This window comes from Streptomyces sp. NPDC057694, from assembly GCF_042799415.1.
Lineage (GTDB): Bacteria > Actinomycetota > Actinomycetes > Streptomycetales > Streptomycetaceae > Streptomyces.
Genome location: NZ_JBHVIX010000005.1, coordinates 1 through 57,671, shown reverse-complemented (window position 1 = coordinate 57,671; position 57,671 = coordinate 1). Strand labels below are relative to the sequence as shown.

General features: G+C 71.0%; 43 protein-coding genes (1 of these 43 running past the window's edge). 24 read left to right on the top strand and 19 right to left on the bottom strand.

Annotated features, from left to right (window positions below; translation table 11 throughout):
• From ACFVDP_RS14665 to ACFVDP_RS14645, 5 genes are all read left to right on the top strand, one after another.
• A protein-coding gene (locus ACFVDP_RS14665; RefSeq protein ID WP_383488716.1) for an FdhF/YdeP family oxidoreductase crosses the window boundary here: on the top strand, positions 1–1,936 show its 3' portion. The gene continues 371 nt to the left of window position 1, outside the view; 1,936 of the gene's 2,307 nt are visible here — the last part of the coding sequence; its start codon lies beyond the left edge, outside the window; it ends in the stop codon at positions 1,934–1,936.
• Between the two features lie 117 nt (positions 1,937–2,053).
• Positions 2,054–3,307, top strand: a complete 1,254-nt coding sequence (locus ACFVDP_RS14660) for an ABC transporter substrate-binding protein (RefSeq protein ID WP_383488713.1) — start codon at positions 2,054–2,056, stop codon at positions 3,305–3,307.
• Between the two features lie 28 nt (positions 3,308–3,335).
• Positions 3,336–6,002, top strand: coding sequence for an ATP-binding cassette domain-containing protein (locus tag ACFVDP_RS14655; protein ID WP_383488710.1), 2,667 nt, complete (start codon positions 3,336–3,338; stop codon positions 6,000–6,002).
• Entirely contained in the window at positions 5,999–6,748 is a 750-nt protein-coding gene (locus ACFVDP_RS14650) for an ABC transporter ATP-binding protein (RefSeq protein WP_383488707.1), read from the top strand. Before ACFVDP_RS14655 ends, ACFVDP_RS14650 begins: the two co-directional genes overlap by 4 nt.
• A gap of 94 nt (positions 6,749–6,842) precedes the next feature.
• Positions 6,843–7,634: an aldo/keto reductase gene (locus ACFVDP_RS14645; protein WP_383489540.1), complete on the top strand. Its 792-nt coding sequence runs from the start codon at positions 6,843–6,845 to the stop codon at positions 7,632–7,634.
• Positions 7,635–7,730: 96 nt separating this feature from the next.
• On the opposite strand, the gene ACFVDP_RS14640 is transcribed toward ACFVDP_RS14645, so the two are convergent.
• From ACFVDP_RS14640 to ACFVDP_RS14630, 3 genes are all read right to left on the bottom strand, one after another.
• Positions 7,731–8,648, bottom strand: coding sequence for a class I SAM-dependent methyltransferase (locus tag ACFVDP_RS14640; protein WP_383488704.1), 918 nt, complete (start codon positions 8,646–8,648; stop codon positions 7,731–7,733).
• Positions 8,649–8,765: 117 nt separating this feature from the next.
• Positions 8,766–10,514, bottom strand: a complete 1,749-nt coding sequence (locus ACFVDP_RS14635) for a glycoside hydrolase family 6 protein (protein WP_383488701.1) — start codon at positions 10,512–10,514, stop codon at positions 8,766–8,768.
• Positions 10,515–10,594: 80 nt separating this feature from the next.
• On the bottom strand, positions 10,595–12,070 hold the full coding sequence (locus tag ACFVDP_RS14630; protein WP_383488699.1) for a cellulose binding domain-containing protein: 1,476 nt from the start codon (positions 12,068–12,070) through the stop codon (positions 10,595–10,597).
• Positions 12,071–12,326: 256 nt separating this feature from the next.
• Here ACFVDP_RS14630 and ACFVDP_RS14625 point away from each other — a divergent pair, with 256 nt between their 5' ends.
• The 4 genes from ACFVDP_RS14625 (at position 12,327) to ACFVDP_RS14610 (ending at position 19,887) form a co-directional block, all read left to right on the top strand.
• Positions 12,327–15,230: a glycoside hydrolase family 48 protein gene (locus ACFVDP_RS14625; protein ID WP_383488696.1), complete on the top strand. Its 2,904-nt coding sequence runs from the start codon at positions 12,327–12,329 to the stop codon at positions 15,228–15,230.
• Between the two features lie 109 nt (positions 15,231–15,339).
• Positions 15,340–17,991: a cellulose binding domain-containing protein gene (locus ACFVDP_RS14620; RefSeq protein WP_383488693.1), complete on the top strand. Its 2,652-nt coding sequence runs from the start codon at positions 15,340–15,342 to the stop codon at positions 17,989–17,991.
• Positions 17,992–18,052: 61 nt separating this feature from the next.
• Entirely contained in the window at positions 18,053–18,847 is a 795-nt protein-coding gene (locus tag ACFVDP_RS14615) for a hypothetical protein (RefSeq protein WP_383488690.1), read from the top strand.
• A gap of 863 nt (positions 18,848–19,710) precedes the next feature.
• Complete coding sequence (locus ACFVDP_RS14610) at positions 19,711–19,887, top strand: hypothetical protein (RefSeq protein WP_383488687.1); 177 nt, start codon at positions 19,711–19,713, stop codon at positions 19,885–19,887.
• A gap of 107 nt (positions 19,888–19,994) precedes the next feature.
• On the opposite strand, the gene ACFVDP_RS14605 is transcribed toward ACFVDP_RS14610, so the two are convergent.
• Both ACFVDP_RS14605 and ACFVDP_RS14600 read right to left on the bottom strand, forming a co-directional pair.
• Positions 19,995–21,860 (bottom strand): rhamnogalacturonan lyase, encoded by a 1,866-nt coding sequence (locus ACFVDP_RS14605; RefSeq protein ID WP_383488684.1) that lies wholly within the window; start codon positions 21,858–21,860, stop codon positions 19,995–19,997.
• A 90-nt stretch (positions 21,861–21,950) separates the two neighbouring features.
• On the bottom strand, positions 21,951–22,919 hold the full coding sequence (locus ACFVDP_RS14600; protein ID WP_383488681.1) for a helix-turn-helix transcriptional regulator: 969 nt from the start codon (positions 22,917–22,919) through the stop codon (positions 21,951–21,953).
• A gap of 104 nt (positions 22,920–23,023) precedes the next feature.
• On the opposite strand from ACFVDP_RS14600, the gene ACFVDP_RS14595 reads away from it, so the two are divergent.
• From ACFVDP_RS14595 to ACFVDP_RS14575, 5 genes are all read left to right on the top strand, one after another.
• Positions 23,024–23,521, top strand: coding sequence for a hypothetical protein (locus ACFVDP_RS14595; protein WP_383488678.1), 498 nt, complete (start codon positions 23,024–23,026; stop codon positions 23,519–23,521).
• Positions 23,518–24,084: a hypothetical protein gene (locus ACFVDP_RS14590; protein ID WP_383488675.1), complete on the top strand. Its 567-nt coding sequence runs from the start codon at positions 23,518–23,520 to the stop codon at positions 24,082–24,084. Before ACFVDP_RS14595 ends, ACFVDP_RS14590 begins: the two co-directional genes overlap by 4 nt.
• Before the next feature lie 84 nt (positions 24,085–24,168).
• Positions 24,169–25,152, top strand: coding sequence for an aldo/keto reductase (locus ACFVDP_RS14585; RefSeq protein WP_383488672.1), 984 nt, complete (start codon positions 24,169–24,171; stop codon positions 25,150–25,152).
• 119 nt (positions 25,153–25,271) lie between these two features.
• Positions 25,272–26,489 (top strand): serine hydrolase domain-containing protein, encoded by a 1,218-nt coding sequence (locus tag ACFVDP_RS14580; protein WP_383488668.1) that lies wholly within the window; start codon positions 25,272–25,274, stop codon positions 26,487–26,489.
• 55 nt (positions 26,490–26,544) lie between these two features.
• Positions 26,545–27,249, top strand: a complete 705-nt coding sequence (locus ACFVDP_RS14575; RefSeq protein WP_383488665.1) for a TetR/AcrR family transcriptional regulator — start codon at positions 26,545–26,547, stop codon at positions 27,247–27,249.
• Between the two features lie 31 nt (positions 27,250–27,280).
• Here the strand turns inward: ACFVDP_RS14575 and ACFVDP_RS14570 are convergent, their stop codons facing one another.
• A complete protein-coding gene (locus tag ACFVDP_RS14570) occupies positions 27,281–27,586 on the bottom strand; it encodes a 4a-hydroxytetrahydrobiopterin dehydratase (RefSeq protein WP_383488662.1) in 306 nt (101 codons plus the stop codon).
• A 38-nt stretch (positions 27,587–27,624) separates the two neighbouring features.
• Here ACFVDP_RS14570 and ACFVDP_RS14565 point away from each other — a divergent pair, with 38 nt between their 5' ends.
• Positions 27,625–28,476, top strand: a complete 852-nt coding sequence (locus ACFVDP_RS14565) for a helix-turn-helix domain-containing protein (RefSeq protein WP_383488659.1) — start codon at positions 27,625–27,627, stop codon at positions 28,474–28,476.
• Here ACFVDP_RS14565 and ACFVDP_RS14560 read toward each other — a convergent pair.
• Both ACFVDP_RS14560 and ACFVDP_RS14555 read right to left on the bottom strand, forming a co-directional pair.
• On the bottom strand, positions 28,469–29,293 hold the full coding sequence (locus ACFVDP_RS14560) for a phosphoenolpyruvate hydrolase family protein (RefSeq protein WP_383488656.1): 825 nt from the start codon (positions 29,291–29,293) through the stop codon (positions 28,469–28,471). The genes ACFVDP_RS14565 and ACFVDP_RS14560 overlap by 8 nt on opposite strands.
• Complete coding sequence (locus ACFVDP_RS14555; protein WP_383488654.1) at positions 29,290–30,507, bottom strand: Tm-1-like ATP-binding domain-containing protein; 1,218 nt, start codon at positions 30,505–30,507, stop codon at positions 29,290–29,292. Before ACFVDP_RS14555 ends, ACFVDP_RS14560 begins: the two co-directional genes overlap by 4 nt.
• 168 nt (positions 30,508–30,675) lie before the next feature.
• Between ACFVDP_RS14555 and ACFVDP_RS14550 the strand changes: the two genes are divergently transcribed.
• From ACFVDP_RS14550 to ACFVDP_RS14525, 6 genes are all read left to right on the top strand, one after another.
• On the top strand, positions 30,676–32,088 hold the full coding sequence (locus ACFVDP_RS14550; RefSeq protein WP_383488651.1) for a PLP-dependent aminotransferase family protein: 1,413 nt from the start codon (positions 30,676–30,678) through the stop codon (positions 32,086–32,088).
• A gap of 94 nt (positions 32,089–32,182) precedes the next feature.
• Positions 32,183–35,869: a nitrate reductase subunit alpha gene (locus ACFVDP_RS14545; RefSeq protein ID WP_383488648.1), complete on the top strand. Its 3,687-nt coding sequence runs from the start codon at positions 32,183–32,185 to the stop codon at positions 35,867–35,869.
• A 2-nt stretch (positions 35,870–35,871) separates the two neighbouring features.
• Positions 35,872–37,482 (top strand): nitrate reductase subunit beta, encoded by a 1,611-nt coding sequence (gene narH, locus ACFVDP_RS14540; RefSeq protein WP_383488645.1) that lies wholly within the window; start codon positions 35,872–35,874, stop codon positions 37,480–37,482.
• On the top strand, positions 37,482–38,072 hold the full coding sequence (narJ, locus tag ACFVDP_RS14535) for a nitrate reductase molybdenum cofactor assembly chaperone (RefSeq protein WP_383488642.1): 591 nt from the start codon (positions 37,482–37,484) through the stop codon (positions 38,070–38,072). Before narH ends, narJ begins: the two co-directional genes overlap by 1 nt.
• Positions 38,069–38,791 (top strand): respiratory nitrate reductase subunit gamma, encoded by a 723-nt coding sequence (gene narI / locus ACFVDP_RS14530; RefSeq protein ID WP_383488639.1) that lies wholly within the window; start codon positions 38,069–38,071, stop codon positions 38,789–38,791. Before narJ ends, narI begins: the two co-directional genes overlap by 4 nt.
• Positions 38,792–38,820: 29 nt before the next feature.
• Positions 38,821–39,681, top strand: a complete 861-nt coding sequence (locus ACFVDP_RS14525) for a helix-turn-helix domain-containing protein (protein ID WP_383488636.1) — start codon at positions 38,821–38,823, stop codon at positions 39,679–39,681.
• A 110-nt stretch (positions 39,682–39,791) separates the two neighbouring features.
• Here the strand turns inward: ACFVDP_RS14525 and dnaK are convergent, their stop codons facing one another.
• The 6 genes from dnaK to ACFVDP_RS14495 form a co-directional block, all read right to left on the bottom strand.
• Complete coding sequence (dnaK, locus tag ACFVDP_RS14520) at positions 39,792–41,669, bottom strand: molecular chaperone DnaK (protein WP_383488633.1); 1,878 nt, start codon at positions 41,667–41,669, stop codon at positions 39,792–39,794.
• Positions 41,670–41,759: 90 nt separating this feature from the next.
• Positions 41,760–42,941 carry a Gfo/Idh/MocA family protein gene (locus tag ACFVDP_RS14515; protein ID WP_383488630.1) on the bottom strand — a complete coding sequence of 394 codons (1,182 nt, stop codon included), beginning with the start codon at positions 42,939–42,941 and terminating at the stop codon, positions 41,760–41,762.
• A complete protein-coding gene (locus tag ACFVDP_RS14510; RefSeq protein WP_383488628.1) occupies positions 42,938–44,590 on the bottom strand; it encodes a hypothetical protein in 1,653 nt (550 codons plus the stop codon). Before ACFVDP_RS14510 ends, ACFVDP_RS14515 begins: the two co-directional genes overlap by 4 nt.
• Positions 44,591–44,643: 53 nt before the next feature.
• Complete coding sequence (locus ACFVDP_RS14505; protein WP_383488625.1) at positions 44,644–45,570, bottom strand: carbohydrate ABC transporter permease; 927 nt, start codon at positions 45,568–45,570, stop codon at positions 44,644–44,646.
• On the bottom strand, positions 45,567–46,535 hold the full coding sequence (locus ACFVDP_RS14500; RefSeq protein ID WP_383489537.1) for an ABC transporter permease: 969 nt from the start codon (positions 46,533–46,535) through the stop codon (positions 45,567–45,569). The genes ACFVDP_RS14505 and ACFVDP_RS14500 overlap by 4 nt, the downstream gene beginning before the upstream one ends.
• A gap of 273 nt (positions 46,536–46,808) precedes the next feature.
• Positions 46,809–47,234: an OsmC family protein gene (locus tag ACFVDP_RS14495; RefSeq protein WP_383488621.1), complete on the bottom strand. Its 426-nt coding sequence runs from the start codon at positions 47,232–47,234 to the stop codon at positions 46,809–46,811.
• 172 nt (positions 47,235–47,406) lie between these two features.
• Here ACFVDP_RS14495 and ACFVDP_RS14490 point away from each other — a divergent pair, with 172 nt between their 5' ends.
• Positions 47,407–49,020 carry a DUF6345 domain-containing protein gene (locus tag ACFVDP_RS14490; protein WP_383488618.1) on the top strand — a complete coding sequence of 538 codons (1,614 nt, stop codon included), beginning with the start codon at positions 47,407–47,409 and terminating at the stop codon, positions 49,018–49,020.
• Between the two features lie 461 nt (positions 49,021–49,481).
• Here ACFVDP_RS14490 and ACFVDP_RS14485 read toward each other — a convergent pair whose 3' ends face one another.
• The 3 genes from ACFVDP_RS14485 to ACFVDP_RS14475 form a co-directional block, all read right to left on the bottom strand.
• On the bottom strand, positions 49,482–50,849 hold the full coding sequence (locus ACFVDP_RS14485; RefSeq protein WP_383488615.1) for an amino acid permease: 1,368 nt from the start codon (positions 50,847–50,849) through the stop codon (positions 49,482–49,484).
• 90 nt (positions 50,850–50,939) lie between these two features.
• Complete coding sequence (locus ACFVDP_RS14480; protein WP_383488612.1) at positions 50,940–53,075, bottom strand: phage holin family protein; 2,136 nt, start codon at positions 53,073–53,075, stop codon at positions 50,940–50,942.
• 169 nt (positions 53,076–53,244) lie between these two features.
• Positions 53,245–53,664, bottom strand: coding sequence for a hypothetical protein (locus ACFVDP_RS14475; RefSeq protein WP_383488609.1), 420 nt, complete (start codon positions 53,662–53,664; stop codon positions 53,245–53,247).
• An 82-nt stretch (positions 53,665–53,746) separates the two neighbouring features.
• Here ACFVDP_RS14475 and ACFVDP_RS14470 point away from each other — a divergent pair, with 82 nt between their 5' ends.
• A complete protein-coding gene (locus ACFVDP_RS14470; protein ID WP_383488607.1) occupies positions 53,747–54,523 on the top strand; it encodes an MBL fold metallo-hydrolase in 777 nt (258 codons plus the stop codon).
• A complete protein-coding gene (locus ACFVDP_RS14465) occupies positions 54,520–55,152 on the top strand; it encodes a DedA family protein (protein WP_383488604.1) in 633 nt (210 codons plus the stop codon). The genes ACFVDP_RS14470 and ACFVDP_RS14465 overlap by 4 nt, the downstream gene beginning before the upstream one ends.
• Here ACFVDP_RS14465 and ACFVDP_RS14460 read toward each other — a convergent pair.
• Together ACFVDP_RS14460 and ACFVDP_RS14455 are read right to left on the bottom strand one after the other, a co-directional pair.
• Positions 55,132–56,190, bottom strand: a complete 1,059-nt coding sequence (locus ACFVDP_RS14460; RefSeq protein WP_383488601.1) for an MBL fold metallo-hydrolase — start codon at positions 56,188–56,190, stop codon at positions 55,132–55,134. The two genes, ACFVDP_RS14465 and ACFVDP_RS14460, sit on opposite strands and share 21 nt — an antisense overlap.
• Complete coding sequence (locus ACFVDP_RS14455; RefSeq protein WP_383488598.1) at positions 56,187–57,473, bottom strand: aminotransferase class I/II-fold pyridoxal phosphate-dependent enzyme; 1,287 nt, start codon at positions 57,471–57,473, stop codon at positions 56,187–56,189. The genes ACFVDP_RS14460 and ACFVDP_RS14455 overlap by 4 nt, the downstream gene beginning before the upstream one ends.
• Positions 57,474–57,671 lie beyond the last annotated feature (198 nt).

The window sequence follows — 57,671 nt, the reverse complement described above, 5'->3', positions numbered from 1 at the left end:
GGGCCGGCTGGTGGGCCCGCTGGCGTACGACGCGGAGAGCGACACCTACGTCCCGGTGTCGTGGGAGACCGCCTTCTCGCTCCTCGGCGAGACGCTGCGCGGCCTGGACTCCCCCGACCGGGCGCTGTTCTACACCTCGGGCCGGCTGAGCAACGAGGCGACGTTCCTCTACCAGCTCTTCGCCCGCGAGTTCGGCACCAACAATCTGCCCGACTGCTCGAACATGTGCCACGAGGCGAGCGGCCGGGCGCTGACCGCGGCGGTCGGGACCGGCAAGGGCACCGTCGACCTGAACGACCTCGACCAGGCGGACGCGCTGTTCGTGATGGGCGTGAACGCGGCGTCGAACGTCCCCCGCATGATCACCACGCTCGCCCACGCCTACGACCGCGGCGCGCAGGTCGTGCACATCAACCCGCTGGTGGAGGCGGCGGCGGGCCGCACGATCGTGCCGCACGACTTCGCGGCGATGGCCACCTTCAGGCCGACCAGGACCGGCACCCTGAACCTCCAGCCGCGCATCGGCGGCGACCTGGCCCTGCTGCGCGGCATCGCCAAGCACGTCCTGGAGCGCGCCGAGAAGGACCCGAAGGCGGTCGACCAGGAGTTCCTCGACCGGTTCACGGAAGGGTTCGAGGCCTACCGCGACCTGTGCGCGGGGACCGAGTGGGCGGATCTGGAGGCGGCGAGCGGCCTGAGCCGCGAGGCCATGGCACAGGCCGGCGAGGTCTATCTCGGCTCCTGTCGTACGGTGATCAGCTGGTGTCTCGGCATCACGCAGCAGGAGCACGGCGTCGACACGGTCCGCGAGATCGTGAACCTCCTGCTGCTGCGCGGCAACATCGGCCGCGAGGGTGCGGGCCCCTGCCCGATCCGGGGGCACAGCAACGTCCAGGGCAACCGCACGTGCGGCATCGACCACCGCCCCAAGAAGGAGTTCCTGGACCGGCTCGCCGAGGCGTGCGGCATCGATCCGCCGCGCGATCCCGGCCTGGACACGGTGCGCGGCATTGAGGCGATGCACGCAGGCGAGGCGACGGTGTTCATCGGCATGGGCGGCAACTTCGTACGGGCCGCACCCGACCCCACGTACACCGAAGAGGCCCTGCGGAACTGCGAGTTGACCGTCCAGGTGTCCACCAAGCTGAACCGCTCGCACCTCGTGCACGGGCGCAGGGCGCTGATCCTCCCCTGCCTGGGCCGCACCGAGAAGGACCTTCAGGAGGGCGGGCCGCAGGCGGTCTCCGTCGAGGACTCGATGAGCATGGTGCATCTGTCGCGGGGCATGAAGCGGCCCGCGTCGTCGCATCTGCTCTCGGAGCCCGCGATCATCGCCCGGATGGCGCGGGCCACGCTGCCCGACTCCGCGACGCCCTGGGAGGAGTACACCGGTGACTACGACCGGATCCGCGACACCATGCAGCGCGCGCTCGGCGGATTCGAGGACTTCAACCGGCGGGTGCGCGGCCCGAACGGGTTCCGGCTGCGCCAGCCGGCCCGGGAGCGGATCTTCCAGACGCCGTCCGGGCGGGCCGAGTTCTCCCTTGCGGCACTGCCGGACCCGAGCCCCGGCGAGGGCCTGCTGACCCTGGCCACGGTCCGCTCGCACGACCAGTGGAACACCACGATCTACTCCGCCGACGACCGCTACCGGGGTGTGCGCAACCTGCGCACGCTGGTGTTCCTCAACGCGGACGACATGCGCGAGCGCGGCCTCGCGGACATGGACCTGGTCGACATCACCTCGGTGGCGCGGGACGGGACGCGGCGGTCGGTGCGCGGTTACCGTGCGCTGGGTTACGACCTGCCGCGCGGCTGCGCCGTGGGCTACATGCCGGAGCTCAACGTCCTGTGCGCGATCGGCGACTTCAGCCAGCAGAGCGACCAGCCGCTGATGAAGCACCTGACGGTGGAAGTGCGACGGCAGGACGGGTAGCGAACCACCTTAGCCAGCACGTCATCTGACGGCCCATCAATTACCGACGCGTCAGTTATTGACGGTTCATCAGGTCCGACACAGAATCACCCTCACTTCGACGGAGGGGGACCGACCGTGTCGCGACCGATCCGCGCCATCACCGCCACCGTGGCGGCCCTGCTGCTCGCCACCGCCTGCAACTCCACCGCCACCAGCTCCTCGCCCGAGGGCAAGGGCAGTTCGGTACGGGGAGTGACCGACGACTCGATCAAGGTCGGCGGCATCGTCTCCATGACGACCGCGAGCGGCTACAGCAAGAAGGACACCGACCTGGGCGCGAAGGCCCGCTTCGCGCGCGCCAACGCCGAGGGCGGGATCAACGGCCGGAAGATCGACTACCTGGGCGCTCAGGACGACGGCCAGGACCCGGCGAAGAACCTCGCCGCGGCGCGCAAACTGGTCCAGCAGGACAAGGTGTTCGCGATCGCCCCGATGAGCTCGGTGACCTTCTCCGGGTCGGACTTCCTGCAGAAGCAGAAGGTGCCGACGTTCGGCTGGGGCACCCTGCCGTCGTTCTGCGGGCCGACGTACATCTACGGCTTCGGCGGCTGCATGGTGCCGATGCCGGGCGGCACCATCTCGCAGACCTGGCCGGAGGGGCTGAAGAACGTCACGGACGGCGCGAAGGGCCGGACGGTCGCGATCCTCGCCAACGACAACGACGCCGGCACCTTCGCCATCCGCACCTACAAGCAGTCGTTCGCGTCGGCCGGTTACCAGGTGACGTACGCCAAGGCGTCCGTGCCCGCGACGTCGGTGCCGAGCGACTGGTCGGCGTACACGAAGGACCTGCTGCGCAGCGACGGCGGCAAGGCGCCCGACGTGGTCGTCTCCGTGATGCAGACCCCGTACAACATCGGGCTGTTCACCGCCGTCAAGCGCACCGGCTTCAAGGGGGTGCTCACCGATCCGACGGACTACGACCCGGGGCTGCTCGCCAAGAGTGCGACGAAGCAGGCGCTCGACGGGGTGCACGTCCTGCTGTCCTTCGAGCCGTTCGAGTCGGCGTCCGCGCAGATGAAGCAGTTCAAGGCCGACATCGAGAAGGCCGCGGGCAAGGAAGTCCCCCTGAACATGCACATGATGACCGGGTACATGAGCGCCGACCTCTTCCTCGCCATCGCGAAGAAGGCGGGCAAGGACCTGACGGTGGCCTCGTTCCAGAAGGCGGCGAACGGGTTCTCGGACTCGGGGACGCTGGTCGGGAGCCGTCGGCTGCCCGCCGGGCAGAGGGAGTCGTTCGGCTGCGGGGCGCTGGTCCAGCTCAAGGGCGGGGCGTACGAGGTGTCGTCGCCGTTCAAGTGCTACGCGCCGATTCCTTTCAAGTAGAGCCGCCTTCGCCTGAAGGGTTGTTCACGTGACCGACCTGCTTGCCTTCTGCTTGAGCGGGCTCGTGTCGGGTGCGCTGTACGCGCTGCTCGCCACCGGGCTCGTGCTGTCCTACTCGGCGTCGGGGCTGTTCAACTTCGCGCACGGCGCCACCGCCTATCTCTGCGCGCTCGCCTTCTACGAACTGCACTCGGGCTTCGGCTGGCCCGCGGTGCCCACGGCGCTGCTGCTCGTCCTGGTCGTGGCGCCCGCGCTGGGCTGGGGACTCGACCGGCTGATGTTCCGCAAACTGGCGCGGGTCGGGGAGACCGCGCAGATCGTTGCGACGATCGGGCTGCTCGTGGCGCTGCCCGCGCTCGGTCTGTGGGTGGTCGAGCTGCTGGACGACGCGGGGGCCGCCGTGCTGCCCGCGGAGAACCAGTTCGGGCTGCCGGGGGTCGGGCCGAGTCCCGCGAAGAACTGGCCGCTGATGGACGGCGTCGGCATCGACTCCGACCAGCTGATCACGTGGGTGACGACCGCCGTCGTCGCGCTGGGCCTGTGGATCCTCCTGCGTCACACCACGCTGGGGCTCCGGCTGCGGGCCACCGTCGACAACCGCTCGCTCGTCGAGCTGCGCGGGATGAGCGCGGACCGTCTGTCGTCGGTGGCGTGGATGCTGTCGTCGGGTCTCGCGGGGCTCGCCGGGGTGCTCGCCACTCCCCTGCTCGGCCTGTCCTCGCACGATTTCACGCTGTTCCTGTTCGTGTCGGCGACGGCCGCGGTGCTCGGCCGGTTCCTGTCGGTGCCGCTGGCCTTCGCGGGCGGGCTCGGGCTCGGTGTGCTGCAGAACCTGGTCGCCGGGTACGCCTCGTTCGCCGAGAAGATCACCGGGTTCCGCACCGCGGTGCCGTTCCTGATCCTGTTCGCCGGGCTGCTGCTGATGACCCGGCGGCAGCGCACGGCGGGCACGGCCGCGGTGGACGCGCCGCCCGTGGACTATCTGGCGGGGCGGTCGTGGGCGCGGCGCTGGGGGCCGTGGACGGTGGCGGGCGTTCTGCTGGCCGTCGCCTTCTACACGGTCACCACCCCCTTCTGGAGCGGGATCCTCGCCCAAGGGCTCGCGATCTCGCTGGTGTTCATGTCGTTCACCGTGGTCACCGGACTCGGCGCGATGGTCTCCCTCGCGCAGGCCACGTTCGTGACGGGCGCCGCGCTGGTGGCCGGCCTGCTGATGAGCCACGGGGTGCCGTTCCTCGGGGCGGCGCTCATCGGGACCTGTGCGGCGGCGGTGCTAGGCGCCCTGGTGGCGCTCCCGGCGCTGCGGCTCGGCGGGCGTTCACTGGCCCTGGCAACCCTCGCCCTCGCCTTCCTCGCCGACCAAGTGCTCTTCCAGCTGGGCTGGTTGCGCAACGGCGACACCGGGTGGGAGGTCCCCCGGGCCGTCCTCGGGCCGGTCGACCTGGGCGACGACCGGGCGATGGGGGTCGCGATGCTGGTGCTGTGCGGGGCGGCCGTGGCGGGACTCAGCGCGCTGCGCGGCGCACGGGCAGGGCGGGCGATGCTGGCGGTCCGGTCTGCGCCGGCGGCGGCGATGGCGTCGGGGGTGTCCGTCGTGCGCACCAAGCTACTGCTGTTCACGCTCTCGGCGGGCCTCGCCGGATTCGGCGGCGTGATGTACGCGTCGTACAACACCCGCATCACCGCGACCGACTTCACCGCGATGACGGGTCTGATCTGGCTCGCCGTGGTCGTCGCGGCCGGGGTGCGACGGCCGCAGTTCGCGGTGGTCGCCGGTCTCACCTTCGCCGTGGTCCCCCACCTCATCAGCGACTATGTGACCGAGTCGGCGCAACTCCCGGTGATCCTGTTCGGCCTCGCCGGGCTGGCCCTTGCGAACGATCCGGACGGGTACTGCGCCGCGTTCTCCGTGCGCGGACACCGGCGCCGGGACACGGTCGCGGTGGGCGCCGAGACGGCGTCCGGGGGCGAGCCCGAACCGGATGCGGCGCTCCAACTCATCGACGTACAGGCCGGATACGACGGAGCGCCCGTCCTTCAGGGCGTCGGCCTCACCGTCCGCCCCGGCGAGATCGTGGCGCTGCTCGGGCCCAACGGATCGGGGAAGTCGACCACCTGCAAGGTGGCCGCCGGGCTGCTGCCTGCGGTGCGCGGACAGGTGTACGTCGCCGGGGCCGCCGCCGGACGGCAGGGGGCGGTGCGCCGGGCGCGGGCCGGGGTGGTGCTGGCACCGGAGGGCCGTGGCATCTTCCCGTCCCTGACGGTCGACGAGAACCTCGCCCTGCAACTTCCGGCCAAGCAGGACCGGTCGGCGGTGTACGAGCGCTTCTCCGGCCTGGCCGCGCGCCGCGACGTGCCGGCCGGTTCACTCTCCGGCGGCGAACAGCAGCTGCTCGCCCTGGCGCCGCTGCTGCACGCCCCGCCGCGGGTGCTGATCGCGGACGAGCCGTCGCTCGGGCTCGCGCCCCGCGTCGTCGACGAGGTGTACCGGCTGCTCGCCGAACTCCGCGACGCGGGAACGGGGTTGCTGCTCGTGGAGGAGAAGGCGTCGGAGATCCTCGGCGTCGCGGACACGGTGGCGTATCTCGCTCAGGGCCGGGTCACCTGGTGCGGGCCGCGCGAGCAGGTCGAGACGGAGCGGCTCGCGGACGCCTATCTCGGGATCGCCGCACCCAAGGAGGCGGAACGCTCATGAGTCACGTACTGGAGGTCGAGGGCGTCGGCGTGCGGTTCGGCGGCGTACGGGCCCTCGACGGCGTGGACCTGCGCCTCGCGGCCGGCGAGGTGTGCGGTCTGATCGGGCCGAACGGCGCGGGCAAGACGACGTTCTTCGACGCCGTCTCGGGGATCCGGCGGCCCGACACGGGCCGGGTGCTGCTCGACGGCGCGGACATCACCCGGCGCTCCCCGGTGTGGCGGGCGCGGCACGGGATGCGCCGCACGTTCCAGCGCCAGCAGCTGTTCGGGCAGCTCACCGTCGCGGACAATCTGCTCGTCGCCCAGGAGTGGCGGCGCGGCGGCGCGGACGCCGGGCACGCGGACGGACTCCTCGCGGCGTGCGGGCTCACCGACGTCTCGGGCGCCTGGGCGGGCACGCTGCCGGTCGGCCGGGCCCGCATGGTGGAGCTGGCGCGGGCCGCCGCCGACCGGCCCAGGGTGCTGCTTTTGGACGAGCCGGCCTCGGGCATGACGGCCGGGGAACGGGAGCTGCTCGCGTCCGTCGTGCGCGGCCTCGCCGAGGATTCCGGGTGCGCGGTGCTGCTCGTCGAGCACAACGTGGCGTTCGTGATGGAGCTGTGCTCGCGGGTCGTGGTCCTCGATCTGGGCGCGGTGCTCGCCGAGGGCACCCCGGAGGAGGTCCGGGCGGACCACAGGGTGCGCGAGGCGTATCTGGGGGCTCAGCAGAATCGGCGCAATCCAGGAATGCGCGTACGCCCGTGATCGTTGACCATGGGAGTACGACTGTTGACTCAACCCGAAGGAACGACACCTCGTGAGCAAGGTTCCCCCGATCATCCTGAACAACGGCGTCGAGATGCCCCAGCTCGGCTTCGGCGTGTGGCAGGTGCCGGACGACGAGGCCGAGAAGGCCGTGGCGACAGCGCTTCAGGCCGGGTACCGCAGCATCGACACCGCCGCGATCTACGGCAACGAGGAGGGCACCGGCCGGGCGATCGCCGCGTCGGGCGTGCCCCGCGAGGAGCTCTTCGTCACCACCAAGCTGTGGAACGGGGACCACGGCCACGACGCGGCGCTCCGCGCCTTCGACGAGTCCCTCGCCAAGCTCGGTCTGGACTACGTGGACCTGTACCTGATCCACTGGCCGGTGCCGTCCAAGGACCAGTACGTGGACACGTACAAGGCGCTCGAGAAGATCTACGCGGACGGCCGCGCCAAGGCCATCGGCGTGTCGAACTTCCTGCCGGAGCACCTGGACCGGCTGACCACCGAGACCTCGGTCATCCCCGCGGTCAACCAGATCGAGCTGCACCCGCACCTTCAGCAGCACGTCTCGCGCGAGCGCCACGCGGAGCTGGGCATCGCGACCGAGGCCTGGTCGCCGCTCGGCCAGGGCAAGGGCCTCCTGGAGGTTCCGGCCATCGTCGCCATCGCCCAGAAGCACGGCCGCACGCCGGCCCAGGTCGTCCTGCGCTGGCACGTCCAGCTGGGCAACGTGGCGATCCCGAAGTCCGTCACCCCCGGCCGCATCGAGGAGAACATCGACGTGTTCGGCTTCGAGCTGGACACCGAGGACCTCGGCGCGATCTCGGCCCTGAACGAGGACCGCCGCCTCGGTCCGAACCCGGCGGAGTTCGGCAACGGCTGATTCCGGCGCCTCCGGCTCCTGAGAGCGAGGCCCCCGACGTGAGCACTGTCCGTGCTCGCGTCGGGGGCTTCGGTCATGAGGGCCGCGCCGACGGCATCAGCCCTTCACGGCCGTGTGCACCGTGTGGGCCACCAGCAGGAACACGTCGTCGCGGCGGTACAGGCCCTGCTCGTCCTCCGGGTCGAGGAGGCGGTCGAGGGCCGCGATGTCGTCGGTGGCGAGCGACTCCTCGAAGACGCCCCGGCGCCGCTGCCACATGTCGACCAGCATCTCGCGTCCGGCCGCCGACAGCGGTGCCGGCAGGTCCAGCAGGAACGTACGGGACTGCGCGCCCTTGAGGCCGGCGGCGGTGAGGAGAGCCGGCCAGTCCTCGACGTGGCTCTCGGCGCCGGGCAGGGAGCGGCGCATCTCGTCGAACCACTCGTCCTCGATGGCGTCGGCCCGTGTCTCCAGACCCGGCCGGCCGAAGCCGAAGTCGCGGGGCAGGCTGCGCAGCGGCAGACCGCCCTCGACCAGGGCGAGGGTGCCGCCGGGGGCGAGGCGGCCGGCGAGCGCGGCGATCGCGGCCCGCTGGTCGCCGACGTGGTGCAGGGACCGTGCGGCCCAGATGAGGTCGGCGTCGGGCAGCTCGCCGATCGCGTCGGGGAGCTCGACGCGCAGGGTCCCGGTGCGCTCGCCGAGACCGGCCTCGGCGAACCGCTCGGTGGCCCGGGCGAGAAGGGCCTCCTCCGGGTCGGCGGCGATGATCCGCGCGTCCGGGAACGCCTCGGCCAGTTGCAGGGAGATGGCGCCGGGGCCCGCGCCCGCGTCGACGATCAGGCCGGTGCCGCCGGGCCGCGACGCGCGCAGCCAGGACAGGGCCTCGGTGTAGAGCGGGGTGTAGACCTCCGCGCCGCGCTCCAGATGCGGGATCATCCGGGACCAGTCCATGTCCTTGGTGCCGTGCTTGTGCGCGTGACCGTGTCCCTGTCGGTGTCCCTGATCGTGCCCGTGGTCGCCGTGGCCGTGTGCCATGCGTGCGTCGCCGCCCTTCGTCCTGCCGTGTCGCCTGTGCTGCTTCCAGCGTGCGCGGGCCCCGCCGCGCCGGGCAAGCCGAGTTGCCGAATGCGCAAAGCGGGGCCCGCGACCGGTCTACTGGACCGGCGGGTAGGCGTTCTTCAGCAGTTCCTGGAACTGGGCGGAGAACCAGTGCCCGGACAGCGGCGCGTTCGGCAGCGCCCCGGAGAGGTGGTTGTTGTTGCGCGGGTTACCGGTGTAGGTCGGGTCGCACATCCGGTCGAAGCCCTTGCCCTCGTCGTTGGCGATGGCGGTGCTGGAGCCGTCCGACTCACCCGGCGGCTTGATCCACACGTACGCGTCGATACCGGCGGCGGGGCTGGCCTGCGGGCGTTCGCCGAGACCGGCTCCGGACTGGTTGCACCAGTTGCCGAGGTGGATGCGGCGGTCGTAGCGGCCCCCGTCCACGTATGTGTCCACGTCGGTCTTGGCGCCCGCGGCGGTGGGCCTGGCCGAGCCGCCCCAGCCGTTGCGGGAGGTGTCGATCAGCATGCCGAGGTTGGTGTCGAAGCCGAGGGAGACCAGCTTGGTCCGCATGGCCTGGGCGTACGACAGCTCGTCGGTGTAGCGGTTCCAGTCGACCCACTTGGACTGGCGGACCGAGACGCCGTTGACCGAGTCGTCGATCCCGAAGTGGTCCTCCTTGAGGGCGCTGTAGTTCGCCGTGTTCACGATGAAGCCGTGGACGTCGGACAGCTGCGCGCCGTTGCTGGTGGCGACGGTCTTGAACAGGTCCGCGGAGGGCCCGAAGTTGTCGTCCCAGCCGAGCCAGCCGTGGTGGCCGGCGTCGATGTAGTTGTAGACGTTCGGGACGGCGCCGAGCTTGTCGAGGGCGTAGCCGACGCCCTTCTGGTAGTTGCCGTTGGCCTTCATGGTGTCGCAGTTGGGGGTGGCCGTGGCGCGCGGCGTCACGTTGGTGACGAGGTTGGGCAGCGAGTCGATCTCGACCGTGGTCACGATGCGCAGGCCCGCGTACTTGGAGTCGGCGAGGATCGCGGCGATCGGGTCGATGAAGTCGCTCTTGTACTTGTCGATGTCGTTCGGGCCGAGTTCGCCGTTGGAGGCGAGCGCGGCGCAGTCGCGGCCGGGGAGGTCGTAGATGACGAGCTGGACGACTTCCTCGTTGCTGCCCTTCTGGGCGAGGGCCGCGTCCAGGTGGTCGCGCAGGCCCATGCCGTCGCCGACGCCGTCGATCGCGGCGATCCGGTCGAGCCAGACGCCGGTGGGCTGGTTCGCGACCGCGCTGCCGCCCGGCTCCGCGGCGGCCTTGGCCTTCCACTCCGGGTTCACGTAGACCTTGGCGCCCGCGTACGGGTTGTCGACGCGGCCGCTGGGGTCGGTCGGGTCCGTGGGATCGGTCGGGTCGGTCGGATCCGTCGGCCCGCTGTCCTCGTTGCAGGTGACGCCGTTCAGCTTGAACGCGGTCGGCAGCGCGTTGGTGCCGCTGTACGTGCCGTTGAAGCCGAAGGAGGCGGAGCCGCCGGTGGCGAGGGTGCCGTTGTACGAAAGGCTCTTGGCGGTGACGGCGGTGCCGGACTGGGAGATGTCCGCGTTCCAGCCGCTGCTGACCTTCTGGTTGCCCGCGAAGGTCCAGGTGAGGTTCCAACTGCTCACGGCGGCGCCGTTGTTGGTGACGGACACGGCGGTGGTGAAGCCCGTGTCCCACTGGTTCTGGACCTTGTAGTCCACGGTGCAGGCCGCCGCGGCGGCGCTGTCGGGGGCGGCGACGGCGGTGCCGACGCAGGCGGCGCCGGAGAGGACGAGCGCCGCGGCGAGCGCGGTGCTGCCTCTCAGTCTGGTACGGCTGTTCACGGTACGGCTCATGGTCTGGGGTGTCCCTTTCTGTCCCATGGGTCAGGTGTTGACGGTGTGGTGGGGCTCGGGTCGGTCGTCGACGGCTCGGGTCAGCCGTTGACGGCTTGCAGGTGGTCGCGCAGGCCGGCTCCGAACGCGGTCGGTGTGCCGTCGTAGTCGCTGATCAGCGAGGGGCCCGAGGCGCAGTCCCAGGTGTTCCAGGTCCAGCCGAGGTACGACAGCTCACGGTCGTCGAACCACTTCATGACCCGGTCGATGAAGGCGTGGGAGCAGGTGTTCTCGCCGATCTCCCCCGCCACCAGCGGCACTTGGGCCGCGACCGGCGCGAGCTGCTCGTCCCAGCAGCTCTCACTGGCGCAGGTGTTGAAGTTGTAGACGTGGTAGGCGGCGGCGAGATTGCCGGCCGGGTCGGTCGGCTTGTGGGCGAGCCACTGCCGCAGGTCGTTGGAGTAGGCGAGGCCGCCGATCAGGATGAGGTTGCCGGCGCCCGCCGTGCGGACGGCGTCGACGAGGTCCTGCATGCCCGCGACCTCGTAGCCGATGCCGGGGCAGGTGCCGCCGTCCTTCCAGCAGGCCCACGCCTGGTCCAGGGTGGAGGTGGCTCGGTCCGGGTACGGCTCGTTGAACAGGTCGAAGGCGACCGCCGGATCGTCCTTGTAGGCACCGGCCACGGACGACCAGAAGGCAGGTGTGTACTGCGCGTCCGGCATCGGCTTCTGGCAGGTGGCGTGGATGTCGGAGCAGCCGGCCGAGTTCCCGGTGTACTGGCCGTAGGACCAGTGCAGTTCGAGGATCGGCGTCATGCCGTGCGCTTTGACCTTGGTGACCAGGTCCTTGATGGCGGCCTGGTAGTTGGCACCTCCGTATTCGGATTTGATGTTGTCGAGGCCGAGCCAGCACTCCTCGTTGAGCGGGATGCGGACGGCGTTCGCCTTCCAGTCGGCGATGGCCTTCACCGACGCGTCGTCCACGGGGCCGTCGAAGATCCCGTATCCCTGGACGCACATGAACTCGCCGCCGGAGCGGTTCACACCGAGGATCCGGTGCGTGGCCCCGCTGGTGGCGTCGACGAGCTTGTTCCCCGACGCTTTCAGGGCAGGGGCGGTGCCGTCACCGGGGTCGGTCGGATCCGTCGGATCCGTCGGATCGGTGATGTCCTCGTTGCAGGTGACGCCGTTCAGCTTGAAGGTCTTGGGCACCGTGTTGGCGCCCGACCACGACCCGATGAACCCGGCCGACACGCTGCCGCCCGAGGCGAGCGCGCCGTTCCACGACTCGTTGGCCGCGGTCACCGTCGTACCGGACTGGGACCATTTGGCGCTCCAGCCCTGGGTGACCTTCTGTCCGTCGGCGAAGGCGAAGGACAGGCTCCAACTGTCCTTCGCCGCACCGTTGTTGGTGACCTTCACGGCGCCCTGGAAGCCGCTGTCCCACTGCGAGGTGACGGAATACTCCACCGAGCAGGCGGGTGCGGCCGCGGACGCGGATCCGGTCAGGGGGACGAGCGCGGCCGCCGCGAGTGCGGCGCACGCCCACAGTGACAGGTGGCGCGGGGGGTGTCGCATGAGCGACTCCTTGCAGCTCGGGCGCGACGGCACAAAGCCGGCGCGTCGACTGATGGAATCGCTCCCACTGGTTGCTGGGTGGACTGTAGAGAAGGAACTGCCGTCAAGCAACAGAGGCGTTCCGGAAAACCACTGTCGAATTAATTCGACTCTTCAAGTCTCTTGACCCCCATTTGACTCCTCATCATCCTGGGAGCGCTCCCACTGGTTCACAGGTTCACCCCCACGAGAGCCCCCACGAGAGAAGGACCAGGGCATGCCCAAGAGACGGGCCCGGCGGCTATGGACCGCTGTCACGGCGGCACTCGCACTGCCGCTCGCCACCCTCGCGGCACTCCCAACTACCGCTCAAGCAGCGGCAGTTGCGTGCAGCGTCGACTACAAGACCAACGACTGGGGATCCGGCTTCACGGCCGATCTGACGATCACGAACCGCGGCTCGGCGGCGATCGACGGCTGGACCCTCACCTACTCCTACGCCGGTGACCAGAAACTCACCAATGGCTGGAACGGCACCTGGTCGCAATCCGGCCGGAACGTCACCGTGAAGGACGCCGGATACAACGGAAAGATCGCGGCGGGAGCCGCCGCGAGCACCGGTGCGCAATTCGGTTACAGCGGCTCGAATTCAACTCCCACGGATTTCGCGATCAATGGCACGACGTGCGCGGGAGCCCATCAGCCGCCGGTCACGGTGCTGACCAGCCCCACGGCCGGGGCGCTCTACACGGCCGGTGACACGGTTCCGCTCGCGGCGACCGCGGCGGCGGCCGACGGAGCGGGCATCACCAAGGTCGAGTTCTACGACGACACGACGCTGCTCGGCACCGACACCACGCCCCCGTACACGCTGGGCGCGGACTCCCTCGCGGCCGGCCCGCACTCCCTCTACGCGAAGGCGTACGACAGCACGGGCGCGTCCGGGGAGTCGACACCGGTCGGCATCACGGTGGCTTCGGGACCCGCGGTGACGGCGACCCCGTCCCAACTCGGCGTCCAGCAGGGCACGTCCGGGACCTTCGACGTGAAGCTGTCCACGAAACCGACGGCGAACGTGACGGTCACGACGGCCCGCACCGGCGGCAACACGGGGCTGTCCGTCTCCTCCGGCGCGAGCCTCACTTTCACACCGTCGAACTGGGACACGGCGCAGAAGGTGACCGTCGCGGCGGACTCCTCCGGGACCGGCGCCGCCACGTTCACGGTGAGCGCGCCCGGGCACACCAAGGCGACGGTCACGGTCACCCAGCTCGCGGCCGGCACGGAGTACGACACCCGCTTCCTCGACCTCTACGGGAAGATCACCGACCCGGCGAACGGCTACTTCTCGCCGGAGGGCATCCCGTACCACTCGGTGGAGACGCTGATCGTGGAGGCGCCGGACCAGGGCCACGAGACGACGTCCGAGGCGTACTCGTACCTGCTGTGGCTCCAGGCCATGTACGGGAAGGTCAGCGGCGACTGGTCCAAGTTCAACGGCGCCTGGGAGATCATGGAGAAGTACATGATCCCCACGCACGCGGACCAGCCGACGAATTCGTTCTACAACGCCTCCAAGCCCGCGACGTACGCGCCCGAGGAGGATCTGCCGTCGCAGTACCCGGCGAAGCTGGACCCGTCGGTCTCCGTCGGCACGGACCCGATCGCGGCCGAGCTGAAGAGCGCGTACGGCACCGACGACGTCTACGGCATGCACTGGCTGCAGGACGTCGACAACACGTACGGCTTCGGCAACGAGCCCGGGAAGTGCGAGGCGGGCCCGACGGCCACCGGTCCCTCGTACATCAACACCTTCCAGCGCGGCGCGCAGGAGTCGGTGTGGGAGACGGTTCCGCAGCCCACCTGTGACGCCTTCAAGTACGGCGGCAAAAACGGGTACTTGGACCTCTTCACCGGTGACTCGTCGTACGCGAAGCAGTGGAAGTACACGGACGCGCCGGACGCCGACGCGCGCGCCGTGCAGGCCGCGTACTGGGCGGACGTGTGGGCCAAGGAGCAGGGCAAGAGCTCCGAGGTGTCGGCCACCGTCGGCAAGGCCGCGAAGATGGGTGACTATCTGCGCTACGCGATGTACGACAAGTACTTCAAGAAGGTGGGGAACTGCGCCGGGCCGAGCACCTGCCCGGCCGGTACCGGCAAGGACGCGTCGCACTATCTGCTGTCCTGGTACTACGCGTGGGGCGGCGCGACCGACACCTCGGCGGGCTGGGCCTGGCGCATCGGCTCCAGCCACACGCACGGCGGGTACCAGAATCCGCTCGCCGCCTACGCGCTCTCCTCGTCCGCCGACCTGAAGCCCAAGTCGACGACAGGACAGGCGGACTGGGCCAAATCACTCGACCGGCAGCTGGAGTTCTACCGCTGGCTGCAGTCGGACGAGGGCGCCATCGCCGGCGGCGCTACGAACAGCTGGGCGGGCCGGTACGACACCCCGCCGTCCGGCACGCCGACCTTCTACGGCATGTACTACGACGAGGCGCCGGTCTACCACGACCCGCCGTCGAACCAGTGGTTCGGCTTCCAGGCGTGGTCGATGGAGCGGGTCGCCGAGTACTACCAGCAGACGGGCGACGCCGACGCGAAGACGGTGCTCGACAAGTGGGTCGACTGGGCCCTGTCCGAGACGACCGTCAACCCGGACGGCACCTTCCGGATCCCCTCCACCCTCAAGTGGTCGGGCAAGCCGGACACCTGGAGCGCGTCAAGTCCCGGCGCCAACGCATCACTTCACGTGTCCGTCGCCGACTACACGGACGATGTGGGGGTGGCGGCGGCGTACGCGAAGACGCTGACGTACTACGCCGCCAGGTCCGGTGACGCGGCCGCGAAGTCGACGGCGAAGGCGCTGCTCGACGGCATGTGGGAGAACGACCAGGACGCGCTCGGCATCGCGGTGCCCGAGACGCGGGCCGACTACAGCCGGTTCGACGACCCGGTCTACGTGCCGTCCGGCTGGACCGGAACCATGCCGAACGGCGACGCGATCAACTCGTCGTCGACCTTCTCCTCGCTGCGGTCCTTCTACAAGGACGACCCCAACTGGTCGAAGGTCGAGGCCTATCTGGCGGGCGGCGCGGCGCCGACGTTCACGTACCACCGGTTCTGGGCCCAGGCGGACATCGCGCTCGCCATGGGTTCGTACGCGGAGCTGCTCGAGTAACGCCCCGCCCGGCAGCGGCTCCGTGCCCAGAGGAGCCGGGCGGCCCCCCTCCCCGGGGGCCGCCCGGCCACCGCACGTCCTCTCCCCACCCTCACCCCCGGGACCCTCCATGCCACGACCACGTACACGACTTCTCCTGAGTGCCGTACTGGCGCTGACGGCAAGCCTGCTGACGGTTACTCAGGCAGCTGCATCGGCCGAGCCGAAGGCGGGCCTCGCCGCCGACACGTACACCTGGAAGAACGCCCGCATCGACGGCGGCGGGTTCGTCCCCGGCATCGTCTTCAACCGCTCCGAGAAGAACCTCGCCTACGCCCGTACCGACATCGGCGGCGCCTACCGGTGGACCCAGGACAGCAAGTCCTGGACGCCGCTCCTCGACTCGGTCGGCTGGGACGACTGGGGTCACACGGGTGTGGCCTCGCTGGCCACCGACTCCGTCGACCCGGACAAGGTGTACGCGGCCGTCGGCACGTACACGAACGACTGGGATCCGGGCAACGGCGCGATCCTGCGCTCCGCCGACCGCGGCGCCAGCTGGAAGAAGACCGACCTGCCCTTCAAGCTGGGCGGCAACATGCCGGGCCGCGGCATGGGCGAGCGGCTCGCCGTCGACCCGCACGACAACAAGGTCCTCTACCTGGGCGCGCCCAGTGGCAAAGGCCTGTGGCGTTCGACGGACGCGGGGGTGACCTGGTCGCAGGTCGGCTCCTTCCCCAACCCCGGGAACTACCAGCAGGATCCGTCGGACACGACGGGCTACGCCTCGGACAACCAGGGTGTGGTGTGGGTGCAGTTCGACGAGTCGTCGGCGACGGGTTCGGACCGCACGCGGACGCTCTACGTCGGTGTCGCCGACCAGGCGAACTCCGTGTACCGCTCGACGGACGCGGGCGCGACCTGGGAGCGGGTGGCCGGCCAGCCCACCGGCCACCTTCCGCACAAGAGCGTCCTCGACGCCGAGAACGGCTATCTGTACGTCGCGTACAGCGACAAGGGCGGCCCGTACGACGGTGGCAAGGGCCAGGTGTGGCGGTACGCGACGAAGACCGGCGAGTGGAAGGACATCAGCCCCGTCGCCGAGGCCGACACCTATTACGGCTTCAGCGGTCTGACGATCGACCGGCAGCACCCCGGCACGGTGATGGTGTCGGGCTACAGCTCCTGGTGGCCGGACACACTGATCTTCCGCTCCACGGACAGCGGCGGCAGCTGGACGAAGGCGTGGGACTACACGTCGTACCCGAACCGGGCGAACCGCTACACCATGGATGTGTCGTCCGTGCCCTGGCTGACGTGGGGCGCGAATCCGTCGCCGCCCGAGCAGACGCCGAAGCTGGGCTGGATGACGGAGGCGCTGGAGATCGACCCGTTCGACTCGGACCGCATGATGTACGGGACGGGCGCGACGGTCTACGGGACCGAGGATCTCGGCAAGTGGGACAGCGGCGGTACGTTCACGATCTCCCCCATGGTCAAGGGACTTGAGGAGACGGCGGTCAACGACCTGGCCTCGCCGCCCTCCGGGGCACCGCTGCTGTCCGCGCTCGGGGACATCGGCGGCTTCCGGCACACGGACCTGACGAAGGTGCCGTCGATGATGTACACCTCCCCGAACTTCACCTCCAGCACGAGCCTGGACTTCGCGGAGAGCAAGCCGGACGTGGTGGTGCGCGCGGGGAACGTCGACTCGGGCGCGCACGTCGCCCTCTCCCAGGACAACGGCGCCAACTGGTACGCGGCGGGCGCCGATCCGTCGGGCGTCACCGGCGGCGGCACGGTCGCGGTGTCGGCGGACGGCGGGCGGATCGTGTGGAGCCCGGACGGCGCGGGGGTGCAGACGGGTACGGGGTCGTCGTGGACGGCGGCGAGCGGTGTACCGGCGGGTGCGGTCGTCGAGTCGGACCGTGCGGACGCCTCCCTCTTCTACGCCTTCAAGTCGGGCACTTTCTACGCCAGTTCGGACGGCGGCAAGACGTTCACGGCGAAGGCGTCGAGCGGGCTGCCGACGGACGGGCCGGTCCGCTTCAAGGCGGTGCCGGGCACCAAGGGTGACATCTGGCTGGCCGGCGGCTCGACGTCGGACGCGTACGGGCTGTGGCACTCGACGGACGGCGGCGCCACGTTCACCAAGCTGTCGAACGTCCAGCAGGCCGACACCATCGGCTTCGGCAAGGCGGCGCCGGGCGCCACATATCAGACGCTGTACGCGAGCGCGAAGATCGGCGGCGTGCGCGGCATCTTCCGCTCGACGGACGCGGGCGCGTCGTGGACCCGCGTCAACGACGATGCGCACCAATGGGGTTGGACCGGCGCGGCGATCACCGGCGACCCGCGCGTGTACGGCCGGGTGTACGTGTCGACGAACGGCCGGGGCGTCGTCTACGGCGACACGGCGGACGCCCCCGACGACGGCGGCGGCTCCCCCGGCACACCGGCCGCCTGCACGGTCACGTACAAGATCACGAACGAGTGGTCGGGCGGCTTCCAGGCCGACGTGACCCTGACCAACACGGGTACGACTCCGTGGTCCGGCTGGTCTCTCGACTGGTCGTTCCCCGACGGCCAGCAGATCTCCCAACTCTGGAACGCCTCCTACGCCCAGTCCGGCGCGACGGTCACGACGAAGAACGTGAGCTGGAACGGGACCGTGGCGGCTGGAGGTTCGGTCGCGTTCGGGTTCACGGGATCGCGGCCGGGGGCGGGGAACGGGAAGCCGACGGCGTTCTCCCTGGGCGGGAACAGCTGCGCGGTGACCTGACCTGGGCCGATCCGGACCTGGGGCCCGCACGGATGTCGGTGCGAGCCCCTAGGCTCGGCGCATGACGGAGATCGACTACGGCCGCTTCCACACCCGGCTGGACGCGGCGCGCGCCGGGGGGACGGCGGCCCGCTGGGAGCTGCTGCGCCGGTTCCAGGAGGAGTGGGGATACGTGCCGTCCGGCAGCCCCGCCCTGACCAGGCCCGGCGACCTGGTCACGGCGTCTCCCGTGCCGACGGCGCTAAGGGAGTGGTGGGACCTGCCGTTCAACTCCTTCGCCGACCGGCCCCAGCTGTACTGGACCGAGGACGAGTGGCCGCCCACGGACGAGTACGGCCCGCTCCCGCCCGGCAATCCATTCGTCGGCGCGGACGAGGACCAGCGGGTGTGCGTCTTCATGGCGGAGTACGAGTACGGCAACACCTGGGGCTATCCGGCGGCCCGCGCCGGTCAGCCGGATCCGCCCGTGGTCGTCGACGTCCTGGACGAGGACGGCGACGACACCTGGGTGCTGCAGAGCCCCTCCGTGTCGGAGTTCTTCCTGCAGCTGGCCGTCGCCCGGCTGCCCGCCCATTTCGGCTGGGGCGCCTTCGAGAGCCGCATCTCCCGCCCGGCCGAGGCGGCGGTCCGCGATGCTCTCCGGCCGCTGGGACTGCTGCCCTGGCGCGAGCTGACGTCCCACGCCGAGTACTTCGGCGGTCCCGATGCCCTCGTGTGCCTCGATCCCGGCAGCGGTGGCTTCAAGTTCAGCGCGTACGGCCGCACCGAGGACGCCCTGCGCGGCCTCGGCGCTCGGCTCGGCCGCGACTGGGCGGACCGGATCCACGAACCCGAGGCGCGCAAGGACGACGCGTGAGGGCACGGAGAGTCGACTCCATGGGCGTGGCAGAACACCGCCTACAACAGCCTCCGGAGTTCGCGGTGCGGGCCGGTCTCCATCACCCTGAGCTGGCGGTATCGAGTGGCCCGGAGTGGGGGTGAGAGGTATTGACTGAGCTTTGCGACCCCCCCCGATGAAGCCACGCTCCCCAGGATTCGCCCCTGGTTAGGGCTCTCACCCGCATGTCCGGCGGTACAGGCACCCCTCCTTGTTGGCCGCGACCGCGAACAGCCTCTCAGCGAACTCCTGGAGGCCGATGCTCTCGCCCCCGAAGAGGTCGAGGGCCGGCCAGACGACGTGGACCTGGTGAAGGACGTTGTCGGTGCGACTCCCGATCCCGACAGCGGCTTGCCTGCGCCGGCTGAGCGTTGTGGACTGCGCGCAGGCGCAAGGTGCCCAGCCCGCGGTCGCGGCGTCGATCGAAGCGCTGCGGAAACAGGGCGTCGTCGTGCTCGACGGGCCGGACGGATACACGTCGCATCCGCCGGAGCAGGGGCATCCACGGGCGTTCCCGTGGGAGAGGGCACTCGCTCGCGTCAAGCAGATGGTCCGCGCCTAGGGCCTGTCCGGCGGATCAGGTCGCGTTCGGTGGCCCGCACGGTTCTGTGCTGGTGAGCGGGGTCTGGTGCGTGCAGTTGCAAGGCGGAGGAGGGCGACCGCGGAGCGTCGGCAACCGACGACAACGCCGAGGGGGGGTACCCCCTGCTCCTTAAGAGCTTGGGGGAGTGCGTGCCAGACCCCGCGCCCGCAACAAGATCCGCCGGACAGGCCCTAGATCGGTATATGCCCGTTTCGCCACGAGCTGGCCCGTTGTCAGTGGCAGCACCTAGGCTCTTCACATGATCCCCATCCAGCCGCCTGGTTCCGTGCGGTCCGCCGCCGAGCTCAACGAGCGGATCCGCGGCCTGATGCTGCACAGCGGCGGGCGGTTGAGCGCGGAGCAGCGCGCCGAGTACGAGGTGCTGATCGTCGAGTGGGCTGCGGCGGTGCGTGGGGAGATCGTGAAGGCGGCCTAGGGTTCGCCCGTTGCTGGATCTAAATGCACGGGAAGAGCGGCCACTCCCTCCGGGGGAGCAGCCGCTTCGCGGTTCCGGCGCGGCGGGCGTTTCAGCAGATCAGCGCCTCACGGTGTCGTGATCACCGGCCTCGGGGCCGTCGGCATCTTGTTGCCGATGAAGAAGCTCGGGTGCGGGGGCTGGTTGTAGGCCGTGTTCTGCCAGGCCAGGGCCGTGCGGTACATCGTGTCGTGGAGGAGTGTCGTGATGCGGGTGGTGGTCTCGATCGGGGTCGAGTAGATGCGCAGGGCCGTGTTGTCGGTCGTCGGCCAGACGACTTCCTCGCGCCAGTCGCCGAGGATGTCGCCGGACAGTGACGGGGTGGCCTTGGTGGTGTTGTTGGAGTGGACGCCGGAGGCCGTCAGGAGGCGGGTGTCGGACGACGGGCCGTACTTGTCGATGTGGGTGCCGTCGAGGAGTTCGCGGGTGGTGTCGCCGTCCCACCAGGAGGGGAAGTTGACGGAGGACGGCTCGCGGCCCTTGGTCGCGCCGGCCTCGTCGCGGATGTTCGTGTCGGACGCCGACCAGACCTCGGCGCCGTCGTTGCCCGCGTAGATGTCGCCCGCGACGCCGCGCCCGTTGTCGCAGCAGGCCGCGAGCTTCCATTTCACCGTGCCGTTCGACGGGTCGATGTACAGCTCGGCGGGCTGGGACGTGGACTCGGAGACCTTGAAGTATTCGAGGCCGGGCGAGGACGGGTCCAGGTCGCCCAGGTGCTGCGCGTCGCCGTGGCCGGTCTTCGTCGTCCACAGGCCGCTGCCGTTGTCGTCGACGGCCATCGCGCCGTAGACGATCTCGTCCTTGCCGTCCGCGTCGACGTCACCGACGGACAGGCTGTGGGAACCCTGGCCGTCGTATCCCTTGCCGGAGTTGGTGGACGCGTTCGTGTCGAAGGTCCAGCGGCGGGTGAACTTCCCGTCGCGCCAGTCCCAGGCCGCGATCACCGTGCGCGTGTAGTAGCCGCGGGCCTCGATGAGTGAGGGGCGGGAGCCGTCGAGATAGGCCGTCCCGGCGAGGAAGCGGTCGACGCGGTTGCCGTACGAGTCGCCCCACGACGAGACGGTGCCGCGCGCGGGAACGTAGTCGACGGAGCCCATCGCCGCACCGGTCTGCCCGTTGAACATCGTCAGGTACTCGGGGCCCGAGAGGACGTAACCGCTCGCGTTGCGGTGGTCGGCGGACGCGCTGCCGATGACCGTGCCCTTGCCGTCGGCCGTCCCGTCGGCGGTCTTCATGGCGACCTCGGCCTTGCCGTCGCCGTCGTAGTCGTACACCTGGAACTGGGTGTAGTGGGCGCCCGAGCGGATGTTCCGGCCCAGGTCGATCCGCCACATCCGGGTCCCGTCGAGTTTGACCGCGTCGACGATCGTGTTGCCCGTGTAGCCGGACTGGGAGTTGTCCTTGGCGTTCGTGGGCTGCCACTTGAGGACGAATTCGAGGACGCCGTCGCCGTCGAGGTCGCCCACGGACGCGTCGTTCGCCTCGTAGGTGTAGGCAACGCCGTCGGGGGTCGTGCCGCCGGCCGGCGGCGTGATCGGGACGTCCTTGTAGCCGGTGCGGAACTGGATGGCGTGCGCCGAGTCGGCCTGCTCGGTGTTGTTCACGATCGCGCGGACCGTGTAGTCCGCCGAGTTGGGCGCGTCGGCGTGGAAGAAGTTCGTCGAGCCGGTGACCGGCGTCGCGTTGACCTTCGTACCGGCCCGGTAGACGTTGAACGACACATTGTCGGGGTCGGTGCCCAGCCAGCGCCAGCTGACCAGGTTGCCCGCGTCGGTGTGCACGCTGACCAGTCCGCGGTCCAGCTTCTCGGCCTGCCGCGCGGTGGCGGCGGAGGCGTCTTCGCCGGGCAGGAAGGTGAGCCCGGCCGCGGCGAGGGCGGCGGCCGCGGCGGTGGCGAGCAGCATGCGGGGGCGTCTGCGGTGGGTGCGGGCCATGGGTGGGCTCCTGGGGGGAGGAGGAACGGGCGGGTGCTGTCGTTCCGTCAGTCGCCGCTGTACGTGGATCAGTTGCCGCTCGCTCGGGGATCAGTCTCCGGCCGTGTACAACCGCGCCAGCTTCCTCGTCGTCTCCGTGATCCGCGCGCGCAGCTCGGCCGGTTCGACGACCTCGATCTCCGCGCCGAGCCGGAGGAACTCGTCGTGGGCGTGCGCGATCGACTCGATGGGCAGCACGGCGCGGGTCCAGCCGTCGTCCTCGGTGCGGCCCGTCGTGCGGGCGGCCTGCGCGGCGGCGCCGGTGAGGCGGTCGGTCGCGCCGGGTGCCAGGCGCACCACGGCCTCCGAGGAGTGCAGCCGCCGGTGGAAGTCCTCCTGGTACGCCGTCCAGTACGCGGCCAGGTCGAAGCCGTCGGGCGGGGTGAACTCCTCTTCGGTGGGGTGGACTTCGAGGATCTGGTCCACGCGGTAGGTCCGCGGCGGGCCGCTTCCGGCGGACGCCACCACGTACCAGCGGCCGGCCTTCAGGACGAGCCCGTACGGCTCCAACGTCCGCTCCACGTCGGTGGGTTCGCGCCAGCGGCGGTAGACGACCCGCAGCACCCGCCGCTCCCACACGGCGGACGCCACCTCCGGCAGATGCTCCGTCGCCTCCTCCTGCGCGTACCAGCCGGGCGCGTCCAGGAAGAAGCGCGCGCTGATCCGGTCGGCGTGCGCCCGCAGCTCGGCGGGGAGCGCGGCCCGCACCTTGAGCTGCGCGGCGGCGAGCACCGGTCCGAGCCCGAGGTCGGCGGCCGGTCCCGGGACCCCGGAGAGGAAGAGGGCCTCGGCCTCGTCCCTGGTCAGGCCCGTGAGGCGGGTGCGGTAGCCGTCGAGGAGGCGGTAGCCACCGGCGTGCCCGGCGTCCCCGTACAGCGGGACCCCCGCGGTGTGCAGCGCCTCGATGTCGCGGTAGACGGTGCGCACGGAGACCTCCAGCTCGGCGGCGAGCTGGGCGGCCGTCATCAGGCCCCGGGTCTGCAACAGAAGCAGGATCGAAAGGAGCCGTCCGGCCTTCACCCGCACTCCCCCGATGTCACAGGCTCCACCGACTCCACCGACTCCACCGACTTGACCGACTTCACTGACACAGGATGTCAGTGAAGCGGCCTTAGCGTCCCGCCATGGCCTTCCAGGAGAAACTGCTGACGGTGCCGCCGCCCATCGAGGTGGCGGGCCGTCGCATCAAGCGCTACCACGTGACCGCCGACCCGCACGGCATCGCGCCCGATGTCGAGAAGGCGGCGTACGCGATCCTGCCGTCGCTGCTGCCGGAGCCGGACGGCACCCCGCCCGCCACGTTCGTCGTGCTGCACCGGGGCGGCGACGACGGCGCGTACCTGAACGCGTACAGCTGGGTGTGGGACAACGTCCTGCACTTCCGGGGCGCCGCCGCGGGGCAGCCGGCGCTCGACTGCCCGGACCTCGACCCGGCCCACTTCGTCGTGACCGAACCGGCGGGACCGTCGGGTCGGCCGTGGATCGGCTGCGTGTGGGAGCTGCCGCCCCTGCTGCACGAACGGGACGCCTGGGTACGGCACATGCTGGCCCCCGAGCGGCCCGCACTCGACGCCTACGTGCACGACACCCTGCCCGAGGGCACCACCGGAGGACGCTCATGAGCACCGCCAACGACAGCACCGCCCACGACAGCACCGCCGACAACAGCACCGCCGACAACAGCACCTCTCATGATTTCGACTTCTTCTTCGGCGAGTGGGACGTCGCCCACCGCCGGCGCCGCTCCTTCCTCGACCCGGACAGCGGCTGGGAGGAGTTCGGCGCGACGAGCAGTTGCCGGCCACTGTTCGGCGGAGCGGCGAACATCGACGAGATGCCGGTGCCCGCGCAGGGCTGGACCGGCCTCACCCTGCGCCTGTTCGACCCGGCGACCCGGCTGTGGTCCCTGCACTGGTCGACCGACCGCACGGGCCGCCTCTTCCCACCGGTGACCGGGCGGTTCACGCAGGACGAAACAGGTTCGCCCGTAGGCGAGTTCGTCGGCGACGACATCCACGACGCAAAGGAGGTGCGGGCACGGTTCGTGTGGTCGGGGATCAGTGCGACGACGGCCCGCTGGGAGCAGGCGTTCTCCCTCGACGAGGGCGCGACGTGGCTGCCGAACTGGTCGATGGACTTCACCCGGCGCGCCACCGAGGAGCGGACGTCCGGCGAACTCGCTTGACCTCGCGTGCACTTCAAGACGTTGACTCCCTGTCGTGGTCCGGCGCGCATCCGGCGACCGGACCGGCCGACAGGGGGAACTCCCATGAAGTACCGCACGATCGGCGCCGACCCGGCGCGCCGCCGCGAGGTCAGTGTGCTGAGCCTCGGCGCCATGCTGTTCGGCACGGTCACCGACGAGAAGACGTCGTTCGCGATTCTGGACCGGTACGTGGAGGCCGGAGGCACCTTCGTCGACACCTCCGACAACTACGCGTTCTGGGTCAATGGCACGGTCGGCGGCGAGAGCGAGACGCTGCTCGGCAACTGGCGGCGCAGCCGTGGCATCGGCGACGAGATCGTCATCGCCACCAAGCTGGGCGCGGCGCCGCTGTCGCCGGGCACCGGTTACATCGACAATCCGGAAGGGCTGTCGGCGGCGGCGATGCGGGCGGCCGTGGAGGGCAGCAAGGCACGGCTCGGTGTCGAGCGCCTCGATGTGCTGTACGCGCACATCCCGGACCCGAAGGTCGAACTCGCGCAGACGGTTAGGGAGTTCGGCGCCCTGGTGAAGGAGGGGACCGTCGGTCTGCTCGGGGTCTCCAACCACTGGGCCTGGCAGGTGGAGCGGGCACGGGCGATCGCGCGCGCCGAGGGCCTGGCCGGGTACGAGGTGCTCCAGTACCAGCACAGCTATCTGCGGCACCGGACCGATCTGGCCGGCGAGCTGTCGCCCGACGGGGTGTGTGCCACCGCCGACGGCAACCTGCTCAGCATGGTGCGCGCCGAGCGGGACCTCACGCTCGTCGCCTACTCGCCGCTGCTCGGCGGAGCGTACGTCCGCGGCGACAAACCGCTGGGCGCCGGGCACGACCACGGCAGCCGGGAAGCGCGGCTCACGGCGCTGCGGGAGGTCGCCGAGTCGTCCGGCGCGACGGTCAACCAGGTCGTCCTCGCCTGGATGCTGGGCGGCGACGTCCCGGCGGTACCGCTGGTCGGCGCGTCGTCGGTCGCGCAGCTGGAGGAGAGCCTGGGCGCGGTGGACCTGGAGCTGACCGAGGAGGAGCGGGCGCGCCTGAACGCGGCCTGAGGCACCGGCCGCCCCCGGCCCCTTGCGCCCCTCGCCGCTCGCTTCATGCCCCTTGCCCCGTGCCGACCTCCGGTGTCACCATTGGTCCGAAATTACCGGGGCGGCACTGCGGAGGACGTATGGGGACGGGCACGAGGCGGGCGGGCGGCGCCCTCGCGATCGGCGCGGCGGTCGCGGGGCTCGGCGCGGGGGCGAGCTGGCTGTGGCGGAACCAGGCCTCGGTCGCCTTCTCCCGGCCGGTCAACGAGTGGGCGTTCACGCACATGTCCGCGGTGCTGCCCAGCGAGCCCGTGGCGCGGGCCTCGGCGCCACGGCCCCTGCCGGTCCGCCCGGGCCTGCGCGGGTTCACGTACGAGCACGGGGGCGCGCGGCGCACCCTGGCGGAGCTGCACGCGCGCACCCACACGACCGGGTTCGCGGTGCTGCACCGCGGTGCGCTGGTGCACGAGGCGTATCCGGGCCGGTTCGCGTCGCCGCGGGCCAGGTTCCAGCTGTTCTCGGTGACCAAGTCGGTGACGTCGCTGCTCGTCGGGATCGCGCTCGACGAAGGGGCGCTCGGGGCGCTGGACGACAAGGTCGTCTCGTACCTGCCGGAGCTGGTGGGCAGCGCGTACGACGGGCCGACGGTCGAGGATCTGCTGCACATGAGCAGCGGGGTGGAGTTCGTGGAGGACTACACCGATCCCGAGTCGTCGTTCGCCCGGTTCGAGCAGGCGGTGTCCGGCGGCGGCTCGCTGCTCGGTGTGGTGCGGTCGCTGCGGCGCGCGGCCGAGCCCGGCGGCACCTTCAACTATTCGACCGTCGACTCGCAGGTTCTCGGCTGGGTCCTCGAAGCGGCGACCGGCACGTCGCTCGCGGACTACGCGCACAGCCGCCTGTGGAGCCGGATCGGCACGGAGCGGGACGCGTACTACTTCCTCACCCGGGGCCGCCCGCGCACCGCGCTCGGCGGCGGTTCGCTCAACGCGGCGGTGCGGGACATGGCCCGGGTGGGCCTGGTCATGGCGCGCGGCGGCGAGCTGGACGGGCGGCGGATCGTACCCGCCGCATGGGTCGAGCGCAGCCGCGGCGTCGGCCTCGCGCACCTGGCCCCCGGAACGCTCGGCGCGGACCTCCCGCAGCACTACGGGTACGCGAACCAGTGGTGGACGTACGACAGTGCGCGCCGGTCGTTCTCCGGGATCGGCATCCACGGGCAGTACCTGTGGGTCGATCCCGACGCCGATGTCGTCGTGGTGAAGACCAGCGCCTGGAACACGGCGGAGGACACGGAGAAGGACGCGGAGACGGTGGCCGCGCTCACCGCGCTGGTCGCCCACCTCGAGGCGAGCGCCTGATCCCCGGGCGCCCGGTCCCCCGGGGCGTCGGGCGCCGGTCGATAGGATGACGGACATGAGCACATCCCGGGCGAAAGCCGCGCCGCAGGCCACGGCCCGGCGCGGTCGCCCGCCGTCCACCGCGCTCAGCCAGGGCGTGATCCTGGACGCGGCGCTCGCCCTCGTCGACCGCGAGGGCCCGGACGCCCTGACGCTGCGCCGCCTCGGCGCGGACCTGGGCGCCAACCACACGGCGGTGCTGCGGCACTTCGCGGGCAAGGACGAGATCCTGCTCGGCCTCGCCGAGCGGCTGATCGCGGAGGCCATGGACGGCTTCGCCCCGTCCGGCGGCTGGCGGCAGACGCTGGAGTCGCTGGCCCGCCGGACGCGGGCGGCCTGTCTGGCGCACCCCCGGGTCGCCGTGCTCGTCGCCACCCGGGTCGCACGGCGCGAGGCCGAGTTCCACGGCGCGGACGTGGTCGTCGGCGCCCTGCGTTCGGCCGGTTTCGGGGACCGGGACGCGGCCCGCTACTACCGCTCCCTGGTCGACACGTCCCTGGCCCTGGCCGCGTACGAGGCCTCGGTCGTCGCGCTGGGCAGCGCCTCGCGGGAGGGCGACCGCCTTGCGTGGCGGCGCGAGTACCTGGCCGTCTCCCCGGAGCGCTATCCGGATCTGGCCGCGGTGGCCCCGCACCTGGCCGCCGCCGACGAGGACGACCAGTTCGAGACGACCCTCGCGCTGCTCCTGGACGCCGTGGAACTCCGGGCGTCCCGGCTCTGACCCCTCTTCCGGGGAAACGGTCCGAGAGTTCTCAGGAGGCGCCGTGACCGGGCGCCAACTCCTCGACCCTGTGCGCGAGTTCGAAGTCCTTCGCGGTGACGGAGCCGCCCGCGTCGTGGGTGTGCACGGCGAGGGAGACCGTGTTGTAGCCGAGGGTGAGGTCGGAGTGGTGGTTCAGCTCCTCCTGGGTCTGGGCGATGTGCACGACCAGGGCGGTCGCCGCGAAGTGCGTGCCGAGTCGGTAGGTGCGGGTGATCCGGGCACCGTCGAGCGACCAGCCGGGCAGCTCGGCGAGACGGTCCTCGATCTCCTTCTGGGAAAGCGGCTCTGTAGGCATGCCTCCAGCCTGCCACCACTTCCGGTTACGGTCTCCTCATGACGACCCGGACGACGGCGACCCGGACAACGACGACCCCGACGACGGCGGCGAGGCGCGGGAACACCTCCGAAGTGGGCCGGCTGCTGCGCGGCTGGCGGGAGCGGCGGCGGGTCAGCCAGCTGGACCTGGCGCTGCGCGCCGACTCCTCCGCGCGGCACATCAGCTTCGTGGAGACGGGCCGCTCGCGCCCCAGCGAGGAGTTCCTGCTCCGCCTCGCCGAGCACCTGGACGTCCCCGTGCGGGAGCGCAACGCGCTGCTGCTGGCGGCCGGCTACGCCCCGCGCTTCGCCGAGACGTCCCTCGACGATCCGTCGCTCGGTGCGCTGCGCGCGGGGCTCGACCAGTTGCTGCGCGGCTACGAGCCCTATCCGGCGCTGATCGTGGACGCGACGTACAACGTGGTCGCGGCGAACCGCGGGATCGCGCTGCTGATGGAGTCGCTGCCCGAACACCTGCTGACGGCCGAGCCGTTGAACGCGATGCGGCTCACGCTCCACCCGGAGGGGCTGGCGCCGCGGATCCGGAACCTGCGCGCGTGGCGCGGGCATCTGCTGGCCCAGATGGAGCGGCAGATCGCGCTGGCCAGATCCTCGGCGCTGCGCGCGCTGTACGACGAGGTGGCCGCCTATCCGGTGCCGGAGCGGGACGACGACCCCGAACCGGCCGACGACGTGCCGTACTTCGCGCTGCCGATGGTCATCGAGCACGACGGGCACGTGCTGTCGTTCGTGTCGTCCATCTCGACGTTCAACACCCCGATGGACGTGACCGTCGCCGAGCTGGCTGTCGAGACGCTGCTCCCGGCCGATCCGGCGACGGTCAAGTACCTCCAGAGAAACGCTAGTTGAGTCGCATGTCCTTGAACGCCTCCGTCTGGGCGACGATCGCCCGTTCGGTGGGCAGCCGCTCCACGGAGGAGGCGCCGAAGAAGCCGACGACGCCGGTGGTGCGGTCGAGCACGTACTGGGCGTCCTCGGGTTCGGCGATCGGTCCGCCGTGGCACAGCACGAGGACGTCGGGGTTCACACGCTTCGCCGCGTCGTGCATCTCCTGCACGGCGGCGGCCGCCTGATCGAGGGTCAGGGCGGTGCCCGCGCCGATGGCTCCCTTGGTCGTGAGGCCGACGTGCGGGACGAGGACGTCGGCTCCGGCGCGGGCCATGTCGGCGGCCTGGTCCCGGTCGAAGACGTACGGCGCGGTGAGCAGGTCGCGCGCGTGGGCGGCCCGCACCATGTCGACCTCCAGGCCGTACCCCATGCCGGTCTCCTCCAGGTTGACGCGGAACGTGCCGTCGTAGAGGCCGACCGTCGGGAAGTTCTGCACGCCGGTGAAGCCCATGGCCTTCAACTCGTCGAGGAACAGGCCCATTTGACGGAACGGGTCGGTGCCGCAGACCCCGGCGAGCACCGGGGTGTCCCGGACGACGGGCAGTACCTCGCGGGCCATGTCGACGACGATCGCGTTGGCGTCGCCGTACGGCAGGAGCCCGGCGAGGGAGCCGCGGCCCGCCATCCGGTAGCGGCCCGAGTTGTAGATGATCAGGAGGTCGACGCCGCCGGCCTCGGCGCACTTGGCGGACAGGCCGGTGCCCGCGCCGGCGCCCACGATCGGGCGGCCCGCGGCGACCTGGGCGGTGAGGCGGTCGAGGGCTTCCTTGCGGTTCATGCCGGGTCTCCCGTGGGGGTGATGAGGGCGTGCAGCCGGTCCGCCATGGCGACGGCGAACGCGGGGTCGTTGATGTGGGCGTCGATCTCGTGCAGGCGGACACCCGTCGCCCGTACGGCGGCCAGGCCCGCGGCGTCGGCGGCGGCGTCCTCGAAGGGGCCGCCCGCGACATCGACGGCGGAGACGCCGCGCAGCGGCCAGAACACCTCGGCGGGCCCGGCGGCCTCGCCCGACTTGCGCCCCAGCTCGGTGCCGAGCGCGCGCATCTCGTCGCGCGTCGTGCGCATCAGGGTGACGGTGGGGTTGTGCACGAGGAGCCTGCGGTCCGCGAAGCGGGCCGGGACGGTGGCCTCGGGGCCGAAGTTGACCATGTCGAGGGCGCCGGGCGCGATGACCTGCGGCACGCCCGCGGCGCCCGCGGCGGTGAGCCGGTCGGGTCCCGCGCTGAGCACCCCGCCCACGAGTTCGTCGGCGAGTTCGGTGGTGGTCAGGTCCAGGACGCCGTCGAGCAGGCCGTCGGCGGCGAGCTTCTCGACGGCGCGGCCGCCCGCTCCGGTGGCGTGGAAGACGAGGACTTCGTAGCCGAGCGCGGTGAGCCGGGCCCGGGCGGCGTCGATGGCGGGCGTGGTGACGCCGAACATGGTCGCCGCGACGACCTTGCGCCCGGCGCCGTCGGTCGTCTCCTTCTCGTACGCGGCGGCCATGCCCGCGACGGCGTTGCCCAGCACGCGCCGCGACACGGAGTTGATGCCCGCGATGTCGACGACGCTGTACATCAGCGTGAGGTCGCTGCTGTCGACGTACGGGGCGACGTCCCCGCCCGCCATCGTGCTGACCAGGAGTTTCGGTACGCCGATGGGCAGGGCGCGCATCGCCTGCGCGGCGATGGACGAGCCCCCGCTCCCCGCGGCGGCGAGCACGGCGTGCAGCACTCCGGTGCGGTGCATCTCGCCGACGACCTCGGCGGCCCCCTCGGCCATGGCGGCGACGGCGGCGCCCCGGTCCCCGGCCGCCCGCAGCGCGGCCAGATCGTGTCCGGCGGCCCGCGCCACGATGTCGGCGGGGACATCGGCGTCGGGCGCGTCGCCCGGTGGTTCCAGTACTCCGACGTCGACGAGGACGACCTCGCAGCCGTGTTCTCGCAGCCGCTCGCGCAGCCACGCGTACTCGGTGCCCTTCGTGTCCAGTGTCCCGACCAGCGCCACGGTCGCCATCGCCCGCTCACACCCCTTCATGTCCGGTTCTTGTCCGGTGCGTCGCCGATCCTGCGCCCGCGCGGGCCGTCCGACAACGACCAGTGGGGCCGGATTGGCCTGCGCCGCGCCCCGGTACAGCTCCACGGCTCCGCGGCGTCCCGGTCGGGGCTGGGCGAAGATGGCGGCATGAGCCGTATCACCGCCTCCCGTCTCTCCCGGCTCCTCACCGGCTGGTCCACGGACGGCGCGGGCCCGCTGCCGCGCAGGCTGGCCGACGCGCTCGCCGAGCTGGCCGCGCGCGGCGACGTGCCGACCGGCACCGTGCTCCCCTCCCAGCGTGAACTGGCCGCGGTGCTCGGCGTCAGCCGCTCCACGGTCACGTCGGCGTACACGCGTCTGGAGAGCGCGGGCCGGCTGGAGAGCCGCCGTGGCAGCGGCTCCCGGCTGCGCGGCCCGGGTCCGGCGGGCACCGGCGGGGGCGAGGGGCGGCTGGCGAGCTTCGACTCCCGCTCCGCGCCGCTGGACCTGTCGAGCGGGGCGCTGCCGGGGCTGCGGGTGGTGGCGGAGGCCTTCGGCTCGCTGGGACCGGCCGATCTGGCGGGCCCGCTCGCCACGGACGGCTACCACCCCCACGGCCTGCCGGTGCTGCGCGAGGGCATCGCCGCCTACTACCGCGCGGCCGGGCTGCCCACGACGGCCGAACAGATCCTCGTCACGTCGGGGTCCCAGCAGGCGGTGTGGCTGATCGCGCAGGCGCTGGTGGAGCCCGGCGACACCGTCGTCGTCGAGAACCCCACCTACCGGGGCGCGCTGGAGGCCCTGCGTTCGCGCGGCGCGCGGATCGTGCCGGTGGGCGGCGACCGTCCGGGTGCGGGTCCGGACGGCGCGGACGTGGCGGGCCTGCGCGCCCTGCTCGGCACGAGCGTGCGGCCGCGCCTCGTCTATCTCCAGCCCTCGGTGCACAACCCGACGGGGCGCACGCTGGACAGCGCGGCCCGCCGCGGCTGGGCGACGGCGCTCGCGGAGGCCGGACAGGTCACCGTCGAGGACAGCTCCTGCGCCGAACTGACCCTGGCCTCCGACACCGCGCCGCCCCCGGTCCCGCTGCCCTCGTCCGCGTACACGATCGGGACGTTCTCGAAGCTCTTCTGGGGCGGTCTGCGCATCGGCTGGGTGCGGGCGCCGGCCCCCGCGATCGCCCGCCTGGGCGGCATCAAGAAATCGGTCGACCTGTCCTGCCCGGTCCTCGACCAGCTCCTCGCGGTGCGGCTGCTCGACCGGCTCCCCGAGGCGCGGGCGGAGCGCCGCGCGGACCTGCGCGCCGGCCTGGCCACGGCCGGCGAGCTGCTGCGCGGCCTGGCCCCCGACTGGGAGTGGGACCCGCCCGCGGGCGGCCCTGCCCTGTGGGTGCGGGTCCCCGGCGCGGACACCGAGGCCCTCGCCCAGCTGGCCCGGCGCCGGGGTGTCGCGGTGGTCCCGGGCTCGGCGTTCTCTGCGGTGGACGGCTTCCGCGACCGGCTGCGGCTGCCGTTCGGCCACGACCGCGCGACGCTCGCCGCCGCGCTGTCCGTGCTGCGGGAGTGCGCCACCCGGTCCTGATTGACCCGCACCGGGCACCCGTACGGCCCTTACGACATGTGCTCTTGTCGCCCCGCCCCTACGTTGCCAGGGACGGATACCGAGGGAGCAGACGGTGACTGACACGACGGGCGCCCCGGCCGAGCCGGACGCGGCGCTGCTGAAGGCCGGCCGGTTCTTCCGGCGTGGCAAGGCCGCCGAGGACCTGCACAGTGTGCGGATCAAGGGCGGCAGGGACGGGGACGTCTTCTACCGGGACCGGTGGAGCCACGACAAGGTCGTGAACTCCACGCACGGCGTGAACTGCACCGGTTCGTGCCGGTGGAAGGTGTACGTCAAGGACGGCATCATCACGTGGGAGACCCAGCAGACGGACTATCCGAGCGTGGGCCCCGACCGTCCCGAGTACGAGCCGCGCGGCTGTCCGCGCGGGGCGGCGTTCTCCTGGTACACGTACTCGCCGACGCGCGTGCGCTACCCGTACATCAGGGGCGTGCTCCTGGAGCTGTACCGGGAGGCGAAGGCCCGGCTGAAGGACCCCGTCCTCGCGTGGGCGGACATCCAGGGGGACCCCGAGCGGCGCCGCAGGTACCAGCAGGCGCGCGGCAAGGGCGGCCTGGTGCGGGCCACGTGGGACGAGGCCGTCGAGATCGTCGCCGCCGCGCACGTCCACACCATCAAGACGTACGGGCCCGACCGCGTCGCCGGTTTCTCCCCCATCCCCGCGATGTCGATGGTGTCGCACGCGGCGGGTGCCCGGTTCATGTCGCTGATCGGCGCGCCGATGCTGTCGTTCTACGACTGGTACGCGGATCTGCCCGTCGCCTCTCCGCAGGTGTTCGGCGACCAGACGGACGTCCCGGAGTCGGGTGACTGGTGGGACGCGGCCTATCTGATGATGTGGGGCTCGAACGTCCCGGTGACCCGGACCCCGGACGCGCACTGGATGGCCGAGGCCCGCTACCGCGGCCAGAAGGTCGTGGTCGTCGCGCCGGACTACGCGGACAACGCCAAGTTCGCCGACGAGTGGCTGCACCCGCACCCGGGGACCGACGGGGCGCTCGCGCTGGCCATGGGGCACGTGATCCTCAAGGAGTTCTTCGTCGACCGTGAGACGCCGTTCTTCACGGACTACGTCAAGAAGTTCACCGACCTGCCGTTCCTGGTGACGCTGGACGAGCGCGACGGGGCGTTCGTCCCGTCGAAGTTCCTGCGCGCCGCCGACCTCGGTCAGGGCGGCGAGGGCGCCGAGTGGAAGACGGCGGTGCTCGACGAGGCGACCGGGCAGCCGGCCGTCCCGAACGGTTCGCTCGGCTTCCGCTGGACCGAGTCGGGCGCGGGCAAGTGGAATCTCGAACTGGGCAACATCAAGCCGCAGTTGACCCTGCACGGCAGCGATGTCGCGAGCGGTGTCGAGGTGCTGCTGCCGCGCTTCGACACCGACGGCGGCACGCACGGGCAGGGCCGCGGCGACACCGTGCGGCGCGGGGTGCCCGCGACCCGGCTCGGCGGCCAGGGCGGCCCGCTGGTCACCACCGTCTTCGACCTGCTGCTCGCCCAGTACGGCGTGGGGCGCGAGGGACTGCCGGGCCAGTGGCCGTCGTCGTACGAGGACGGGGAGTCCCCCGGCACGCCCGGCTGGCAGGAGGCGCACACCTCGGTGCCCGCCTCGAAGTGCGTGAAGATCGCCCGGGAGTTCGCGCAGACCGCGGAGAAGTCGCGCGGGCGCTGCATGATCCTCATGGGCGCCGGAACCAATCACTGGTTCCACTCGGAGACCATCTACCGCGGCTTCCTCGCGCTGCTCCAGCTCACCGGCTGCCAGGGCAGGAACGGCGGCGGCTGGGCGCACTACGTGGGTCAGGAGAAGTGCCGTCCGGTGACGGGCTGGGCCTCGCTGGCGTCCGCCAACGACTGGTCGCGGCCGCCGCGGCAGATGATCGGCGCCGCGTACTGGTTCCTCAACACCGACCAGTGGCGCTACGACAAGTTCGGCGCGGACGTGCTCGCCTCACCGCTCGGCAAGGGTGCCTTCGAGGGGATGACGGGCGCCGACTGCCTTTCCCTGTCGGCCCGTTCGGGCTGGATGCCGTCGTATCCGACGTTCGACCGCAACTCGCTGGACCTCGGTGAGCAGAGCGTCGAGGACACCGTGGCCGAACTCAAGGCGGGCAGCCTCAAGTTCGCCTGTGAGGATCCGGACGCGCCGGAGAACTGGCCGCGCGTGCTGACCCTGTGGCGGGCCAATCTGCTCGGCTCGTCCGCGAAGGGCGCCGAGTACTTCACCAAGCACCTCCTCGGCACCCACTCCTCCCTGCGCGCCGAGGAGGCCTCGCCCGAGGAGCGGCCCACGACGGTGACCTGGCGGGACGAGGCACCGGAGGGCAAGCTCGACCTGCTGCTCTCCCTCGACTTCCGCCAGACGTCGTCGACGCTCCTTTCCGATGTCGTACTGCCCGCCGCGACCTGGTACGAGAAACACGACCTGTCGTCCACGGACATGCACCCCTACGTGCACTCGTTCACCCCGGCCGTGGACCCGCCGTGGCAGGCCCGCACCGACTTCGACACGTTCAAGGCGCTCGCGGAGAGGCTCAGCACGCTGGCCGCGGGCCATCTGGACACGCGCAAGGACCTGGTGGCGGCGCCGCTCCAGCACGACACTCCCGGTGAGATCGCGCAGCCCGGCGGGGTCGTCCTGGACTGGCGCAAGGGCGAGTGCGAGCCGGTGCCCGGCAAGACGCTGCCGAACCTCGTCGTCGTCGAGCGGGACTACACGGCGATCGGCGCGAAGTTCGGCTCGCTGGGCCCGCTCGTCGAGAAGCTCGGGCTGCCCGCCAAGGGCATCACCCTCAAGCCCGACCAGGAGGTCGAGGAGCTGCGCGAGCGCAACGGCGTGGTGCGCGGCGGGGTCGCCGACGGCCGCCCGCTGCTCGACACGGCGGTCAAGGCGGCGAACACGATCCTGGCGCTGTCCGGCACCACCAACGGGCGGCTGGCCACCCAGGGTTTCCACACCCTCGAAGCCCGTACCGGGCAGGAGATGGCGCACCTGGCCGCCGAGCACGAGGGCAAGCGCGTCACGTACGCGGACACGCAGGCCGCCCCGGTGCCGGTGATCACCTCGCCGGAGTGGTCGGGCAGCGAGTCGGGCGGGCGCCGCTACACCGCGTTCACCCTCAACACCGAGCATCTGAAGCCCTGGCACACCCTCACCGGACGCCAGCACTTCTTCATCGACCACGACTGGATGCACGAGCTGGGCGAGGCGCTGCCCGTCTACCGGCCGCCGCTCGACATGAACCGGCTCTTCGGCGAGCCGAACCTCGGCCCCGACGGCGAGAAGGAAGTGACGGTCCGTTACCTCACGCCGCACAACAAGTGGTCGATCCACTCCGAGTACCAGGACAACCTCTTCATGCTGGCGCTGTCCCGCGGCGGCCAGTCGATCTGGATGGCCCCGCAGGACGCGGAGTCGATCGGCGTGAAGGACAACGACTGGATCGAGGCGGTCAACAGGAACGGTGTCGTCGTGGCCCGCGCGATCGTCTCGCACCGGATGCCGGCCGGCACGGTCTACATGCACCACGCGCAGGAACGCACGGTCAACGTGCCGAAGGCCGAGGCGACCGGCAAGCGCGGCGGCATCCACAACTCGCTCACCCGGCTGATCCTCAAGCCGTCCCATCTCATCGGCGGTTACGCCCAGTTGTCGTGGGCGTTCAACTACCTCGGCCCGACGGGCAACCAGCGCGACGAGGTGACGGTCATCCGCCGCCGCAGCCAGAAGGTGGAGTACTGAGCATGCGCATCATGGCCCAGATCGCAATGGTGATGAACCTCGACAAGTGCATCGGCTGCCACACCTGCTCGGTCACCTGCAAGCAGGCGTGGACCAACCGCAACGGCATGGAATACGTCTGGTTCAACAACGTCGAGACCCGCCCCGGGCAGGGCTATCCGCGCCGCTACGAGGACCAGGAGAAGTGGCGCGGCGGCTGGGAGCTGAACAAGAAGGGCGCCCTGCAACTGAAGGGCGGCGGCCGCTTCAAGAAGCTGCTCGGCATCTTCTCCAACCCCAGGCTGCCGGAGATCAAGGACTACTACGAGCCCTGGACGTACGACTACAAGAACCTCACCGACGCCCCGCTCGGCGACGACTATCCGGTGGCGCAGCCCCGCTCGCAGATCACCGGCAAGCCGATGAAGATCGAGTGGTCCTCGAACTGGGACGACAACCTGGGCGGCGCGACGCAGTACGGCGACCTCGACCCGATGGTGGAGAAGACCCGCCAACAGGCCGCCGACAAGGTGAAGTTCGCGTTCGAGCAGACCTTCATGTTCTATCTGCCGCGGATCTGTGAGCACTGCCTGAACCCGTCGTGCGTGGCGTCCTGCCCGTCGGGCGCGATGTACAAGCGCGAGGAGGACGGCATCGTCCTCGTCGACCAGGACAGCTGCCGCGGCTGGCGGATGTGCGTGACGGGATGCCCGTACAAGAAGGTGTACTTCAACCACCGCACCGGCAAGGCCGAGAAGTGCACGATGTGCTATCCCCGCCTGGAGGTCGGCCTGCCGACGGTCTGCTCCGAGACGTGCGTGGGCCGGCTGCGCTACCTGGGCGTCATCCTCTACGACGCCGACAAGGTGACCGAGGCGGCCCAGACCAAGGACGACCACGCCCTGTACGAGGCGCAGTTGGGTGTCTTCCTCGATCCGGAGGATCCGGAGGTGCGGCGCGCGGCCGAGCAGGCGGACATCCCTTACGACTGGATCGAGGCGGCCCGCCGCTCGCCGGTGCACGCGCTGATCAGCAAGTACAAGGTGGCGCTGCCGCTGCATCCGGAGTACCGGACGATGCCGATGGTCTGGTACATCCCACCGCTCTCCCCCGTCGTCGACGCGCTCACCGAGACCGGTCACGACGGGGAGGACGTGGCGAACCTGTTCGGCGCCATCGACACCCTGCGCATCCCCCTCGAATACCTGGCGGAGATCTTCACCGCCGGTGATGTGGCGCCCGTCCGCTCCTCCCTGGAGAAGCTGGCGGCGATGCGCTCCCACATGCGGGCCATCAACCTCGGCGACCGGCCCGACCCGGCGATCTCCGAGCAGGTGGGCATGTCGGCGGTCGAGATCGAGGAGATGTACCGCCTCCTCGCGATCGCCAAGTACGAGGACCGCTACGTCATCCCGACCGCGGCCGTCGGCGACGCCCAGCGCCTGGAGGAGTCCGCTCTGCCGGACTCCTGCTCGCTCGACTACGAGGACGGGCCCGGCATGGGCGGCGAGGGCCCCTTCGGCGCCGACTCGGGGTCCACGACCGGCGGCCGCAAGCTGCTGCCCGTCGTCTCCGTGGAGAGCTTCCACCTCACCAAGCGCCGCCAGACCGCCGACGACCCGGAGGAGACCTGATGACCGACCGGACCTCCCTGCTGTTCCAGGCCGCCGCGCTCTGTCTGACGTATCCGGACGAGGAGCTGTACGAGCGGCTGCCACTGGTGCGCGCCGCCGCCCCGGAGCTCGCGCCGTTCGTCGACCACGCCGAGGCCACCGCGCTCCAGGACCTGGCAGCGCACTACGTCCAGGTCTTCGACTTCAAGAACCGGCACAGCCTCTACCTCACGTGGTGGCGCGACGGCGACACCCGCAGGCGCGGGATGTCGCTGGTGGAGATGAAGGAGATCTACCGCGAGCACGGCCTGGAGTTCACCGGCGAGGAGCTCCCCGACTACCTGCCCGCGGTCCTCGAATTCTCCGCGCAGGCCGGTTCGTTCCTCCTGGAGGACCACCGCAGCGGCATCGAGCTGCTGCGCCTGGCCCTCACCGAGCACGGCACCCCGTACGCGACCGTGCTGAACGCGGTGTGCCGGGCGCTGCCGGGCGCCTCCCCCAAGGACCGGGCGGCGGCGCTCGCGCTCGCCCGCTCGGGTCCGCCCCGCGAAGAGGTGGGCCTGGAGCCCTTCGCGACCCTGCCGCTGATGGTGAAGGAGCACGCCCCGTGACCACGCTCATCTGGGGCGTCCTGCCCTACGTCGCCGTCGTCCTGCTCGTCGTGGGCACGATCTGGCGCTACCGCTACGACAAGTTCGGCTGGACGACGCGCTCGTCCCAGGTCTACGAGTCGAAGCTGCTCAACATCGCCTCGCCCGTCTTCCACTACGGCATCCTCTTCGTCCTCGCCGGCCATCTCGTCGGCCTGTTCATCCCGATGTCGTGGACGGAGAAGGTGGGCGTCAGCGAGCACACGTACCACATGTTCTCGCTGATCGGCGGCACGTTCGCCGGGGTCCTGACGGTCTGCGGGATCTTCATGCTGCTGTTCCGGCGCCGCTTCAAGGCGCCCGTGTTCAAGGCCACCACGCGCAACGACAAGCTCATGTACCTCGTGCTGCTCGCCGCCATCGTGCTCGGCATGACCGCCAAGCTCACCCACGCCTCGGGCAACGGATACAACTACCGCGAGTCCATCGGACCGTGGTCCCGCAGCCTGTTCACACTCAGCCCCGACATCGATCTGATGCACGGCGTTCCGGTGCTCTATCAGATTCACGCAGTAGTGGGCATGTCACTGATCGCGCTGGTACCGTTCACCCGGCTCGTTCATATGTTCAGCGCGCCGGTGCAGTACCTGTTCCGTCCGTACGTGGTCTACCGCAGCCGCGACCCGCGGCGCCTGACCGCCAGGCCGGAGCGACGGGGGTGGGAGCGCACCGGCTCCTGATTCCTGAATTTCTTTGGGGGCGTTCAGAGGTGAGTGAACGACGGCCCGCACCCACCGTGGGCCAGGTCGTCCTCGGAAGACGCCTGCGCGACCTGCGGGAAGCGGCAGGGCTCAAGCGCGACGAGGCGGCCCAGGCGCTGCGCGTCACCGGGGCGACGATCCGCAGGATGGAGACTGCCGAGGTCTCCCTGAAGATCCCGTACGTGCAGATGCTGCTGGAGCTGTACGAGGTTCCCGAGCAGGAGATAGAGGCGTTCGTCGCGCTCGCCGAGGAGGCGAACCTTCCCGGCTGGTGGCAGCGCTACCACGACGTCCTGCCGGACTGGTTCAGCCTGTACGTCAGCCTCGAGGGCGCGGCCGAGATGATCCGCTCCTACGAGCCGCACTTCGTGCCGGGCCTGTTGCAGACCGAGGAGTACGCGCGGGCGGTCTTCGACGCCGGCACGGTGGGCCGCTCCACGCCCGCCGACATCGACCGGCACGTGGCGCTGCGGATGGCCCGCCAGTCGCTGCTGACCCGCGAGGACGCCCCGCATGTGTGGGTCGTGATGGACGAGACGGCGCTGCGCCGCCCGCCCGGCGGCGCGGACCTGCTCCGCGACCAGCTGGACCGCCTGATCGAGACGGCCCAGCTCCCCCATGTGACGCTCCAGATAGCCGAGTTCGCGTCGGGCCCGCACCCGGCGACGTTCGGCCCGTTCTCCCTGTTCCGCTTCCCGGTCCGCGAACTGCCCGACATGGTCTACAGCGAGTACGTGACCGGCGCCCTGTACCTGGACGCCCGGGACGAGGTCGGCACGCACCTGGAGGTCCTGGACCACTTGGCGGCCCAGGCGGCAAGCGCGGAACGCACACTGGAGTTCCTCCGCAAAATGCGAGCGGAGCTCTAGGGGCGCGGGGCTGTGTCTGATCTGCGGCTACCGCCGCGTGTGCGCGCCCCGCCAGGGGCGCGGGGAACTGCGCGACCGGCCACGCACGGTCCGCACCCGACGACGAGACCTCAGGCGGCACCCCCTTGGTCGCGCTTCTCGTCCTTCTCGTCGTCCACGATCTCGGCATCGACCACATCGTCCGATGCCCCGTCCGCCCGGGACGCGCCCTCCTCCGAAGACCCGCCGGAGGCCTGCGCGTACATGGCCTGCCCCACCTTCTGACTGACGGTGGCCAGCTTCCGCACCCCGTCCCGGAGGGCAGTGGTGTCCGGCGGCTCGGCGGCCAAGGTCCCCTTCAACTCCTCGACGGCCGCGTCCACCTCCCCCCGAACCTCCGGAGGAACCCGCTCGGCGTTGTCCCGCAGGAACCGCTCCGTCTGGTAGACGAGCTGCTCGGCCTCGTTGCGCGTCTCGGCCGCCTCCCGGCGCTTGCGGTCCTCGTCGGCGTGCGCCTCGGCCTCCCGCATCATCCGGTCGATCTCGTCCTTGGGCAGGGCCGATCCCCCGGTCACGGTCATCTTCTGTTCGCGCCCGGTCGCGAGGTCCTTCGCCGATACGTGCATGATCCCGTCGGCGTCGATGTCGAAGGTCACCTCGATCTGCGGCACACCGCGCGGCGCGGGCGGCAGCCCGGTGAGGTCGAAGACGCCGAGCTTCTTGTTGTAGGCGGCGATGTCGCGCTCGCCCTGGAAGACCTGGATGCCGACGGAGGGCTGGTTGTCGGTGGCGGTGGTGAAGGTCTCCGAACGCCGCGTGGGAATGGTGGTGTTGCGCTCGATGAGCCGGGTCATGACGCCGCCCTTGGTCTCGATGCCCAGGGACAGCGGCGTCACGTCGAGGAGCAGCACGTCCTTCACGTCGCCCCGGATGACACCGGCCTGGAGCGTGGCGCCGACGGCGACGACCTCGTCGGGGTTCACGCCCTTGTGCGGGTCCTTGCCGGTCAGCTCCCGCACCAGTTCGGTGACGGCGGGCATGCGGGTGGAGCCGCCGACGAGGATCACGTGGTCGATGGCGGACAGCTCGACGCCCGCGTCCTTCACCGCCTGGTGGAACGGCTTCTTGCACCGGTCGAGCAGGTCGGCGGTGAGTTCCTGGAACTGGGCGCGGGTCAGCTTCTCGTCGAGGTGCATCGGCCCGTCGGCGGACGCCGTGATGTAGGGCAGGTTCACATTCGTCTCGCTGGACGAGGACAGCTCGATCTTGGCCTTCTCGGCACCCTCGCGCAGCCGCTGCACGGCCATCTTGTCGGCGCCGAGGTCGATGCCGTACGCGTTCTTGAACTGCCGTACGAGATGGTCGACGAGGCGCTGGTCCCAGTCGTCGCCGCCCAGCTGGGTGTCGCCGTTGGTGGCCTTGACCTCGATGACGCCGTCGCCCATCTCCAGGAGCGAGACGTCGAAGGTGCCGCCGCCGAGGTCGAAGACGAGGACCGTCCGCTCGTCGCCCTTGTCCAGTCCGTAGGCGAGGGCGGCGGCGGTCGGCTCGTTGATGATGCGCAGCACCTTCAGTCCGGCGATCCCGCCGGCCTCCTTGGTGGCCTGCCGCTGGGCGTCGTCGAAGTAGGCGGGCACGGTGATGACGGCTTCGGTGACGTCCTCGCCGAGATAGGCCTCGGCGTCGCGCTTGAGTTTTTGCAGCACGCGGGCGGACAGCTCCTGGGCGCTGTAGCGGTGCCCGTCGATGGTGCCGTTCGCCGGGAAGCGCCAACTCCCGTCCCCCATGTGGCGCTTGACGGAGCGCGCGGTGCGTTCGACGTTCGTGACGGCCTGCCGCTTGGCGACCTCTCCCACGAGCACTTCCGCGTTCGCCGTCCTGGCGAAGGCGACCACGGAGGGGGTGGTCCTGGCCCCCTCCGCGTTGACGACGACGGTGGGTTCACCGCCCTCCAGTACGGCCACCACCGAGTTCGTCGTGCCGAGATCGATACCGACCGCACGCCCCATGACGCGCCTCCAGTCCCATGAGTGGCCCGCTCAAGTTGTCCTCCTACTCAGCACAAAACTTGAGCGGGCCTACGTCAAGGGCGTGGGCGGTCAGTCTCGGGAGACCTGTCCGTTCGCGAAGTAGGCGCGCAGGCCGGGGTCGAGCGGCGGCACGTCGTACGGGGTGCCGCCGTCCCGCAGCGAGCGGGTGGCGAGGGCACCCGCGGCGACACTCATGCGGGCGGCCACCGGGTTGGTGTCGGTGACTCCCCCGTCGCGGGCGAAGCGGCAGAACTCGCCGATGATGCTCTCGTCGGCGCCGCCGTGCGAGCCGGAGGCGTCGGGGACGCGGTGGACGACGTCGGCGTCGGCGCGGTAGCCGCTCGGGCCGGTGTTCCAGACCCGGACCTCGTCGCCGGGCCGGTCGCCGAAGTTCTCCAGGCGGCCCTCGGTGCCGATGACGGTGTAGTTGCGGAAGTAGTCCGGGCTGAAGTGGCACTGCTGGTAGGCGGCGATGACGCCGTTGTCCAGGCGCATGTTCATCACGGACACGTCCTCGACGTCGACGACGTGGTGCAGGTCCTTGCGGGCGGTGGGCGGCCAGTCGAACTCCCGCAGCCAGCCGTCGGGGCGCGGGGTGTCCGGCTCCCGGCGCGGCAGGTCGCCGTAGACCATCAGGTCGCCGAGGGCGTTGACGCGGGTGGTGTAGCCGCCGGCCAGCCAGTGCACGACGTCGATGTCGTGCGCCGCCTTCTGGAGCAGCAGGCCCGTGGTGCGGCGCCGGTCGGCGTGCCAGTCCTTGAAGTAGTAGTCGCCGCCGTAACTGACGAAGTGCCGTACCCAGACGGTCTTCGGCTCGCCGATGTCGCCCCGCGCGATGATGTCGCGCATGGTCCGCACGACGCCCATGTGGCGCATGTTGTGGCCGACGTAGAGGCGGGTGCCGGTCTCGTACGCGGTGCGCAGGATGGCGTCGCAGCTCTCGACGGAGATCCCGAGCGGCTTCTCCACGTAGACGGGCTTGCCGGCGCGCAGCGCGTCGCCCGCGATGACCTCGTGGGTGTCGTCGGGGGTGGCGACGATGACCGCGTCGATGTCCGGGCTGTCGAGGAGGACGCGGTAGTCCTCCACGGCGACGGCCCCTTCGTACCACTCGGGGACCTTGGCCCGGACGGCCGGATCGAGGTCGGCGGCGGCCGCCACCACCGAGCCCCGGCCGGGGCGGTGGGCCGCTGTCGCGAGGTTGCGGCGCAGGCCGAGGCCGATGACGCCGATGCGGAGGTCGTCGCTCACTTGGTGCCCTTCGTGATGGCTTGCTCGTACTCGTGGCGCATGGCGTCTCCGGCCTCGCGGCGCCACTTGGGGAGGACTTCTTTGCGGAAGGAGGAGAGGGGCTTGCGGCCGGCGACGATGTCCTTGATGGACGTGTTGACCTCGTCGCTCGCGGACGCGCCCTTCTGCGCGAAGGTGTCGGAGAAGAAACCGGTGGTCGGGTTGGCCCTGGCTATCTTCATCAGCTCCGTCTGCGCCTGGTGGATGGAGCGGGTGACGTCGGGCTTGTTCGGCAGGTAGAGGGTCTCCGGTGCGTTTCCGAAGAAGTTGATGGCCTGCCGGGTGGTGAGCACCTCGGCGTTGCCCTTCTTGGTCAGCGACACGTCGCCGCTCTTGGACCGGGTGTGGTGGGTTCCTTCGAGACCGTTGTCGAGGAAGAGCCGCTCCTCTGTGCCCATGGGTGCGCTGAGGTAGTCGAGCACCTTGAGGAGGGTGGGGATGCGGGACTTCGGCACGTTGTTGTTGATCGCGGTGAAGCCCACGGACCCGTAGCCGTAGCCCCACGTGGGCGTTGTGCCCTGCTCGGCGGCGAAGGGGACGACGACCTTCTCCGGCCAGTCGTACATGTTGCTGTCGTTGAGGAAGCCGGGGAAAGACTGCACGTGCAGTCCGAGGAACCCGCCCTCCATCTTCTCCAGGGTGGTGGTGAGGTTCGGGTCGGGCCAGAAGAGCTGTGCCTGCTGGCACTTGAGGGCGAACTCGATGCCCGCCAGGAACTCGTCCGTCTCGAACGAGTGGGTCAGCTTTCCGCCACTGAGGCTCCACCCGTTGGGTGCGCCGTGCCAGTACGCGAACTGCTGGGCGTGGTTCACGTACGCCGGCTCCAGCACGTACTTCTTGCGTTTGGTGTCCAGGAGGTCCTTCGCCTTGTCGAGGAAGTCCTGCGCGCTGTCGAACTCGGGGCCGCCGACCGGCTTCCAGAAGTCCTCGTTGGCCACGTACACCTGGCCCATGCGGCCGTACGGCACCGCGTAGCCCCAGATCCTGCCGTTGATGACAGCGGTCTTCCAGGCGTACTCGGGGATGTTGGCGAGGTTCGGGTACTTCTTGACCGCGTCGCCCGAGAGGTACGGGGTCAGGTCGTGGAACTTCGCCGCCAGCAGGTCGGGGACGTTCTTCAGGCCCTGGTTCGGCGGGAACCACATCAGGTCCGGGAGGTCGCCGCCCGCGATGGTGGCGTTGAACTTCTCGCGGTAGACGCTGTCCGCCCCGAGGCCGTTGACGATCGTCAGGCGCATCTCTGAGCCGAGGCGCTTGTTCAGTTCCTGCCAGTACGCGTTCCGGTTCATCGCCGGTGCCGGAGTAGTGAAGGTCTCCGTCAGACAGGTGATCGCCCTGCCGTCGCCCGGCGCCTTCGCCACGCTCTTGACCAGGTCCTTGGGGTAGCGCAGATAGGCCGGGTCCAGGCCCTGGGCGTTGCCCGCGAGGTCGGGTGCCGGCACGTTCGCCGGTACGTACGTGGGCAGCTTGAGCTTGGCGGACGCCGCCGCCCCGCCCGCCTTCGCGCCACCGTCGCCGCACGCGGTGAGCAGGCCGCCGCCCGCGACGGTCAGTCCGGCGGCACCGGCGGCGCCGAGGAACCCTCTGCGATTGAGATTGCGGGAAGGCATGGTTCTCCTAGGGTGCGGTGAACGGGGGGAGAGAAGCGTGCGGTGACGACTCGTCAGGCCTTGACGGCTCCGGTGAGCACGCCCTTGACGAAGTACTTCTGGAGGAAGGGGTAGACCGCGACGATCGGCAGCACGGCGAGGATGAGGACCGCCATGGACAGCGCCGTGGTGGCCGGCAGGACGCTCACGCCGAGCGCCTTGGCGTTGAAGGTGTCGCCCTGGATGACGTACGAGCGCAGGATGACCTGCAGGGGAAGCTTGTTGGAGTCGTTGATGTACAGCATCGCGTTGAAGAAGCTGTTCCAGTACGTGACGGCGTAGAACATGCCGACCACCGCGATGACCGCCTTGGACAGCGGCAGCACGATCCGGCACATGATCGTGAGTTCCCCCGCTCCGTCGAGCCGGGCCGCTTCGTGCAGTTCGTCGGGGATGCCCTGGAAGAAGGCCCGTACGACGATGACGTTGAAGGCGTTGAGCATGATCGGCAGGACCATGGCTCCGTAGGAGTCGATCAGGCCGAGTTCCTGCACCACCAGGTAGCTGGGGATGACGCCGGGTGTGAAGAGGAACGTGCCGACGACCACGAGCAGCAGCGGCTTGCCGCCGAACGTGCCCGGCCGTGACAGGCCGTACGCCAGGCAGACCGTGCACAGCAGGCTGAGCGCGGTGCCGATGACGGTCACACCGACGCTGACCACGGCGGCGCGGGTGACGACACCGCCGGCCAGGACGACCCGGTACGCCTCCAGCGTGGGGTGGTGCGGGATCAGCACGTAGCCGCCGTTCGCGGCGAGTTCGGCCTTGCTGGAGAGGCTGGTGCCGATCGCGAGGAGGAACGGGTAGCCGACGGCCGCGATCATGGCGAGGATGACGACCAGTTTCAGAGCCTGCCCGGCGGGGCTCGGCTGCTCCATCCAGGCCGGGCGGTCCGGGCGGCGCCGGGCGCGCAGGAACCGCGGGGCGAATGTGGTGCTCACTGGTAGACCCCTTGTTCACCGAGCCGGTGGGCGACCTTGTTGGCGATCACGATCAGCACGAATCCGATGACGCCCTTCATCAGTCCGGCGGCGGTGGACATGCCCCAGTCGCCGTCGACGACGCCGTGGAAGTAGACGTAGGTGTCGAGGACTTCGGACGCGTCCGCGCCGACCATGTCCCGCTGGAGCAGGACCTGCTCGAAGCCGACGGAGAGGATGTCGCCGAGGCGCAGGATGAGCAGCATGACCATCACGGGGCGGATGCCCGGCAGGGTCACGTGCCACATGCGGCGCAGCCAGCCGGCGCCGTCCATGGCCGCCGATTCGTAGAGCCCGGGGTCGATGGAGGCCATCGCGGCCAGGAAGATGATCGCTCCCCAGCCCGCGTCCTTCCAGATGGACTCCGAGGTCAGGAGCAGCATGAAGGTGTCGGGGTTGTTCATGATGTTGCCGACGTGCACCCCGTGGTCGTTCAGCACGCTGCTGATGGTGCCGACGCCGCCGAACATCTGCTGGAAGAAGCTGACCACGACGACCCACGACAGGAAGTGCGGCAGATAGACGATGGTCTGCATCAGGCGCCGCGTCTTGCTGCTGATCAGCGAGTTCAGGAACAGCGCGAGCAGGATCGGCGCGGGGAAGTAGAGCAGCAGCTGCACGGTGCTGATCTGGAGGGTGTTCCACACCGCCGTCCAGAACTCGGGTTCCTGGACCAGGGCCTGGAAGTTCTCCATGCCGACCCAGAGGCTGTGCATGAAGCCCAGGTACGGCTGGTAGTCCTGGAAGGCCGTGATGTTGCCGGCCAGCGGCAGATAGCAGAAGACGGCGAAGAACACGATGCCCGGCGCGCACAGGAGCAGCAGTGTCCTGTCGCGCCGCAGCCGCTGCCGCACCGTGGGCTTACGCGTGCCGGACGCGCTGTCGCGGTCCTGCTGTGCGTCTGGTGGGTCGGCCGGCCTGGGTATGGCCCGGCCGGGCGATGTGGTCGCGGGCGACGTCACATACACCTCCGGCATCGAGGGTTGCGGGGTGGGGCCGCGGGGCACCGACACCGGCCCGCGAGGCTGGCTGAATCTTGCACCACCCGAGCCGACTATGACAATAGGTGCTCGAAAGAGGCTCATATCTTGCAGCTTCAATCACCGAATCACCGTCTCACCTGCGCGCATGACTGCGCCCCGGAACCCGAGGGGCGGGTCCGGGGCGCGGTCGAGCCGGGCTGATGGTCCGTCAGACGGTCAGGCCAGCTTCGCCGTGAGGGTGATCGTCGTGCCCGTGAGCGCCTGGCTCACCGGGCAGTTCTTCTTGGCGTCCTCGGCCGCGGCCTGGAAACCCTGCTCGTCCAGGCCCGGCACGGTGCCCTCGACGATGAGGTGGATGCCGGTGATGCCCTCACCCGGCTGGAACGTCACGTCCGCCGAGGTGACCAGCTTGGTGGGCGGGGTGCCGGCGCCGGCCAGACCGTTCGAGAGCGCCATGGAGAAGCAGGACGAGTGCGCGGCGGCGATCAGCTCCTCAGGGCTGGTCTTGCCGTTCGCCTGCTCGGCGCGGGACGGCCAGGACACCTGCTGCTCGCCGATGCCGGACGAGTCGAAGGTGACGGTGCCCTTGCCCTTGAGCAGGTCGCCTTCCCACACGGTGTGCGCGGAGCGCGTGGTAGCCACGATGGTTCCTTTCGTTTCTGGTCTGTTGCCGCTCCATCCGATCACATCCGGGCCGTACCGTCCTGTCACACCATGGCCGAAACCGCGCTGGGCAAGACGGCACCGCGGTGACACTTTGAGGCCTCCCGCCCGGGGGGCCTCAAGGGGTTTCGCAGGGGGTTCGATCATGCGCATGATCTACGCGGACCGCGGTCCGTCACCACTGGAGACCGGCAAGCCCGGCGCGGCCGACCGGGACGCGATGTCCGGCTGGTGGGGTGCGTTCAGCATCCAGAGGTTCGTGGACCGGACCCCGCTCGCGCACGCGCACGAGGACGCCACGGGGTGGCTCTCGTACCTTCAGCAGTTCCACGACCGCAACTTCTGGTTCACCGACGACAGCGTCCAGGCGTGGGCCTACGAGGAGACGTACGACAACTGGCAGGACCGGTACGGTATGGACGCCGTCGTCGCCGTCTACCACTCGGGCCACGGCCGCATGGACGGCGACGGGGTGTTCCTCGCGCCGCTCGGCGCCTCCTGGGACAGCCGCTCGGACACGGCCTCGAACCGCATGGCCTTCGGCAACGACAAGGCCAACTACGTGTTCTGGTCCGCCTGCGACTCGCTGCGCGTCCTGGACGGGCACTCGCCGGTCCGCACCTGGGGCGGCCACGGCCCGGGCCCACGGATGATCTTCGGCTTCGAGTCGACGAGCGTCGACAGCCCCGACCTCGGGCGGAGGTTCTGGGAGAAGTGGCGGGCCGGGCAGACGTTCTGCGACGCCTGGCTGAACGCGAGTTGGGAGATCTGCCATAGCCAGTCGCCCTCCGTCGCCGCCACGGGCCCCACCCAGCTGGAGGCCGTCAACCGCCTCAACTCCGAGCGGAACTTCTCCCGTGAGCACGTCGCCGACACCTGGTACGCGTGGCGCTGGTTCCACACGCGCGAGAGCCTGCGCGAGGTGCTGACGCAGCCGCCGGTCAACCCGTGGACCGTGCGGCTCAAGCCGCGCGACCCCAGTCGCGAACTGGGCGCGCTCGGGCAGCTCGCCCACTTCCCGCAGGCCGCGCTCCAGGAAGTGCACATCGAGCGGCAGGGCGTGCTGAGCGCCGGCTCCGGGGACCGGTGTGTCGCGGCGGCGCCGCGGGCGGTGCGCTGGGTGAAGCTGGCCGAGGCCAATCACCGCAACACCCGGGCGCTGCCGACGGAGCGGGCCGTCGAGCTGGCCCGGCAGTTCGTACGGAGCCAGGCGCAGGTCGCGGACGAGGCCGAACTCGTCCTCGACGGCGTCCACGACCTGATGCAGAACTCCGGCACCAAGGACGGCTCGCAGAGCGGCGAGCCGGTGTCGCTGCAGACGCACGTCACGTTCCGGCAGACCTTCGACGGCATCCCGGTGATCACGCCCGGGCGCGGCGAGTTCCGGGTCGTGCTCGACAACGACGGCACCGTCGTCCAGGCGACACTGTCGACGCGCCGGACCACCGGTGAGACCCGCACCCCGAGTTCGGCCGTCGCGGCCCCGGGCGGCAAGGACACCGCGGCGCTCGCCGCGACCGGTGTGCGGGATCCGCTTCGGGCGCTGGACGAGGCGCAGTCGCGGCGGGTCGCTCATCTGGCGGCTTCCGTGGCGGGTGACGTCGGCGCCGGGCTCGTTGTCCGGGATGTGCCGGGGACGTTCGAGGTCGGGTACGAGGTGGAGGGCAACGAGGCGTATCCCGCTGCGCGGAAGCTGGTCGAACTGGGTGGCCCGGACGGCCTGTACCGGAAGCTACGGTGGGTTGTGGCTCCGTTGGCGCGGTGACGTCTGGGGGGGGCGGGGTCGGTTCGCGAGTGCGGGTCACGTCGTGGCTGGTGGCGCAGTTCCCCCGCGCTTGCGCTCCGCGCTCCTTACTGGGTTTGTCGGTCGTGTGCGGGCCGGTGGCCGCTTCTCGCGCAGTTCCCCGCGCCCCTGAGGCAGGCGCTTCGCGCCGCCTCCCCTTTAGGCTGCGCTACGCGCGCCTCTGACGAGGAGGCTAGTGGTGCGCCTCTCCTAAAGGGCGGGGGCACTGCCCTGACGAGGGACGGGGCGCGCCTCTCCTGACGGGCGGTGGCGCGCCTCTGATGAGATGCCGCACGAAGTGCGCATCTCAGGGGCGCGGGGAACTGCGCGACCAGCCCCCACCGGGCCGCACACAAACGACAACCCGATAAGGGGCGCGGGGAACTGCGCGAGAAGCCCCACCGGGCCGCACACGACCGACAACCCAGAAACCCGCACAACCCCTACCCGCGCTGCCGCCGCGCAGCCATCCACGCATAGACCAGCACCCCGACGAACAGGAACAGCACCCCCTGATACACGGCGGCATACCCGGCGCCGCCCACCAGCCACATCGAGAAGCCGAACGCGGCCAGCGCCAGGACCAGGTCCCGTACGAAGCGGGGCACACGCACCCGGTCCCGTCGACCCGACAACAGGAAATAGACCTGAGCCGCGGTGGCCAGCAGATACGGCACCGTCGCCGTGAAGGTCGTCACCAGCACAAGCGTGTTGAACACGGCCGCGGAACCAGCCGTGTAGTTGTAGACGGTCAGCAGCGAGGCGAGCCCGACGGCGACCAGCACACCGACCGTGGGAACCCCGCGCCGCCTGCGCCCGAACGCCTTGGGGAAGAGCCCGTCCCGCGCGGCGGCGTACGGCGTCTGGGCGCTGAGCAGCGTCCAGCCGTTGAGCGCGCCGACCATCGACACGAGCGCGGCCACGGCGACGGCGCTGCCGCCCCAGGTACCGCCGAACATGGCGTTGACGGCGTCGGAGAACGGCGCCGTGGAGTCCACCAGCCGGTCGTGCGGGACGGTGCCGAACACGGAGACGGTGCACAGTAGGTACAGCAGCGCGGCGAGCCCGGTGCCGAGGACGGTGGCCCGGCCGACGTTGCGCTGCGGATCGCGGACCTCCCCCGCGCTCACCGACGCCGACTCGACGCCCAGATAGCTGAAGAGCAGGATCGCGGCGGACGCCGAGACGGCCCCGAGCGCGGAGTCACCGCTCGCCTGGAACGGCCCGAGATTGTCGCTGCGGAAAAAGAACAGACCGCCGACGGCGACGAGGAGCAGCGGCGCGAACTTCAGCACGGTGGAGACGAGTTGGACGGCGCCGACGTAGCGGGTGCCGGCCAGGTTGGCGAGCGCGGGAAGCCACTGGCAGGTGAGGGCGGCGACGATCGTCCAGAACGTCGAGCCGTGGAGGGGCAGCAGCACATCCAGATACCCGACGGCGGCGACGGCGAGTGCCGCGTTGCTCACCCACGTGGTGATCCAGTACGACCACGCGGCGAGGAAGCCCGCGAAGTCGCCGAACGCCTCACGGGCGTAGACGTAGGGGCCGCCGGTCTGCGGATGCCGGTTCGCGAGCCGGCCGAAGACGAGGGCGAGGGCGATCGCCCCGACCGTCAGGACGCCGAACGCGACGAGCGCGATCGTGCCGTACGGAGCCACGGACGCCGGCAGCAGGAAGATGCCGCCGCCGATGATGTTGCCCATGACGAGGCAGGTCGCGATCGGCAGTCCGAAGCGCCGGGCGTGGCGGCTGCCGCCCGGGTCGGGACTGTCGGCCGGAGCCGGCTGGGGTGCGGTTCCGGTGTCGTGCATGTGGGGGGTGTGCCTCTCGGTCGTGCTGGGGCCGCCACGGGATCGCCGGGCGACGTCCCATCGTCCGGTGAGCGGACACCCGTATCCAAATCAGCCGGTTTTGTCCCGCGTGTCGTGGGGGGCGGCCGCAAATGATGCGGGGTCCGGGTCACGGTGGAGCGAATCGTCCGCGGGGACCGGCGGCGGGGAGAGGGGTACCTGCGGGCCGTGGCTCTCGCGCAGCCAGCGGCGCAGTACGTGGTGGACCTGTTCGGCGCCGACGAGTTCGGCTCCGTCCGCGACCGGCTCGGACAGGGTGAGCGGCGACAGCAGGAAGGGGCGGCCCTGCGCGCCGCCGAGGCCGCCGTGCGAACCGATCTGCTCCTCGAAGGCGAGCACCTCGCCTTCGAGCGGGTCGTACATGGAGTTGACCATGATGTCGGCGGTGTGCGGGAAGGAGTGGGTGCGGCGCACGGCGTCGGCGGCGCCGGGCCCGAAGTCGGCGAGCGGGCCCGGCCCGTCGGTCAGTTCGGCGACCGGTACCTCGGTGCCCTGCGCGGCGAGCACCACCCCGTCGTGCTCCTCGCTGCGTACGAGCAGGAAGCCGATGCCGGGATGGTTGGCGAGGGTCGCGAGCAGCGCCGGGTGGCGGGCGTCGATCTCCTCCTTGCTCATCCGGTGGGGGACGTCGGGGAAGGAGACGAGGCCCAGGTTTCCGGAGGCGAGCACGACGGGCTCGCTGTGCTTGCCGCCGTGTCCGGCCCCCTTGCCCTCCTCGACCGGCCGGTGCAGCGCGGCGCGCACCGCGGAACGGGCCTCGGCGCCGGAGCGGGTGTGTCGCGCCCGGCGCGGCACGGGCAGCCCGCTGCCGGCGCGGACCAGGTCCTGGAGAGTCAGGCCGTAGCGGGAGCGGAAGGTTTCGCCGGGGCTCTGTCCGTGGTCGGACAGGATGACGATGCGGTACGGGCGCGGGGCGTGCTCGGCGACCTTCGCGAGCAGCGCGAGGGACCGGTCGAGGCGTTCGAGGACCTTCACCGCGTCCCGGCTGAAGGGGCCCGAGTGGTGGGCCACCTCGTCGTACGCGACGAGGTCGGCGTAGACCGCGCTGCGCCCGGCGAGCATGTCGCCGATGACCGCCGCGACGACGACGTCCCGCTCGACGACGGTCGCGAACGCGCGGATGAACGGGTAGAGCCCGCCGCGGGAGACGCGCGGGCGGCGCTTGCGGATCAGGGCGTGGGTGGACTGCCCGATCTCCCGGCCCACCTCGGCGAAGAAGGACAGGGCGGTGCGGACGGCGTTCGCCGGGTCGGAGAAGTAGGCGAAGTATCCGGCGCGGGAACGGTTCTCCTTGCCGCGCCGTGCGGCGACGGACAGCACCAGGGCGACCTGTTCGGCGCCGCCGCTGAAGAGATTGCCGCGGCTGGCGCCGTCGACGGTGAGCAGGCCGCCGTCGCCGGTGCGCTCGATGGCGCGCCGTTGCAGTTCGGCGGCGCTGGTCGGCCGGTTGGAGACCTGGATCTCGCCGGTGTCCTTCTCGTACCAGCGGAAGGCGGGGACGTCCTCGTTCGAGCCGTGGAGGATGCCGAGCTGGCTGGCGCCGGTCTGGCTCGACCAGTCCGTGCGCCAGGGCGTGAGCCGGTGCCCGCCGTCGTGCAGCCAGCCGCCCACCGTCGGCATCACGTCGTCGCGGGCCATGCGGCGCAGCACCTCGTGGCCGACGCCGTCGAGCTGGAGGAAGAGGGTGCCGGGGGTGGGCGGGCAGACGCCGGCCTCGTCGTCCCTGCGGCGCCTGCGCGCGGCGAGCCGGTAGAGACGGCGCCGGTAGGCGTCGTCGTCCCGTACGGCGAGGGCACCGCCGGTGGCGGAGGCGACGGCCGACATGACGGCGGCCACCACGACGGCGGTCTCCGGGCCGACCTCTCCCCTGTTCTCGGGGACGAGCTTGAGGGCGAAGAGGAGCAGCGCGCCGTTGAGGAAGAACACGACAAGGCCGAGGACGAGCGCCGGGACGAGCAGCAGGGCCCGCACCAGGAGCGGCCAGACCAGCGCCGAGAGCACCGCGAACGCGCCGGCGGCCGAGGCTGCCGTGAGCGCGACGCGGGTGAGGCTGTCGCCGTCGTCCGACTGGAGCTGAAAGTCCGGCAGGAGCCCCGCGAGGATCATCATCGTGAGGGTGCTCGCCGCCCAGACGGTCAGCGACCGCCACCCCTGACTCGCAGCCCGCCGCCACCGACCTCCGGCCACTTCCCGGCTCCCCTCACCCTGAGCAGTTCACGTCTTGTTCCGAGTAAGGGTTTCATACCTTTTGGGCGAGATAACCGAGGACCTCGGCAAATCAAGCCGCTCCGCCGATTAAGCCTCTCCGGCGTTTGAGGAGCGGGGTCCGGGGCGGAGCCCCGGAGTTCCGGCGCGCCTAGCAGCCGTCGTACCCCGCCGTGGGCATGGACAGCCGCCGATGCACCCGCGCCTTCATGTCGGCGTCATAGCGCGGCTCGGCAAGCCCCGCCCGCTCAAGCCGCACCCCCCGCCGCACACACTCGGCCGAGAACGCGTCCACCGAGCGGAGCGCAACCCGCAGCACCCGGTCGCTGGGAGCCACGAACACATCGACGAGGCCGGCGTCGACGTCCGCCCACAGCGCCTCGTGATCGGCGCGCAGCGCGTGCACCAGAAGCTGGCGGGTGACGACATAACCGCGGTCGGCGGCCCAGCGGGAGCACATCGCGTACTGGCTGCGCGAGTCCACCAGGAAGGGATCCGCGTCCAGCTCCTCCAGCGGGGTCAGGCCGGCGATCGCCAAGACCCGTACCGCTTCCCCCTGCTGTGCGCCCATGGTGTCCCCCTCACCTCCAGCTTTCGCCTGCGACCCTACTCCTGCACGTACGCTCGGGGGAGTCGCACGAAGGAGGCAACGGGTGCCGGTGGAGATCACCTGGTGGGGTCATGCCACCTGCACGGTCGAGGACAGAGGGACGCGCGTCCTCACGGATCCGCTCTTCACCCGGCGCCTCGCACATCTGCGGCGGCGCCGCGGCGCTCCCCCGCCGCCCAGCGCGGCCCTCGCCGACCTCGTCCTCGTCTCCCACCTGCACGCCGATCACCTGCACCTTCCGTCGCTCGCCCGGCTCGCGCCGGGGACGCGCGTCGTGGTGCCGAAGGACGCGGCCCGCTCGGTGCCTGGGCTGCGGCGGCTGCGCGCACTGAAGATCATCGAGGCCGAGGCGGGCGACCTGGTCAAGGCAGGGAACGTCACGGTACGGGCCGTGCCCGCCGACCACGACGGGCGGCGGCTGCCCGTCGGACCGCAGCGCTCCCCCGCGCTCGGCTACATCGTGGACGGCGACGCCCGCACCTACTTCGCGGGCGACACCGGGCTCTTCGAGAGCATGGGCGAGGCCGTGGGCGACGTGGACGTGGCGCTGCTGCCGGTGGGCGGCTGGGGTCCCTATCTGGGCGCGCACCACCTCGATCCGGCGCGCGCCGCCGAGGCGCTGGCCCGGATCGCGCCGCGCGCCGCGGTGCCGGTGCACTACGGGACGTACTGGCCGATCGGGATGGACGCCGTGCGGCCGCACGAGTTCCACACGCCCGGCGACGAGTTCGTCCGCCAGGCCGCCCTGCGCGCGCCCGGCGTGGCGGTGCACCGGCTCGGGCACGGCGAGAGCGTCCGGCCGGAGGTGGCGGACAGATGATCTTCGCCGCGACGACCGTCGTGACACCGGAGTCCACCCAGCAGGCCGTGGGCTACCCCACTCTCTTCCTGCTCGTCGCCATCGGCGCGCTGGTGCCGGTGGTGCCGACGGGCGCCCTGGTGAGTTCGGCGGCGGTGGTGGCCTTCCACCAGACGCTGCCGTTCGCGCTGCTGATGGTGTTCGGGGTGGCGGCGCTCGCCGCGTTCCTCGGGGACCTCGCCCTGTACTGGCTCGGACAGCGCGGCATGCGTTCGAAGAACGGGTCGAAGTGGCTGGAGGCCATCCGTTCGCGGGCGCCCGCGGAGCGGCTCGCGCAGGCGCAGGGCAAGCTCGCCGACCACGGGGTGATGGTGCTCGTGCTGTCCCGGCTGGTGCCGGCCGGCCGGATCCCGGTGATGCTGGCGTGCCTGATGGCGAAGATGCCGCTGCGGCAGTTCGCGCGCGGCGACATCCCGGCGTGCCTCGCCTGGGCGGCGACGTACCAGGTGATCGGGATCCTCGGCGGCTCGCTGTTCGACGAGCCGTGGGAGGGCGTGGTCGCGGCGGTCGTGCTGACCGTGCTGGTCAGCGCGGCCCCGGCGGTGTGGCGGAAGGTGCGGCGGCCGTCGTCAGACGGTCAGCACGCGTGAGCCGCCGACGGGCAGGTCCCACAGGGCGGCGCGCGGCAGGGCCGCCTTCTCCCAGGCGGCGCGCAGCCGGGTGAGCGGCTCCAGGACGGGCTCGGCCGAGAGCAGGAACGTCGCCCAGTGCATGGGCGCCATGAAGCGTGCGCCCACGTCCCGCGCCGCCTGCACCGCGTCCTCCGGCGAGCAGTGCACGTCCTCCAGCCACCAGCGCGGGTCGTACGCGCCGATGGGCAGCAGGGCGAGATCGATGCCCGGGTAGCGCATGCCGATCTCGGCGAACCAGTGGCCGTAGCCGGTGTCGCCCGCGAAGTAGACGCGCTGCCCGTCGCGGTCGGTGAGGACCCAGCCGCCCCACAGGCTGCGGCAGGTGTCGGTGAGGGTGCGCTTGGACCAGTGGTGGGCCGGTACGAAGTCGAAGCGGACGCCCTGCAGCTCCGCGGCCTCCCACCAGTCGAGCTCGGTGACGCGGGTGAAGCGGCGGCGGGTGAACCAGCGGCCGAGGCCCGCGGGGACGAGGACGGGTGTGTCGCGCGGGAGCCTGCGCAGGGTGGGCCAGTCCAGATGGTCGAAGTGGTTGTGGCTGATGACCACCGCGTCGACGGCGGGCAGGGCGCTCCAGGCGACGCCGACCGGGGTGATCCTGGCCGGGGTGCCGAGGATCTTGCGGGACCAGACCGGGTCGGTGAGCACGGTCAGGCCGCCGATGCGCAGCACCCAGCTGGCGTGTCCTGCCCAGGTGACGGCGACCGTGCGGCGGTCGACGTCCGGCAGCGGGCCGGGGGCGAACGGCAGGTTCGGGATGTCGGCGAGGCCCTCGGCGGGCGGCCGCACCTTGCCCTCGCGGGCGAACCGGGCGAAGGCCCGCAGGCCGGGCAGCGGCGCCGTGAGGCGGTCGGCGAAGGACTTGGGCCAGCGGCGCGGCACGTCCGCGGCGCCGCCCCCGTCGAGCGGCCGCGGCTCGACGAGGGGTCGGGGGGACGCGGTGGCTCCGCCCCGCCGTCCCGCGTTCTCGTCGGTCGTCGCCCCTGACGTCTGCGTCATCGCTCGGACTCCCATCCTTCACCGGCCGCACCCGTGCCTTCCGGGCCCGCGCGGTCACCGAGGTCGCACAGCTCGCCGAGCACCGACTCCACCATGCTCAACGCCCTTGCCACGTGCGGCAATTCCAGGGGGTCCGGTGAGGTGAGGGACGCCCTGCGCTCATCAGGGGTCGATCCGAGCAGCGGCCCCGTGCCGAGCCGGCAGCGCAGCGCCCCCAGGTCGTCACCGAAGCGGTGGCCGCCGGGCACGGGCAGGCCGAGCCGGAACGTGAGGTGGTCCTCCAGGTCCTGGGCGTCGGTGACCGAGCGGGCCGCGAGCCGTGGGCGCAGCGGTTCCAGGTCGACGTACAGGTGGCGGCCCGCCCGCGGCGGTCTGGACAGGCCGCCGGCAGCGAGCACGACGCGGTGCAGGGCCGTGGCCACCCGGCCGTGCAGGGCGACGGCGGTGGTGCGGCGGGCGGCGACCTCCGGGCCCTCGTCCAGGACGTACGTGGCCGCTGCCGCGACCGGCGCCGACAGGCTCGCGCCGGTCGCCGTGAGGATGTCGAGGACGCGGGCGGCGAGCCGGTCGCCCTCGGCGGTCGCCGGGAACCGGGCGCAGGCCGCGGGCAGGGACGGCGGGAGGTAGCCGCCGGTCAGATCGGTGAGGACGGTGACCTGGGCCGGGAACATCTCGGCGGGGCTGAACAGCAGGGTGTCCTGGCCGGGGTGGAGGGTGTCGCGCCAGGTCTCGTCGCTGACGACGTGCAGGCCCTCCCCCACGGCGGCCTCCACGGCCTCGTGCAGCACTTCGGGCGGTGGCACGGTCGCCGTCGGGTCGTCGGCCGGCGCGACGACGAGCAGCCGGGGGTCACCGCCCTCGGCTCTGACCCGGCGGACGGTCTCCAGCAGGGCGTACGGGTCGGGGACGCCGCCGCACTCGGCGGGCGTCGGCACGGAGAACACGTCGTGGCCCAGGAGCCGGGTCTGCGGGGTCCACCAGGCCGGGCAGGGGCGCGGCACCAGGACGTCGCCGCCGAGCGCGGCGGTGAGCGCGAGCAGCAGCGGGGCGCCGCCGGGGGCCGCGGTGGCCCTGGCCCGTTCGGGGGCCAGGCCCCGGCGCTGCCAGTGGCCGCGGGCGGCTTCCAGCAGGGCGGGTGGGCCACCGGGCGGTTCGGGGTGGGAGCGGCCCGCGGCGGCGGCGACCACCGCGGCGAGTTCGGGCAGCACCGGCAGGCCCGGCTCGGGCAGGGGTGGTCCGTAGCGCACGGGGCCGCGTCCTTCGGTGGGGTCCGATGGCCGCATGGTGCCTCCGTGCCGTGTCCGTGGCGGTGTGGTTGCTGAACCCAGCCTCACATCTAAGTCCGCGTTTCGCGCCGCGGGTGGGTTCGGTGTCATTGCCGGGTGCGGGTCGCGTCGTGGCTGGTCGCGCAGTTCCCCGCGCCCCTGAAGGCCTGCGCTTCGCGCGCCTTCCCCTGGGCGAGCGAAGCTCGCATCCAGGGG

What these genes read in the sequence shown, in the direction of transcription:
- narH (WP_383488645.1), top strand. Translation starts at nt 35,872, where the DNA reads ATGCGCATCATGGCCCAGATCGCAATGGTGATGAACCTCGACAAGTGC.
- ACFVDP_RS14650 (WP_383488707.1), top strand. Translation starts at nt 5,999, where the DNA reads ATGAGTCACGTACTGGAGGTCGAGGGCGTCGGCGTGCGGTTCGGCGGC.
- ACFVDP_RS14475 (WP_383488609.1), bottom strand. Translation starts at nt 53,664, where the DNA reads ATGGGCGCACAGCAGGGGGAAGCGGTACGGGTCTTGGCGATCGCCGGC.
- ACFVDP_RS14580 (WP_383488668.1), top strand. Translation starts at nt 25,272, where the DNA reads ATGGGGACGGGCACGAGGCGGGCGGGCGGCGCCCTCGCGATCGGCGCG.
- ACFVDP_RS14455 (WP_383488598.1), bottom strand. Translation starts at nt 57,473, where the DNA reads ATGCGGCCATCGGACCCCACCGAAGGACGCGGCCCCGTGCGCTACGGA.
- ACFVDP_RS14570 (WP_383488662.1), bottom strand. Translation starts at nt 27,586, where the DNA reads ATGCCTACAGAGCCGCTTTCCCAGAAGGAGATCGAGGACCGTCTCGCC.
- ACFVDP_RS14465 (WP_383488604.1), top strand. Translation starts at nt 54,520, where the DNA reads ATGATCTTCGCCGCGACGACCGTCGTGACACCGGAGTCCACCCAGCAG.
- ACFVDP_RS14490 (WP_383488618.1), top strand. Translation starts at nt 47,407, where the DNA reads ATGATCTACGCGGACCGCGGTCCGTCACCACTGGAGACCGGCAAGCCC.
- dnaK (WP_383488633.1), bottom strand. Translation starts at nt 41,669, where the DNA reads ATGGGGCGTGCGGTCGGTATCGATCTCGGCACGACGAACTCGGTGGTG.
- ACFVDP_RS14510 (WP_383488628.1), bottom strand. Translation starts at nt 44,590, where the DNA reads ATGCCTTCCCGCAATCTCAATCGCAGAGGGTTCCTCGGCGCCGCCGGT.
- ACFVDP_RS14630 (WP_383488699.1), bottom strand. Translation starts at nt 12,070, where the DNA reads ATGCGACACCCCCCGCGCCACCTGTCACTGTGGGCGTGCGCCGCACTC.
- ACFVDP_RS14595 (WP_383488678.1), top strand. Translation starts at nt 23,024, where the DNA reads ATGGCCTTCCAGGAGAAACTGCTGACGGTGCCGCCGCCCATCGAGGTG.
- ACFVDP_RS14575 (WP_383488665.1), top strand. Translation starts at nt 26,545, where the DNA reads ATGAGCACATCCCGGGCGAAAGCCGCGCCGCAGGCCACGGCCCGGCGC.
- ACFVDP_RS14555 (WP_383488654.1), bottom strand. Translation starts at nt 30,507, where the DNA reads ATGGCGACCGTGGCGCTGGTCGGGACACTGGACACGAAGGGCACCGAG.
- ACFVDP_RS14460 (WP_383488601.1), bottom strand. Translation starts at nt 56,190, where the DNA reads ATGACGCAGACGTCAGGGGCGACGACCGACGAGAACGCGGGACGGCGG.
- ACFVDP_RS14615 (WP_383488690.1), top strand. Translation starts at nt 18,053, where the DNA reads ATGACGGAGATCGACTACGGCCGCTTCCACACCCGGCTGGACGCGGCG.
- ACFVDP_RS14550 (WP_383488651.1), top strand. Translation starts at nt 30,676, where the DNA reads ATGAGCCGTATCACCGCCTCCCGTCTCTCCCGGCTCCTCACCGGCTGG.
- ACFVDP_RS14605 (WP_383488684.1), bottom strand. Translation starts at nt 21,860, where the DNA reads ATGGCCCGCACCCACCGCAGACGCCCCCGCATGCTGCTCGCCACCGCC.
- ACFVDP_RS14485 (WP_383488615.1), bottom strand. Translation starts at nt 50,849, where the DNA reads ATGCACGACACCGGAACCGCACCCCAGCCGGCTCCGGCCGACAGTCCC.
- ACFVDP_RS14590 (WP_383488675.1), top strand. Translation starts at nt 23,518, where the DNA reads ATGAGCACCGCCAACGACAGCACCGCCCACGACAGCACCGCCGACAAC.
- ACFVDP_RS14635 (WP_383488701.1), bottom strand. Translation starts at nt 10,514, where the DNA reads ATGAGCCGTACCGTGAACAGCCGTACCAGACTGAGAGGCAGCACCGCG.
- ACFVDP_RS14645 (WP_383489540.1), top strand. Translation starts at nt 6,843, where the DNA reads ATGCCCCAGCTCGGCTTCGGCGTGTGGCAGGTGCCGGACGACGAGGCC.
- ACFVDP_RS14610 (WP_383488687.1), top strand. Translation starts at nt 19,711, where the DNA reads ATGATCCCCATCCAGCCGCCTGGTTCCGTGCGGTCCGCCGCCGAGCTC.
- ACFVDP_RS14585 (WP_383488672.1), top strand. Translation starts at nt 24,169, where the DNA reads ATGAAGTACCGCACGATCGGCGCCGACCCGGCGCGCCGCCGCGAGGTC.
- ACFVDP_RS14560 (WP_383488656.1), bottom strand. Translation starts at nt 29,293, where the DNA reads ATGAACCGCAAGGAAGCCCTCGACCGCCTCACCGCCCAGGTCGCCGCG.
- narJ (WP_383488642.1), top strand. Translation starts at nt 37,482, where the DNA reads ATGACCGACCGGACCTCCCTGCTGTTCCAGGCCGCCGCGCTCTGTCTG.
- ACFVDP_RS14565 (WP_383488659.1), top strand. Translation starts at nt 27,625, where the DNA reads ATGACGACCCGGACGACGGCGACCCGGACAACGACGACCCCGACGACG.
- ACFVDP_RS14620 (WP_383488693.1), top strand. Translation starts at nt 15,340, where the DNA reads ATGCCACGACCACGTACACGACTTCTCCTGAGTGCCGTACTGGCGCTG.
- ACFVDP_RS14640 (WP_383488704.1), bottom strand. Translation starts at nt 8,648, where the DNA reads ATGGCACACGGCCACGGCGACCACGGGCACGATCAGGGACACCGACAG.
- ACFVDP_RS14625 (WP_383488696.1), top strand. Translation starts at nt 12,327, where the DNA reads ATGCCCAAGAGACGGGCCCGGCGGCTATGGACCGCTGTCACGGCGGCA.